The sequence below is a fragment of the Rhodococcus sp. WWJCD1 genome (assembly GCF_002258735.1).
Lineage (GTDB): Bacteria > Actinomycetota > Actinomycetes > Mycobacteriales > Mycobacteriaceae > Rhodococcoides.
In genome coordinates this window covers 115,344-173,014 of sequence record NZ_NOXY01000003.1, presented here as the reverse complement: position 1 = coordinate 173,014, position 57,671 = coordinate 115,344, and the positions used below count along the sequence as shown (strand labels likewise).

Sequence of the window (57,671 nt, the reverse complement as noted above, 5' to 3'; positions counted from 1 at the left end):
TTCAGTTCTCGGTCGACGGTGCGACTCATCGTGCGCTGGAAGCGTTGGGGCGTCGTCACAATGCCTCCTTGTTCATGGTGTTGCACGCGGCATACGCGGTGTTGTTGGCGCGCACGGCCGGAGTCGACGACGTGGTCGTGGCTACGCCGATTGCCGGCCGCGGCGACGAGTCGCTTCGCGACATGATCGGGCAGTTCGCCAACACATTGGTATTGCGTTCCACAGTGGATCTGGCCGCGTCGTTCGATGCGTTCCTCGAATCGGTTCGATCGGCCGACCTCGACGCGTTCGGTCATGCGGACGTGCCGTTCGAGCGCGTAGTGGAGGCGGTTGCACCTGTTCGTTCCACGGCGCATCAGCCGCTGGCTCAGGTCGGCTTCTCGTTTCAGAACTTCGAGCAGGGGTCGTTGACTTTGGATGACCTGGTCATCAGTCCCATGGCGTTTGACTTCGATACGACGCAATACGACATTCACCTGATACTCGGGGACAGTTATGACGAGCACGGTGTCGGTGTAGGACTGGCCGGTACGGTCACGTACTCGACCGCTCTGTTCGACGAGTCGACGGTGTCCGCGCTCGCCGCGCGTTTCGCGCTTCTGCTGTCCGCGGTCGGTGCCGACTCCTCGATTGCTGTCGGCGATCTCGATTACATGACGACGCTCGAAACGCAGTCTGTCCTAGGTGCAAGTCATGGTGAATCGAAAGATGTCGGCCGGGACGCCACACTCGTGTCGCTGTTCGACGAACAGGTGGCTACGAACCCGACTCGATCAGCAGTCGTCTTCGAGGGCGAGACAGCGACTTATGCGGAGTTCGACGCGCGAGCGAATTCGTTGGCGCGCCTATTGATCGAACTCGGTGTCGGCCCCGAAATTCTCGTGGGTCTGTCGATGAGGCGTTCGGTCGAATTGATGGTGGCGATGTACGCCGTTGTCAAAGCAGGCGGCGCTTACCTGCCGTTGGACCCGGATCAACCTGCAAGTAGGACGCAGTACATCCTCGATACGTCCGATCCCACCGTGGTGTTGACGACCTCACGTGACGAGACAGCGGATTGGCTCGTTGGCGATCCCAGGGTGATCGAAACAGATAGTGTCGATTTGTCCGATTATTCTTCGGCACCTGTGACCGACGCGGAACGTGTCGGCCCGCTTTCGCCGGAATCATTGGCCTATGTGATCTTCACCTCGGGTTCGACAGGACGGCCGAAGGGTGTCGCGGTCAGCCACCGAGCGATAGCCAACCAATTGCTCTGGAAGCGCGACTACTTCGATCTCGGAGTGGACGACAGTTCCTTGCTCAAGACCGCCGCCACCTTCGATCTTTCGGTTTGGGAATTCTGGTCATCTCTGACTTCGGGCGGTTCTGTCGTCGTCGCGTCCGTCGATGGGCATCGTGATCCGATGTACCTGACAGAGTTGATCGAATCGAACTCGGTGACCACACTGCATGTCGTTCCGTCCATGCTGGGGACCTTGGTGGCAGCTGGTGGCGGATTGCCAGACAGTGTGCGTAGGGTGCTGGCAATCGGGGAAGCCTTGCCGGCCGAGACCGCGGCGATGGTGCGTCGATCCAGCTCGGCCGAGGTGTTCAATCTCTACGGTCCGACCGAGGCCGCAGTGTCCGTCACGAATCACCGAATCGTCGACGAGGACAGCTCGATCGTGCCGATCGGAATGCCGGAGTGGAATTCGTCGGCGATGGTTCTCGATGGCCGACTACGAATGGTTCCTGTCGGTATACCAGGAGATCTGTATTTAGCGGGTGTTCAGTTGGCCCGCGGCTATGTGGGGCGCCCGGATCTGTCTTCTGAACGGTTCGTTGCAAATCCGTTCGGCAGCGCTGGGGCAAGGATGTACCGCACCGGTGACGTTGTGATTCGGCGGATAGACGGCGAACTGTTGTTCGTCGGGCGGTCGGATTCGCAAGTCAAGATTCGTGGATTCCGGATCGAACCAGGTGAAATCGAGACTGCGCTGCGGGAACTCGAGGGGGTGGAGCAATCTGCAGTCGTGACTCGCACCGATGCTCACGCTGGTGAACAGCTCGTGGGGTACGTGGTGCCGTCGGTCGGTGTGTCAGTGGATGTCGATGTGCTCGAGTTGGAGTTGGGTTCGTTGGTGCCCTCGTATATGGTGCCTTCGGTTTTTGTGGTGTTGGATGCGTTGCCGCTGAACGTGAATGGGAAGTTGGATCGTCGGGCGTTGCCGGATCCGGTGTTCGAGGTGCGTGATTTTCGATCGCCGACCAGCGCGGTGGAGGAGTCGGTGGCGTCGGTGTTCGCGGATGTTCTCGGTGTGGAGCGGGTCGGGTTGGATGACGATTTCTTCTCTCTGGGTGGTAATTCGTTGATTGCGACTCGGGTGGTGTCGCGGTTGGGTGCGGTGTTGGGTTCTGTTGTGCCGTTGCGGGTGTTGTTCGAGGCGTCGACGGTGGAGGGGTTGGCTGCTCGGGTGGTGTCGGGGGCAGGTGGGCTTCGTGTTCCGTTGACGGTGCAGGAGCGTCCTGAGCGGGTTCCGTTGTCGTTGGCTCAGCAGCGGATGTGGTTTTTGAATCAGTTGGATCCGTCGTCGGGTGTCAACAATGTGCCGGTGGCGCTTCGCGTGGTCGGTGTCCTGGATGTCGAGGCGGTTCGGGCTGCGGTGCTCGATGTGGTGGGTCGGCACGAGGTGTTGCGGACGGTGTATCCGCAGGTTGATGGGGTTGGTTTTCAGCGGGTGTTGGGTGTGGGTGAGGTGGGGTCGTTGGTGTCGGTGGAGCAGGTTGCTTCTGCGGATGTGGTCGATGGTGTGGTCGGGTTCTGTTCGGCGGGTTTCGATGTCACGGTGGAGGTTCCGTTCCGAGTTCGGCTGTTCGAGGTCTTGGATGCGGCGGGTTCGGTGGCGGAGCACGTGTTGGCATTCGTGGCGCATCATATTTCGGCCGATGGTGTTTCGATGGGGCCGTTGTCTCGCGATGTGATGACTGCGTATGTCGCTCGTGCTGCGGGTGAGGTGCCGCAGTGGGAGCCGCTCGAGGTGCAGTACGCCGATTACACGCTGTGGCAGTTGAAGGTGTTGGGTTCGGCCGATGATCCGAATTCGTTGTTGTCGCGACAGGAGCGGTATTGGAGGCAAACACTCGACGGTTTTGCGGGTGTGCTGGATCTGCCGGTCGATAGGCCACGGCCTGCTGCGATGTCGGGTCGTGGTGCCTCTCATGCTTTTACGATCGGTGAAGAGTTGTACCAGCGGATCGTTGCGGTCGCCGGTGAACACAGGGCCACGGTCTTCATGGTTCTGCATACTGCTGTGTCGGCCGTGCTTGCGCGGTTGACAGGTTCGGCGGATGTTGCTGTCGGAACGCCGATTGCGGGGCGGGGTGATGCAGCGCTCGATGACGTGGTTGGAATGTTCGTCAATACGCTGGTGTTGCGGACCCGTGTCGATTCAGGAGCGCGGTTCGATGAGTTGTTGGCCGCAGTGCGGCAGTCCGACATCGACGCTTTCGAGAATGCGGAGATTCCGTTCGAGCGGATCGTCGAGGTACTGAATCCGCCACGCCATCCAGGGGTGCCGCCGTTGGTTCAGGTCATGTTCGCGTTCGAGAACATGACTCCGTTGGCGGTGTCACTTCCCGGGTTGTCGATTTCTGGTCTGAATCTCGATTCGGTGATGGCGAAGATGGATATCCAGATCACGTTCAGCGAGTTGGTTTCCGAGAGCGGGCATCGGAACGGGTTGGGTGTGTATTTGGTCTATGCGGCCGATCTGTTCGATGAGATCACCATGGTGTCCGTGGGTGAACAATTGGTCAGAATGCTCGAGGCGGTGACGTCGGATCGACGGGTGATCGTCGGGGACGTCGAGCTCGTGGGTGTCGACGATGTTCGTGGATCTGCCGATGGTGACCGTGTTCGGGTGGAGGACAATCTGGTTCTGGGTCCGTTCTCGGCTCTGTCTGTGGCGACTCCCGGGGCGGTGGCTGTCAAGTTCGGTGACACCGTGTTGTCGTACGGTGAGCTTGCTGCTCGGGTGAATCGGTTGGCTCGGTTCCTGATCTCGGAGGGTGTCGGTCCCGAGGTGCGAGTGGGGATCGGCATGAAGCGCTCGGCCGATTCCGTTGTGGCGGTGTTGGCGGTCTTGATGTCGGGTGGGGCGTACGTTCCGGTCGATCCGGAACAGCCCGCTGACAGAGTGGGGTACACGCTCGAAAGATCCGGGGCTGTGATGGTCCTCGCCAACCGGGGTGACGGTTGTACCGATGCGCGTTTCGGTATCCCCATCGTCTGTGTCGATGAGCTCGACCTGGGCGGTTTTTCTCCGGAGCCGATTCGACCGGAGCAACGGTGCGGTGCGCTCGATCTGGACAATGCGGCGTACGTGTTGTTCACTTCTGGCTCGACCGGCCGCCCGAAAGGTGTTGTCGTGTCGTATCGCTCGATCGTGAACCAGCTTGCTTGGCTGGAGTCGGAATTCGAGTTGACGAGCGCGGACAGGGTCTTGTTGAAGACGCCGTCGACGTTCGATGCTTCGGTGTGGGAATTGTTGTCGATAGTGCGTACCGGTGGGTTGCTGGTCGTCGCCGAGCCTGATGGCCATCGGGATCCTGCCTACCTGGCATCGGTGGTGCAGTCGGAATCGATCACGGTCGTTCAGTTCGTGCCATCGGTCCTCGAGGCGATGCTGGACTGGATCGGGCCGGGTACGACCGATTCGTTGCGCTTGACCGTCGTGGGCGGTGAGGCGTTGCCGGCGTCGGTTGCGGCGCGGTTCGCGCACGCCAGTGGTTCATCGGTTCGCAATGTCTACGGTCCGACCGAGACGGCGGTGCAGGTGCTCTCGCGTCGAGTTTCGGCGGGTGATCGGGGGACGGTGCCACTCGGCGATCCTGTGTGGAACACGAGATTTCATGTGTTGGATTCTCGTCTGCACCCGGTATCTACAGGTGTGGTGGGCGAGTTGTACCTCTCGGGTGTCCAGTTGGCCCGTGGCTATGTGGGGCGTCCGGATCTGTCGTCGGAACGGTTCGTGGCCGATCCGTTCGCTGGTGATGGGTCGCGTCTGTATCGCACCGGTGACCTGGTCCGTCGTACCCGGGACGGGGAGCTGTTGTTCGTCGGGCGTTCCGACCTGCAGGTGAAGTTTCGTGGTCAGCGAATCGAGTTGGGGGAGATAGAGACTGCGTTGACGGCGCTGAGTTCCGTTTCTCGAGCGGTCGTCGTGGTGTCGGCGTCCCCGGTGGGTGAGTCGTTGGCTGCATATGTGGTGCCGGCCCCAGAGGAGTCGATCGATACCGAGGTGGTGCGGTCAGCGCTCGGTGGTGTGCTTCCGTCGTACATGGTGCCGTCAGCGTTCGTGGTGCTCGATGCACTGCCGCTCAACGTGAATGGCAAGTTGGATCGTAGGGCGTTGCCGGATCCGGTGTTCGAGGCGCGTGATTTTCGACCGCCGACCAACGCGGTGGAGGAGTCGGTGGCGTCGGTGTTCGCGGATGTTCTCGGTGTGGAGCGGGTCGGGTTGGATGACGATTTCTTTGCTCTGGGTGGCAATTCTTTGATTGCGGCTCGGGTGGTGTCGAGGTTGGGTGCGGCCCTGGATTCGGTTGTGCCGCTGCGGATGTTGTTCGAGGCCTCCACGGTGGAGGAGTTGGCTGCTCGGGTGGTGTCGGGGTCGGGTGAAATTCGTGTGCCGTTGACGGTGCAGGAGCGTCCTGAGCGGGTTCCGTTGTCGTTGGCTCAGCAGCGGATGTGGTTCTTGAATCGGTTGGATCCGTCGTCCGGTGTCGACAATGTGCCGGTGGCGCTTCGGGTGGTTGGTGTGCTGGACGTCGAGGCCCTGGGTGCCGCGGTGGCCGATGTCGTAGACAGACATGAGGTGTTGCGTACGGTCTACCCGCAGGTCGGTGGTGTCGGGTTCCAACGGATCCTCGGGTCGGTCGACGTGGCCTCGATATTCACGGTCAGCACTGTGTCGTCGTCGGGGGTTTTTGCGGAATTGGCCGAGTTCTGTTCTGCTGGTTTCGATGTCAGCGTTCAGGTTCCGTTCAAGGTTCGGTTGTTCGAAGTCACGGATTCGCCAACGGAGGAACCGCACGCGGTTCTGGCAGCAGTAGCGCACCATATCGCCGCCGATGGTGTGTCGATGGGGCCGTTGTCTCGCGATGTGATGACTGCGTATGTTGCGCGCGCTGCGGGGCGTGCGCCGCAGTGGGAGCCGCTCGAGGTGCAGTACGCCGATTACACGCTGTGGCAGTTGAAGGCGTTGGGTTCGGCGGATGACACCGATTCGGCGATGCGCCGCCATCTCGACTACTGGGTTTCGACGTTGTCCGGTGCTGGGGCGCAATTGACGTTGCCGTCCGACCGGCCGCGCCCGGCCGAGGCTTCCCATCGCGGCGGTTCGTTGACAGTGGAGGTCCCGGCCGATGTGGTCGGGGGAGTAGCGGAAGTGGCCCGGAAGCACGGTGCCACCACCTTCATGGCCGCTCACGCAGCATTGGTGGTGGTGCTGGCTCGGTTGTCGGGTACGGACGACATCACTGTGGGGACGCCGATTTCCGGTCGTGGTGATGCCGCGTTGGACGATCTGGTGGGGATGTTCGTCAATACGTTGGTGTTGAGATCCGATTACGTTCCGGGTCGGCCCTTTTCGACGCACCTCGAGTTGACCAAGGCCGTGGATCTGGACGCGTTCGAGCATGCGGATGTTCCTTTCGAGTCGATCGTCGATGCTGTGTCGCCTCCTCGGTCGGCTGCACATCATCCGCTGTTCCAAGTGTTGTTGGCGTTTCAGAATCACGAGCGCGCGTCGATTGCGTTGCCCGGTCTGCACATCGAATCCGTCGAGGCACAAACCGGGATCGCGAAGTTCGATCTGCAGTTCACCGTGGCAGACAATGCCACGGACGACGGTCGCTGGCTCGTGGGCGTGGATTACGCGGCCGATCTGTTCGACGAGTCGACGGTGCGCTCGTTCGCGGACATGTTCGTGCGGGTACTCGAGTCGGTGTCTCGCGATGACTCGGTGGCGGTCGGCGATATCGCGATCATGGACCCTGCGGACAGCGCTCGCCTGACCGATCGAGTACGGCCGGCTGTCCCCGATATGCAGTTCACCGACATCGTCGCGCGCTTCGAGGAGCAGGTGTCGTACGATGCTGCCGCTGTGGCGGTGACGTTCGACGGTGTCTCGATGTCGTACGGCCAGTTGTCCGCTCGCGCCAATGGGTTGGCCCGCGAGCTCATCGCTGCCGGTGCCGGTCCGGAGACGTTGGTTGCGGTCGCCCTACCGCGATCGGCGGATCTGGTGGTGGCTCTGGTCGCGGTGCTGACGTCCGGTGCAGGTTACCTACCGATCGACTCCACGTATCCGATGGAGCGCTTGGAGTTCATGTTTGCCGATGCACGGCCGGTGGCAGTGTTGACGACCGCCGAGGTGCAGGATCGGGTCCCGGCATCGAGTGTGCCGGTGTTGTTCGTCGACGATTGCTCGGACTCCGAACGTGATTCGTCGCCGATCGTCGATGCCGAGAGGTCAGCGTCGTTGCGCGCGGACAACACCGCCTACGTCATCTACACCTCCGGATCCACCGGTATGCCCAAAGGTGTTCGTGTCTCCCACCGCAACGTGGCGGAATTGCTGCACAACACCGATGGGCTGTATCGGTTCGACCGCGACGACGTGTGGACGATGTTCCATTCGTTCGCATTCGATTTCTCGGTGTGGGAGTTGTGGACGCCGTTGTTGTCCGGTGGGCGTGTTGTCGTGGTCGATTTCTTGACCTCCCGTTCGCCCGAAGCGACACTCGAATTGGTTGCGCGGGAGAAGGTGACGGTCCTGAACCAGACCCCGTCGGCGTTCTATCAGCTGATCGAAGCGGACCGCATCGATGACGGTGCCGCAGGTGAACTGTCTTTGCGTTACATCATCTTCGGGGGCGAGGCCCTCGATCCGGGGCGTCTGCAGCCCTGGTACGACAGGCGCGGACGGCAGGTCGAGTTGGTGAACATGTACGGCATCACCGAGACCACGGTGCATGTCACTCATCTGCCGCTCGACGAGAATTCGGTGCGTAGGTCCGTATCGAGCAGACTCGGCGACCCGATCCCCGGATTGGGTGTCTACGTGTTGGATGCGAGGTTGAGGCCCGCTCCGGCGGGAGTGCCGGGAGAGATCTACGTGTCGGGGCGACAGCTGGCTCGGGGTTACTCGAACCGACCGGACCTCGATGCCGTTCGCTTCGTGGCCGATCCGTTCGCCGCTTCGGGAGAGCGGCTCTATCGCACCGGTGACGTCGCGCGCATCACTGCCGCGGGCGATCTGGAATACGTCGGCCGTTCCGATGGGCAGGTGCAGTTGCGGGGTTTCCGGATCGAGCTCGGCGAGATCGAGGCGGCACTCGAGCGTCACGAGTCGGTGGCGCGAGCGGTTGCCCACATCCATACGGACGGCCGACTCGGCGAGCGCTTGATCGCATACGTCGTTCCCCGTGTGGGTTTCATCCCCGATACGACAGTGCTTCTCCGGTTCGTCGGCGGATTTCTCACCGGGTACATGATTCCCGATGCAGTGTCCGTGTTGGAGACACTGCCGTTGACCGCGAACGGCAAACTGGACAGGCGGGCGTTGCCGGATCCGGTGTTCGAGGTACGTGATTTCCGTGCTCCGACCACTGCGGTGGAGGAGTCGGTGGCGGCAGTGTTCGCAGACGTTCTCGGTGTCGAGCGCGTCGGGTTGGATGATGATTTCTTCTCGCTGGGAGGCAATTCCCTGCTCGCTGTACAACTTGTGTCCAGATTGAACGCGGCGGTCGACGGTGCACGAGCGGAGGTCTCCTGGATGTTCGCCGATTCTTCCGTAGGTGCGATCGCATCGCGAATTGCGGCGACATCGAGTTCGTCGACGACCGGCGGAGGAACCGGCCTCGAAACTTTGATCTGCCTGCGCGCAGGCGGGGATGCCCCGCCGTTGTTCTGCGTCCACCCTGTTGCCGGATTGGCCTGGCCTTTCGGCGGCCTCGTTCCTCATATCGACACCGAGCGGCCGATCTATGGTCTCCAGTCACCTGCTTTCTCGGCGGAAACCGACATTCCGAACTCGATACGGGCCTGGGCCTCGTTCTACGTGGGAAAGATCCGAGAAATACAACCGTGCGGGCCGTATCACCTGATCGGTTGGTCGTTGGGTGGGCTCATCGCGCACGCGATGGCAGTCGAGCTGCAGAACGAGGGCGAGGAGGTTGCCACACTGGCAATGATGGATTCCTTCGTGTTGAACAAGACCGAGCACGTGACCGAGAACCCCGTTACGTTGGGCGAAATCTTGGGAGGGCTCGGCATCGATTCACACTCGGATTCCGAGGATTTCGAGTTCTCGGTGGAGTCGGTGGTGGATCTGCTCCGTACGATGCCGGCTCCGTTCGACACGATGTCGAGATCTCGCGTCGAACGAATAGTGGAGGTGATCGGTCGATCTGTCGAGTTGGCGAGCGTGTACGAGCCCCCTTTGTTCGAGGGGCGATTGGCATACTTCGCATCGGTGGTCGACGATCCCTCCGGGAGCATCGGAGTGTCGACCTGGTCCGGTGCTGTGGCCGGAGAAGTCACCGTGACCGGGGTGCATTCGACCCACTGGCACATGGCGTCTGGGTCTGCTTTCGCCGAAATCGGCCCCGTTCTGAACGACTACCTGCGGGGAAAGATCGGATGAGGGGGAACGGCCGTACGAAGCTGCTCGGTCGAGTGCTGTAGCGTGCACTCACTCTGAACAGAACGTCGGAAACCGACTCGGACAGCAATCCGGGTCCTGCCCGCCTCCGGCCGGGCAGATCGCTGCGGTGCCGGCCGGTAGTGTGCGCGTATGGCAACGAGGTTCACCCGAAGACGGTTTTTCGGCGGTGCTGCCGCGGGAGGTATCGGACTCGCGATCGGTGGTAACACTCGCGCTTCTGCGCGCGCGTTGCCCGCTCCCGACGCGATCGACACCACCGACCTTGCGATGCTCGGTGCTGTGCAGGCTGCGAGTCTTCTGCAATCGGGCAAGCTCGATCCTCGCGAGCTACTCGATGCATGTCTTGCACGTAGCCGGGCGATGGACGGCTCGGTGAATGCGTGGATTCGAATCTATCCCGAGGTGGCATACGCCGCCGCCGATGCCGCGGCTTCGCGTCTGTCTGCGGCAGGTCGCGCACGTGAAGGCGGCAGCGTCCCCCTGGTGTGCGGTTTGCCGATCGGTCTCAAAGACTTGTACGCGGTCAGTGGATTGCCCGTAACCGCGTCGAGTCGCGTGCTGCAAGGGAACATCGCCGCCGGCGATTCCGGTGTGTGGAAGAGGCTCCGAGACGCCGGAATGGTTCTGATGGGTCACACGCACACTCACGAGTTCGCCTTCGGCGTCAGCACCCCTCAGGTCGGCAACCCGTGGGATCTGTCCAAATCCGCGGGCGGCTCATCGGGTGGCAGCGCAGCCGCCCTGGCCGCGTCCTTCACGCCACTCGCAACCGGGACCGATACCGGTGGTTCACTCCGAATACCGGCCTCGGCCTGCGGGATCACGTCGATCAAACCGACTTTCGGACGTTGCAGCGCAGCGGGGGTGATTCCCCTGGCCTGGACACGAGACCACACGGGTCCGATGGCCAGAAGCGTGTCGGATGCAGCCTTCTTGCTCAGCTACATGGCGGGAGTCGATGTCGAGGATCCCACCACCTCGGCAGGGCCCGCCGTGCCTCGAGACGGTTACTCGATCTCAGCAGTAGGGGGTAGCGCACCGCTGTCCGGGCGTCGTCTCGGACTGCCGGTCAACGCTGTAGGTGAGCTGCCCTCAGCGTTGGCTGCCCTTTTCGAGGAGGCGCTGAACCAGGCACGGCGGTTGGGAGCCGAGATAGTAGAGGTCGCACTGCCCCCGGTGCCGCAGAGTCTACTTCTCGGAGACAAGGTCGAAGTCGGTTCGTATCATCAGCAATTCGCCGACCGAATCGGCTTGTACGAAGCCGGCACTGCGCTCCTCGTCGGTGCAGATATCCTTGCGCTCGCGAGTCCCGTCTCGGATTACCTCGGTATCGAGCGAGACCGACTTCGCTTCCAGCGGGCCTACAACCGAATGTTCTCCGACTCTGCACTCGATGCCATCGTTCTGCCGGGGGCGGTCGTCGATGGCGTGGTGCGCGACGAGATGGCAGAATTCAGCGTCTTCGACGCCCCGGTAGCGAATGTCGTCTGGGCGAACTACGCGGGCGTGCCCGTTGTGAGCATGCCCGTCGGAAGATCACGAGAGACGGGCTTGCCCTTCGGCATTCAGATCGGTGGACTCGCGTGGCAGGAGAGCGCGGTCATCGACATCGCACTCGAATTGGAGGAATCGGCCCCACACTGGCGAGAAGCCCCGCAGCTGCTTTCAGCGCCGCGCGCTGTCCCGGAGGTTGCCATCTCGCTACCCGGTGCAGGACCCGAAGCAACGAACACCAGGTCCGATCCACCTTCGTTCTATGCTTTGCCCACGACGTCCACGCGGGAATGACAGCGGTATCGACATCCTCGAACCGAACCACGCAGGGCGATCCGACCATGAATACGATGCAGCTTTGCCCGTAACGATACGGGCTGCGCCCCCGATATCATCATGGATACATACTTGTAGTCCGAGATGCATGCCCCGCGATCGCGCCCGCAACAAGCGTCGCATCGGCGGGCCGAGGTAGACGCACTCCTGCCGTTCAGTCCTGCACGTCGATCGTGCGGGTGCGTTGACCGTTCGATGTGAGGAGTTACGACCGATCATGAGTGCCGAGACGTCGGAGACTTCGACAACACCGGAAGGCGAGAACTCGAGCGGGCGTGGCCGCGCACGTAGGGAACGACCGGTACGACGTGACCGCCCTGCTCGTCGACGCCCGCGTACCCCACTTCTGCCTCAGCTGCTGGCCTCGGCAGTCGAACTCGGACCCGACTCGGATGCCCTCGTGTTCGACAGCCGAATCTGGACCTACGCCGAGCTCGATGCTCGATCGGCTGCTCTGGCCCGCGTGCTGATCGCGCGTGGCGTCGGTCCCGAGGACTTCGTCGCACTGTCGATTCCGCGCTCCGACCTGTCCGTCATGGCGCTGTGGGCGGTGGCCAAGACCGGCGCGGCATTCGTGCCGATCGATCCGACTTACCCGGCCGACCGGGTGCGGCACATGGTGTCCGACTCCGGCGTGCTGCTGGGGTTGTCCGTCGGCGCGGTGCGCGACGATCTGCCGGCGGAGGTCGAATGGCTGGTCATCGACGACAGTGACATGACTCGGCGTCTCGATGAACTGTCCAGCGAGCCCGTCACGGCGGAGGATCGGGTGCGAGCCCTGGAGCCGACGCATCCGGCATACATGATCTACACCTCCGGATCGACCGGTCTGCCGAAGGGCGTCGTCGTCACCCACGCCGGACTGAGCAACTTCTGCGAGGAGCAGATCGATCGCTACTCGCTCACCGAGCAGTCGCGAGTGCTGCACTTCGCATCACCGAGCTTCGACGCGTCCGTACTCGAACTCCTGATGAGCATCGGCCGGGGTTCGACCATGGTCGTCGCCTCTCCGAAGATTCTCGGTGGCGACGATCTGGCTGCGCTCATCCGCGCGCAGAACGTGACTCACGCCTTCATCACCCCAGCAGCATTGGCGTCGGTGAATCCGGCCGACACGGACACCCTGCACACCGTCGTCGTCGGCGGCGAGGCCTGCCCGCCCGAGCTGGCGAACCGATGGGCACCGGGCCGCCGTTTCTTCAACGGGTACGGGCCGACCGAGACGACGATCATGACCAACATCGGCGGGCCGATCGCCGAGAACGAGCGCGTGACGATCGGCGGGCCCATCCGCGGCGTCAGCGCGTATGTGCTCGACGCATCCCTGAACCCGGTTCCCGACGGGGTGGCAGGAGAGCTGTACCTGGCCGGGCCGGGACTTGCCCGCGGCTATCACCAGCGACGTGGACTGACCTCGGATCGCTTCCTCGCCTGTCCGTTCGGCGAGGACGGTGCGCGGATGTACCGCACCGGAGACGTCGTGCGCTGGCGGGTGGTCGAGGGCGAGCGAGTGGTCGAATACATCGGCCGCAACGACTTTCAGGTCAAAATTCGCGGCTTCCGCGTCGAACTCGGTGAGATCGATGCCGTTCTGTCAGCCGACGAGAGCGTCGAATTCGCCGTGACGGTCGGCCGCGAGACACCGTCGAAGTCCACCGCCCTCGTCTCGTACGTACTGCCCGAGGCGACGTCGGAGTTCGACGAGCGAGCACTTCTTTCGGTTGCGGCACAACATCTTCCGCGACACATGGTTCCGTCGATGATCATCGCACTCGACTCGATCCCGTTGACGCCGGTCGGAAAGCTGGATCGGGCCGCGTTGCCCGCTCCGGTCTTCGCCGCGGCAGAGTTCCGTTCCCCGTCGACGCCCTCCGAAATCACCGTCGCGCAGATCTTCGGCGAGCTGCTCGGCATGGACCGAGTCGGTGCCGACGACGACTTCTTCGAACTCGGCGGAAACTCCCTGATCGCAACGCAACTGGCCGCACGTCTCGGAGCTGCGACCGGAACCCGAGTGCCGGCACGCACCGTCTTCGAGTTCTCGACGGTGCAATCCCTCGCCGCCCGCGTGGAGAATGCCTCGTCCGATGGCGACAACGCCGCGAGCCGACCGCAGCCGGTGCTGGCGACGAGGGAGCGGCCCGAGCGGATCCCACTGTCGCTGGCTCAGCGGCGGATGTGGTTCCTCAACCGCTTCGATACCGCGTCGGGAGCGAACAACATCCCGGCCGCCATCGAACTCCGAGGAATTCTCGACGTCCCGGCGCTGTCCTCCGCGATCGACGATGTCGTCGATCGTCACGAATCTCTGCGCACGTACTACCCCGAGGTCGACGGGATCGGGTACCAGATGGTGCGGGACGCGGTCGAGAGTGGAGTCACGCTCGAGATCGAAACGATCGGGGCCGATGCGGTCGCGCGTCGGGTTCAGGAGCTGGCTTTCGCGGGCTTCGATGTGACCCAGCAGGTCCCGGTGCGGTTGCGCCTGTTGCATCTGGGCACCGATCACTACGTCTTCGTGCTGGTGGCCCACCACATCACCGCCGATGGCTCGTCCGTCGCACCGATGGTGCGAGACATCATGACCGCCTACGCCGCTCGCAGCGCGGGGACTGCACCCGGCTGGGAACCACTGGCAGTGCAGTATGCCGATTACACGCTGTGGCAGCACGAGGTGCTCGGATCCGACGACGATCCCGACTCCGTTGCACACCAGCAGATTTCGTTCTGGAAGGACAACCTCGAGGGGTTGCCGGATCAGCTCGACCTGCCGACCGACCGTAGCCGTCCACTCGATCCGTCCGGAGTCGGTCGGGTACTCGGATTCGACATCGACGCGGCGTCGACGGCGGCGATCGGGCGTCTGGCTCGCGAGCACGGGGCCACCCCGTTCATGGTGGTACACGCCGCTTTCGCGGTGCTCCTCGCCCGCTTGTCCGATTCCCCAGACGTCGTCGTCGGATCGCCGATCGCCGGTCGAGGTGAGCAGGCGCTCGACGACGTGATCGGAATGTTCGTCAACACCCTCGTTCTGCGCACCGCGGTCGACGCGTCCCGCACATTCTCGGACCTGCTTTCCCAGGTTCGCGAAGCCGATCTACAGGCATTCGCGCACGCCGACCTTCCGTTCGAGCGTTTGGTCGAGGTGCTCGACCCCGTTCGCTCCGGCGACCGCCACCCGCTGTTCCAGGTGGCTCTGTTCTTCCAGAACCAGCCCACAGGCACACTCGAGCTGCCGGAGCTGACGGTCTCCCCGCTGGACTTCGGTGAGGTGGTCGCGAAGTTCGACCTGCAACTGGTCCTGGAGGATCGCGCCGCAGGTACCGAGGAGCACGCGCTCGCGGGCACGTTCACCTATGCGGCGGATCTGTTCGACGAGGCGACGGTACGTGGAATCGCACACCGCTTCGTCCTGCTGCTCGCTCGACTCGTCGATGCGCCGACACTTCCGGTCGGCGATGTGGATCTGCTCGACGCCGCCGAGCGGGCACTGTCCACCGAACATGCTGCCGTCGATGCAGTCGCGGTGCCGGACCGATCGATCCTGGACGCCTACGTGCGACAGGTATCCGTAACACCCGATTCGCCGGCGGTGACGTTCGAGGACGTCACCCTGACCTACGCGGAGTTCGACCACCGAGTCAATGCGCTTGCGCGGCATCTGATCTCGCGCGGTGTCGGCCCCGAGGTGCTCGTCGCCGTGTCCATCAGGCGCTCGATCGACCTGCTGGTGGCGATCTACGCCGTAGTTCGAGCGGGCGGCGCCTACGTGCCGATCGATCCTGATCTCCCGAGCGAACGCCGAGCCCACATCCTCGGCACGGCGGCACCGTTGTGTCTGCTCACCAGCGCCGCCGACATCGAACCCGACGAGACCAGCGGGCACGAGACGGTGCCGGAGTCCATCGCGATCGACACCCTCGACCCGGCGCGCGACGGTTCTCCTCTGCGCGCTAACGAGTTGCGCCCCCTGCACACAGCCAGTCCCGCCTATGTCATCTTCACCTCCGGCTCGACCGGAAACCCCAAGGGCGTCGCGGTGTCCCACCGCGCGGTCGAGAACCAGCTGGCGTGGATGACGGCACAGTACGAAGTGGCGGACACCGACGTCTATTTCCAGAAGACCGCAACCACCTTCGACGTGTCGGTGTGGGGCTTCTTCTTGCCGCTGCGTACCGGGGGCCGCATCGTTCTCGCGACGCCGGACGGGCATCGCGATCCCGAGTACATCTCGGCCTCGATCGCCCGGCACGGGGTGACACTCACGGACTTCGTGCCGTCCATGCTCACCGTGTTCGCTGCGCACGCACGCACCGCCGAATGCGCCACACTGCGCGACATCTTCGTCATCGGTGAGGCGTTGCCGCCGGAGACCGTGACCGATTTCGGTCGCGTCAGCACTGCTCGCGTCCACAATCTCTACGGGCCTACCGAGGCCGCGGTGTCGGTGACTCAGCATCGCGCGGAGCCGGATTCGCGTGGTTCGATACCCATCGGTGTCGCCGAATGGAACGTCGGCGCACTGGTACTCGACCGACGCCTTCACCCTGTGCCGGCAGGTGTGCAGGGCGAGCTGTATCTGGTCGGCGACCAACTCGCTCGGGGCTACGTCGCCCGTCCGGATCTGACATCGGACCGGTTCGTCGCCGACGTGAGCGGTTCCGGCACTCGGATGTATCGAACCGGCGACCTGGTTCGCCGTCGACCCGACGGCGTGCTCGACTACATCGGGCGCAGCGATTTCCAGGTCAAGTTCCGCGGCCAGCGCATCGAACTCGGTGACATCGAATCTGTGTTGCTCACCTCTTCCGATGTCAGCCAGGCCGTCGTGCTGGTGGTGCCGACGGCCACCGGTGATCAGCTCGTGGCCTACGTGGTGCCGACGGTCGGTGCCGCACCCGATCGTGCATCTGTGACCGAGTTCGCCAAGAACTTGTTGCCCGCGTACATGATTCCGAGTGCCGTCGTTGTCCTCGGCGCACTGCCGTTGAACTCGAGCGGCAAGTTGGACCGTCGCGCACTACCGTCCCCGTCGATCGATACCCGGCAGTACCGGGCACCGTCGACACCGGTGGAGGAGATCGTCGCGGCTTCGTTCGGCGATGTTCTGGGTGTCGAGCGCGTCGGACTCGACGACGATTTCTTCGATCTGGGCGGGAACTCTCTCATCGCAACCCGCCTCGTCGCACGAGTGGGGGTTGCCGCCGGATGGCGCGTTCCGGTTCGAGCGCTGTTCGAGGCATCCACTGTCGCCGCCTTCGCTGCGGCGGTCTCGGCGTTGTCGTCCGAGCGATCCGTTCCGAAGCTCGAGCCGGTCGAGCGTCCGGCGGAGATCCCGCTGTCGTACGCACAGCAGCGGATGTGGTTCCTCAACCAGTTCGACACCACCTCGGCCGCCGACAATCTGCCGTTGGCGATTTCGCTGACCGGTGATCTGGATGTGGCTGCGCTACAGGGTGCGGTATCCGACATCGTGCATCGACACGAGTCGCTGCGGACGCTGTATCCCGAAACCGACGGTCGGGCACGGCAATCGGTGGTGACCGACGGCATCGAGGTGCCCGACCTCACGCCCATTGCAGTCCGGCCGGACGAACTCGTCGCGGTTCTGACCGACGCCATGAGCATGCCGTTCGATGTGACGATCCAGGTACCGCTGAGAGCGTGGCTCTACCGGCTGGGTGAGCGCGAGCACGTACTGGCCGTGGTGGTGCACCACATCAGCGGTGACGCATTCTCGATGGGGCCGCTCGCGCGGGATCTTGCGGTGGCGTATTCGGCTCGCACGGCGGGATCCGCCCCGGGCTGGTCGGATCTGGCTGTGCAGTATGCGGACTACACCCTGTGGCAGCGTCGCGTACTGGGCGAGGAGACCGACCCGGAGTCGGTGCTCTCGAAGCAGTTGGACTTCTGGACTCGGACGCTGGCCGGAATTCCCGATCGAGTGGATCTACCCGCGGACCGACCTCGTCCACCGGTGATCAGCAACAGGGGAGCGGCGGCTCGTTTCGAGATCGACGCCTCGCTGCACGCCTCCCTCGGCCGGGTCGCACGCGAGAGTGGTTCGACGCTGTTCATGGTGGTCCACGCAGCGCTCGCCGTGCTGTTGGCACGATTGGCGGCCACCGACGACGTCGTGATCGGTACGCCGATCGCAGGCCGTGGGGACGCCGCCCTCGACGACCTCGTCGGGATGTTCGTCAACACGCTCGTGCTGCGGACCGACGTGCAGCCGAGCAGCCGGTTCGCGACCGTTCTGAACACCGTGCGGCACGCGGACCTCGAGGCCTTCGCGCATGCCGATGTGCCGTTCGAGCGTCTGGTGGAACAGCTGAACCCCGAACGTTCGCAGTCTCGGCACCCCCTGTTCCAGATTGCGCTCTCGTTCCAGAACCCGGCTACGAGTTCTCTGACGCTGCCCGATCTGACGATCGCCGGTGTCGACATCGAGGACACGAGCGCAAAGTTCGACATGCAGTTCACGCTGTCCGAACAAGCCCGGCCCGACGGCACCGCCGACGGCATGGCAGGCGTGATCACCTACGCCACAGACTTGTTCGATGCCGACACCGTCGACGAGATCTCGGCGCGGCTCGTACGGGTGCTGGCCGCCGTTGCGGCCGATCCCGAGACGGTGGTGGGCGATATCAAGTTGTCGGCACCCAGCGAGGTGCAGGATCTGCTGCGCGGGCCGGTGGGAACCGTCGCCCCGCGAACCCTCGCGGATCTGATGGCAGATGCCGTCGCGGCGAACCCGGACGGAACTGCACTGGCGCAGGGCAGCAACCAGGTGACCTATCGCGAGCTCGACGAGACGTCCGCCGCCATCGCGGAGATTCTGCGGGGTCGCGGTGTCGGACGGGGCACCACAGTGGCTGTCGCCACCCGCCGCAGCATCTCGTCGGTGACCGCGGTGTGGGCCGTGACTGCATCCGGCGCGGCCTTCGTGCCCGTCGATCCCGACTACCCGGACGATCGAGTTCGCTTCATGCTCAGCGACTCCGGCGTACGGATCGGGCTCACGACATCGGATGTCGTCGACTCACTGCCGACCGAGGTGGACTGGATCGTCGTCGATGGACTCGCGAAGTCGAATACCCCAGTGGTGCAGCCAGATTCGATCGACCGTGCGCAGGCCGACGACGCCGCGTACGTCATCTACACCTCCGGCTCCACCGGAAAGCCCAAGGGCGTGGTGGTCACACATCGCGGCCTGGCCAACTTCGCGGCCGAGCAGAGAGAGCGATACAGGCTGACCGAGCAATCCCGCGCACTGCACTTCGCGTCGCCCAGTTTCGACGCGTCGGTTCTCGAACTGCTTCTCGCGGTGGCCTCCGCGTCCACCCTGGTGATCGCGCCACCGCGCACATACGGCGGCGGCGAGCTGGAGGCGCTGATCACGCGGGAGTCGGTAACGCACACGTTCCTGACTCCGACGGTTCTGGCCTCGATCGATCCCGACGCGGTGACCGGTCTCGAGGTCGTGATCGCCGGCGGCGAGCAGTGCTCGCCGGAGCTGGTGCAGCGCTGGTCCACTCACGTTCGGTTCTTCAACGGCTACGGCCCGACCGAGACCACCATCATGACCAACATCAGCGACGCTCTGAGCCCCGGCGACCTGTTGTCCATCGGCGGGCCCATCCGGGGAATGGCGTCGTACGTCCTGGATTCACGCCTGCGCCCGGTACCGCTCGGCGTCACCGGCGAGCTCTACCTCGCCGGTGTGCAGCTCTCCCGGGGATATCTCCGGCGGCACGGGCTGACGGCCGAGCGTTTCGTCGCGAATCCTTTCGGCGACGCCGGAGACCGGATGTACCGAACAGGTGACGTCGTACGCTGGCGAAAGAGCAACGGCAGCAGCGTGATCGAGTACGTGGGCCGCTCGGACTTCCAGGTCAAGATCCGCGGATTCCGCATCGAGCTCGGTGAGATCGACTCCGTCGTCTCCTCCTACCCGGGCGTCGACTTCGTGGCCACCCTCGGACGGACGCTTGCCTCCGGCGGCACCGCCCTCGTGTCCTACGTGCGTTTACAGCCGGGAGCTCACATCGACGCCGCGGACGTTCGTGAGCACGTCGGTGAATCTCTTCCTGCACACATGGTGCCCTCGGCCGTCGTCGTGGTGGACGAAGTGCCGCTGACCCCGGTGGGCAAACTCGACCGAAACGCGTTGCCGGAACCGGTGTTCGAGACCACTGCAGGTCGCGAACCGACCACCGACACCGAGCGCGCCCTGAGCGAGGTGTTCGCGGAGGTACTCGGTGTCGACACCGTGGGCGTGGACGACTCGTTCTTCGCCCTCGGCGGTGACAGCATCGTGTCCATCCAGCTGGTCTCGCGCGCTCGGGCCCGGGGCCTGAACTTCGGACCGCGGGACGTGTTCGAGCTCAGAACCGTTGCCGCACTGGCCGAAATCGTGGAATCCGGTGCCGCCGAGGTACTCGAGGAACTTCCCGGCGGCGGAGTGGGGACGATTCCGCTGACCCCGGCCGTCGGCTTCATGGTCGAGCGAGCCGGTGGCTTCGATCGGTTCACCCAGAACCTCGCTCTCGAGCTTCCTGCCGGCATCACCGAGAGCCAGATAGTCGCCACCCTCACCGCCGTGATCGATCGCCACGACATGTTGCGCGCGGTGCTGCAACGCGACGTCGACGGTGCGTGGGTGTTGCGCACGCGCGAGCAGGGCAGTGTCGACGTCGCAGCGGCCGTCACTCGCACGGCCGTCGATGCGGCCCTCGATGACGAGGATCGTCTGAACCTCGCGGCGACAGCACTCGAGGGTGCGCTGAGTCGGCTGGACCCGGCGGCCGGACGAGTCGTCGAGTTCGCCTGGCTCGATCCGACATCACCGTCTGGACAAGGAACCGACGACACGGGCAGGCTCATCGTCGCTGCCCACCACCTCGTCGTCGACGGCGTGTCCTGGCGCATCATCGTTCCCGATCTGATTTCGGCCTGGCTGCAGGTGTCTGCCGGGTCGGTGCCGACGCTCGATGCGGTCGGCACGTCGTTCCGGCGGTGGGCGCACGCACTGGTCGACAACGCGGGTTCCGATGTTCGCCGAGCCGAATTGCCCTACTGGACTTCGGTTCTGGACCGGATCGAGGTGCCCGTCGGTACGCGCCCCTTCGATCCCGCGGTGGACTTGGCATCGACTGTGCGCAAGGTGCACATCGAGGTGGACGAGGCCACGACCGAGGCCGTGACGACGGCTGTCCCCACTGCCTTCAACGCCGGTGTCGACGACGTTCTCCTCGCCGCACTCTCGCTCGCCGTGGCCCGCTGGCGTGACGAGCGGGGCACGGGGTCCTCGTCGGTTCTGATCAGACTCGAGGGTCACGGTCGCGAGGAGTCGCTGGCCCCAGGGGCCGATCTGTCCCGTACGGTCGGCTGGTTCACCGGCATCTACCCCGTCCGACTCGAACTCGAGAACATCGACGTGCGCGACGCCTTCTCCGGTGGCATCGCTGCCGGTGCCGTCGTGAAGTCGGTCAAGGAGCAGTTGCGATCGATTCCGGACAAGGGGCTGGGCTACGGATTGCTGCGGTACATGGGCGACCCGGCGTTCGCACCACCCTCGGCAGCGCACGCGCAGATCAGCTTCAACTACCTGGGCCGAGTGTCGGCGGCCGACATACCCGAGGGCATGGAGAAGGTCGGGTGGATTCCGGCCGGCGACCTCGGTGACCTCACCGGGACGCCCGACGCGGACGCCCCCGCCATGGCTCCGATCGACATCAACGCCGTTGTGGTCGGTGGACGCCTCACCGCAGACTTCGGCTTCCCGACGACCCTGTTGTCGGAGTCCGACGTTCACGCCTTGGCCGAGCACTGGCGAGATGCGCTGACGTCCATCGTCGAGCATGGCCGACACGACGGTGCCGGAGGTCTGACCCCGTCGGATCTCCCGCTCGTGCAGCTGACTCAGCGTGACATCGAACGAGTAGAGGCACAGCTGCCGTCGGTGCGCGACATCTGGTCGCTGTCGCCGCTGCAGAACGGACTGCTGTTCCACGCGTCGATCTCCGAGGCCACGACCGACGTGTACACCACGCAGATCCAGCTGCACCTCGGCGGCGACGTCGACGCGGAGCGGCTGCACCTAGCGGCGGATCGGATTCTCGAACGGTATTCCAACCTGCGCACCGCATACCTGCGCGACGAGACCGGCAATGCCGTACAGGTCGTCGTCGAGTCGGTTCGCGTGCCGTGGCGAACAATCGATCTCACTGTTGCCGAACATGATTCGACGTCTGCGGACGAGTTGCTGAGTGCTGAACAAGCGCTCGGATTCGATATGACCGCGCCGCCGCTGATCAGGTTCCTGTTGATCCGCACGGCCGCCGATCGGTGGACGCTCGGCGTGACCAGCCACCACATTCTGCTCGACGGCTGGTCGATGCCCATCTTGATGAAGGATCTGCTGGTCCTGTACGCGACCCGCGGCGAGACATCCGTTCTGCCGAGGGTCCGTCCTTACCGCAATTTCCTCGCGTGGCTGTCCACGCGTGACCTCGGCGACTCGCTGGACGCGTGGCGACGGGCGTTCGCAGGACTGGACGACCCGACGCTGATCTCGGAGCACGGCTCCGCGGATTCCGGCTCTCCTGCTGTAGCCGAGAAGAGATTCGTCCTCAGCGGTGCGGACGCCGCTCGGTTGTCGGACCGCGCGTCGGAACTGGGCGTCACGATGAACAGTCTGGTTCAGGTGGTGTGGGGAGTTCTGCTCTCGCGCTTGCTGACTCGCGACGATGTCGTGTTCGGAACCACGGTGTCCGGTCGTCCGGCGGAGCTCGACGGCATCGAATCGATGGTCGGTCTGTTCATCAACACCGTTCCGGTCCGATTCACCCAGGACGCGAACTCGAGCATCGAGGATCTGGTGCACCGCACGCAGAGGGAGCAGGCGGAACTTCTCGATCACCACTACGTGGGTCTGACCGATATCCAGCAGGCGGTCGGCTCGGGAGCAGTGTTCGACACCCTGGTGGTGTTCGAGTCGTACCCGATCGACAAGTCCGGTTTGTCCGCGGCGAGCTCGATCGACGGGATGAGCGTCCTCGGTGTCGACACCAAGGACGCAACTCACTACCCGTTGACCCTGGTGGTCGTAGCCGACGCCGAGATCACCTTCACTCTGAAGTATCGAGCCGATCTGGTCGACGCCGACGCCGCGGAATCGATGACGACGAGATTTGCTCGGGTACTGGACTCCGTCGCCGACGGATCGAACGGAGCCGACAAGGCCGGTTCCATCGACATTCTCGACGGTGCTGAGCGGACGGAGGTGCTGCAGACCTGGAACGGTGTGACGGAAACCGTTGCAGCCGAGCTCGATTCCGAGGCGGGGGACGAGTCGCTGATCTCCCTGTTCGAGAAGCAGGTACTGGCCGCACCCGACGCTGTCGCCGTGGTCTTCGGTGACGAACGCGTGACCTACCGCGAGCTCGACGTACGAGCCGAGAAGCTGGTCGGCATGCTCGTCGACGCCGGTGCGGGACGGGAAACCTTGGTTGCCATAGCGCTTCCCCGCGGTATCGAGCTGATCGTCGGCTTGCTGGCCGTACTGAAGTCCGGTGCCGGCTACCTCCCCGTCGACACGTCGCTGCCGCTCGACCGGGCGCGCTTCATGATCGAGGATGCACGTCCGACGTGTGTACTGACGGACCGCGACGGCGGGGCGTCGTACGCCGAATTCGGTGTGCCGGTCATCGCGTGGGAGGGTGCGGGTGCGACCGAGCAGGCTTCGGTGACCCGACCCGATACGGCGCGCAGTGGCGCCGATCTCGCGTACGTCATCTACACCTCCGGGTCCACCGGCACGCCGAAAGGCGTTGCGATACCCAACGAGAACGTCGTACGGCTGTTCCGCAACACCGATCGGACATTCGACTTCGGACCGAGTGACGTGTGGACGATGTTCCACTCGTTCGCGTTCGACTTCTCCGTGTGGGAGATCTGGGGACCGTTGTTGCACGGCGGCACTTTGGTGGTGGTGGATCATGCCACGTCCCGGTCGCCTCGGGAGTTCGTCGAGCTCGTGGCGCGCGAGGGCGTGACGATGCTCAGCCAGACGCCATCGGCGTTCTATCAGTTCGTCGATGCCGAGCGGGCCGCGTCGTCGTCTCCGACGTCGTTGCGGCACATCGTGTTCGGCGGCGAGGCCCTTGACCCGAGCAAGCTCACCGGATGGTTCGACGCGCACGGAGTCGATGCGCCGCTGCTGAGCAACATGTATGGGATCACCGAGACCACGGTGCACGTGACACATCACGAGGTCCGTGGTGTCGACGAGAGTGTCCGACACCCGATCGGGACCGCGATCGACGGCCTCGGAACCTACGTCCTCGATCAGGGTCTGCGTCCAGTGCCGGTCGGAGTGGTGGGCGAGGTCTATGTCTTCGGAGTGCAGCTCGCGCGCGGGTACCTCGGACGTGCAGGACTGACGGTAGGACGCTTCGTCGCGAATCCGTTCCAGGGCGTCGGCGCGCGTATGTACCGCACCGGCGATCTGGCGCAGTGGACGCCGCAGGGCACCCTCGACTATGTCGGTCGGGCGGACTCGCAGGTGCAGTTGCGAGGCTTCAGGATCGAGCTCGGCGAGGTCGAAGCAGCGCTTCGGTCCGCACCCGGTGTGGCGCAGGCTGTCGCCATCGTCCGCGACGACGAGCACCTCGGATCCCGACTCGTCGGATACGTGGTGCCCGACGACGGGTCCGTGGATCTCGATCATGTGCGCGGGCACGCCGCGCAGAGCCTGGCGTCGTACATGGTTCCCGACGCCCTGATGGTCCTCGAGTCGTTGCCGTTGACGGTCAACGGCAAGCTCGATCGTCGCGCACTACCTGACCCGCAGGTGCGCCGGATCGAGTTTCGTGCGCCGACCACAGATCTCGAAGCTGATGTGGCGGCCTCGGTGGCCGACGTGCTCGGGCTCGACGACGTCGGGCTCGACGACAGATTCTTCGAGCTGGGCGGTAATTCGTTGCTCGCTGCGAAGCTCGCGGCTCGGATCCGATCGCGGTGCGGGTCGGCGGTGCAGGTGCAGTGGGTCTTGACCGAGCCCACCGTCGAGCTGCTCGCGCGTCGGATTCACGAGGCGGCGGGTTCGGCAGCGGGCGGTGCTGCCGCAGATCCGCTCGCGGCGATACTTCCCATCCGAGCCGGTGGCGACCGTCCGGCGTTGTTCTGTATTCATCCGATGATCGGGCTGGCGTGGAACTATGCCGCGTTGGCCGAGACCACTGCACCGGGACGCCCCATCTACGGCGTGCAGCTTCCGCAGTTGCGCGACGCATCGGACTCGATGCGCACCATGGTGGAGCAGGCCGAGTTGTACGCACGGGAGATCGTTCGCGTGCAGCCGACCGGACCCATCCATCTCCTGGGGTGGTCCTTCGGTGGCGTCCTTGCTCACGCGGTAGCTGTTGCACTGCGAACTGCCGGCCACGAAGTCGGCGTCGTAGCGATGCTCGACAGTCTCCCCACCGTCGACGAGGCGGTGTTCGCCGAAGAGTTCGCGGACAATCTGCGCGCGCTCGGGATCGGTGGGGCGGGGGAGCTCACCGACTTGTGCAGCGAGGCAACTCGCCGGCAGGTCGTCGATCTCGTGCTGGCCGAACTGGACACGTTCGACGAGCTACAGGTGTCGACGCTGTACGAGGACGCTCTCGCGAGCGCGACGAAGATCAACGGCTACTCGCCGGTGGCACTCGAGGGAGATCTGCTGTTCTTCTCTGCAGTCCGAGATCACCCGTCCGCAGGCGACGCGGCGCTGCTCTGGTCGCCGTACGTGGGCGGCACCATCGAGAATGTCGATGTCGAGACCACGCACGCGAACATGACTTCAGCAGAGTCGCTGGTGGTGGTCGGGCGGACACTCGACACAGCGATGGATGCCGCCGAGGGGTGAATGTCGGTCGAGCCGGCGGCCGTGATGGGCGGCCCCGGAGTCGACTGGCGCCGTAGGACCGTGGGGTCCGAGAGACCGGACCGTCAGGTCAGCAGGGTGCGGTGTGAGTCGAGGCGTATTCGGGATCGAGTGCGGATAGCACCATGTAATTCGGTGCCGGATCCGTGACGAGCCCGACGTGAGTAGTGGTTGCGGCAGGGCAGACGTCCTGGACCCATACGTTGTGCACCGACTCCGTGTCACCGGTACGAAGAAAGGTCTGCTCCGGGGGCGTCGAGATCGTGTCGTCCCGAGTGGCGATCACCGTGTAGTCGACGCCGGGAAGGGCGTCACCGCCGGCATTGAGATTGACCAGTACCGGCGAACCCACCAATTGCTGGGCTCCGGCCATGTTCCAGGTCAACGGTGTGATCGCGTCACCGGGAAGTCCCAATGAGGCGACCAGCTTCGCCAATTCCTGCAGTCCGCCGAATGTCGTGCCGTGGTTGGTGGCACCCAGGGTGACGAGGCTGTGGACCTTGTTTCGTGAGGGGTCGGCGGGATCGGTACCACCGTCGAACTTCATGTACTGCCGAGCTACGATTCCGCCCTGCGAGTGGCCGACGATGTCGACCTGTGAGGCACCGGTCCCGGTGAGAACTCGATCGATGAAACCGCCGATCTCACGCGCCGATTCGGGAATGTCGCCCGAGCCCCACACGACCTTGCCGGGCTCGAACAGCAGGCCGACTGCACCGTAATTGGGTGCGAACACGCAGTAGCCCTGTTCGATGAGCTGCGGAGCCAGAACGGTCCACGTCGTGGCATCCATCTTGGTGCCGTGGATCAACACGACAGGTCGTGGATGTTCGGGGCTGGGAACGCAGCCGAAGTCGTTGGTCCCCTCCACGGTAGGAAACTGCGTGGGGGCAGGATCGGCGGAGGCGATGGCTTGTCCGGAGAGGGTCACGGCGAAGATTGCCGCGAGCGCACAGAGAATTCGTGCGGCTCGTGTTGTAATCGCCATGGCCTCTTTCGGGTTCAGCTCACCGCGTCGGACGACGTCGGCGATAGCATGTGGGTGACACAACCGTAACATTCATAGTGCGAGTAACCTTTTGGGCAATTGCAGAACTACTGGTCCGCGAGTTGTGCTCGATCCCCATTGTGACGATGCTCACAAATAAGGCCGATTTGCTACCAGCTGAACGCTCGGTATTCGACGCCAGCGCGCAGTTCCCCGACGCGGATGTACAGGGCACGCAACCAGTGCCCTCGCGACAGTTTCGTCAGCGACGTGGGGAACAGTGGATTGCGCAGGATCAACACGCCCCATCTGAGCAGTACGGTCCGAATGCTCAGTGGAGGGCAACCGAGTGGGCGGTACACACCGATGAGCTTCGTGGTGCCGTAGCCGGCCCGGTACGACTGGCGCAGAAGCGGTCGGAGTCGGTCGCGAAGACGGTACGAGACCTTCGGCTGTGGATCGAAGCAAAAACTGTGACCCGCCAGCTGTGCGCGCCAACTGAACTCCACGTCCTGGCTGGCTGCGAACTGGTTGTCCATGCCGCCGAGAGCGCGATAGACCTCCGCGCGGCACGCCATGCTGGCACCGATCGCGAACGGGCGAAACGAAGTTCGACCTTGTTGCTCCGGAGCAGGGCCGGTCGTCCACGACAGCGCCCGTTCGTCGTTGAGCGTCGACGTCTCGACTGCGGTACCGACCACATCGTAATTCGTCGCCAGCCGGGCGAGGCTGTTCAACCAGTCGGGATGCACCACGTCATCGGCGTCGCAAAAGGCGAGCAGCTCACCGGTCGCCGCTTCGGCTCCACGATTGCGAGCATGCGCGGCCCCCTTCGCCTGGGATGCGTCGACGTACAGGATCGACACGCCCTCACGGACTTCGCATGTTTCGAGGTACTTCCGAAGCTCGGCGCAGTCGGAATTGTCTGCAATGACGACCTGGAACTCATTGGAAAAATCCTGCGTTGCGAGAGCCCTCAGCTGTGCCTCGAGATGTCGATCGAACGAGCCGACAGGAATGATCACCGATACGGTGGGCACGCTCGAAGAGGTCACGGCGGTTCACGGTACGCAAGGACGTGGCCCGAGCGGAAGAGGCCGGTCCGAATGCGGTCGTGCGTCCGTTCGTCAGCCGTCCGAAGATGCCTTCTTGTAACCGCGGATTGCCGGTATCAGAAACACGACTGCCATTCCGAGCGACCACGCCAGAGTTTGCAACACCGGGGTCAGGACGGGACCACCCATAGCCAGATTCCGCATTGCGTTGACTGCAACGGACATAGGTTGCGCCGCAACCACCGGTTGGAGCCAGAGCGGATAGGCGAGAACGGGGACGAATCCCGCATTGAAGAACATCAACAGGGTGCAGAAGATCGATACCAGTTCGACCAGTGGTGCGTCTCCGGCGACCGTGGCCAGGAATGTCACCATCACCGCGAACCCGATACCGAACACCACCGGAATCAGGATCAACAAGATGCCGGCCTGAATTCCCTGGGTGAACCTGAACCCCATCGCGACACCGGCACAGACGATGACGCAGGTGGTGACGAGCACTCGAACTGCTTCGGCGATCATTCTGCCCAGCAGGCCGGCGGCGCGGTGAGTGGGTGTCGTCCAGAACCTGGACAACAAGCCTGATTTCCGCTCGCCCTTGAGACCGACAGCGCTGACGATGGACCCGAACATGGCTCCGACAAGAGCGATCATCGGCACCTGACCGTAGATCGCCGGCGCTCCGGTGGCCGCGGAAATCGAGTTGCCTAGTACGACACGGAACATGACCAACATCAACGCGGGGTACAGCAACGCTTGAATCATCGTCGACGGATCGCGCATCCATCGCATCAACAGTCGCTTGGCCTGGATCAGACTGTGGGTCCAGAGTGCACGAACAGACCTTTCGCCCAGGACCATATTGGGTTCGGGGAAGGTCAGGCTGGACACGCGGGTTGTGTTCACCGACGCTTCGGACATTGTCATCTCGGCCTCGTCACTCTGGCCTGGAGCTCGCCCAGATGGCGAGCGGTACGAAGAACACGATCAAGCCGGCCACCCATGCGAGCGACGGCCACAACACCTGGAAGCTGACTCCGCCTTCGGCCATGTCGCGCATTGCGAAGGAGAACTGCGAGATCGGCTGGTTGCGTACGAACGGTCGGATGAGTTCTGGGAAGCCACTTTCCGGAACGAACCCGCACGAGGCCATACCGAGAATGAGCTGGGGGAGGGTCAATACCTGGCTGGTGGCTTCCGGACTCTTCGACAGCGTCCCGATCGCATCGGCACCGATCGACAACGTGGTGCTGATCAACATGGCGAGTGCACAGAACAACAGGGCCTGACCGAATCCTGCAGTGAAGCGAAAACCGATGACGTAACCGAAACCGAGGGCCGATACCAACGACACCAACGAACGGACCACACCGCTCGAGATCCGTGCCACCAGTGGGACACCACGTACGACGGGCATCGTCTTCAAACGAGAATTGAGTCCGCTCATCGCCTCCGTCGAGGCTCTCTGGGCGGCGGAAATTGCGGTGAAGGCCATAGCCTGCAGCACGATGATCGGCATCAGGAACTGCGCGTAGTTGATGCCCTGTAGGCCCATCACGAACTTCAACGGCAGGTAGAAGCCGATGGTGAAGATCAGCGGAGCGATGACCGCGATCAGCAGCTCGCCCTTGGTGAGCATCGTCCACAGAGCACGTCCGGTCAGCGCCTGCCACTGGACGAATCCGGACGGCCGCGTTCGTGACCGCCGCTTCGGCTGCTGTGTGGTGGAGCCGGCACCGGTCCGCTCGACAAACCTCGAGTGTGTTTTGGGTAAGCCCCGCGTCGTGGCCGTCATGAGCTCGAGCTCGTCTGCGAGTGCCCGGTGAGCGTGAGGAACACGTCGTCCAGCGAGGGTCGTCGCAGTGCGATGTCGGCCAACACGATTCCCTCCGCGTCGACGCGGCGCAGGATCTCGGACAGCGTCGCTGCGCCGTCGGGTGCAGGCACCGAGAGCCGGTCGGATGTAGCGGTGATCTCGGCGTGTACCGCAGCAGGGACCATGTCGCCCAATGCCTGCGCGGCCGCTCGGAGCTGACCGGGATCGAGCGGCACCACTTCGCAGTAGCTGCCACCGGTCATGGCCTTGAGCTGATCGGACGTGCCCTCGGCGATCACGGTGCCCTTGTCGATGACGATGATGTTGTCGCTGAGGACGTCCGCTTCTTCGAGGTACTGCGTCGTCAACAGCACGGTGATGCCCTGTGCTTTGAGTGCTTCGACCAGTGACCACACGCCCTGGCGGCTGCGCGGGTCGAGTCCGGTGGTCGGCTCGTCCAGGAACACGACCTCCGGCCGCACGACCAATCCGCACGCGATGTCGATGCGGCGACGCATGCCGCCGGAGTACCCACGGACGGGCCGCTTGCCGGTATCCGAGAGGTCGAATTCGTCGAGCAGAGCCTTGGCGCGCGCCTTGGCGGCCTTCTTGTCCAGACCCATCAGGCGGCCGAACAACTCGATGTTCTCGCGGCCCGACAGGGTGTCGTCGAGAGCCGCATACTGTCCGGTCATCATGATCGAGCGTCGTACTGCAGGGGCGTCCGCGGCAACGTCGTGTCCCGCGACGAAAGCTCTGCCTCTGTCCGGTGCGATCAGGGTCGACAGCACCTTGACGGTGGTCGTCTTTCCGGCACCGTTGGGACCGAGAATGCCCAGGACGGTCCCGCGCTCGGCGGAGAAGCTGATGCCGCGCAGCGCATGCACATCACCGAAGGACTTGTGTACGTCCTCCACGTGTACGGCTGCGTGTTGAGCTGACGACATCGAATCTCCGAGCTGTCGGGGTGAATGGTGGGGCAGGACCCCGTGGAGTCGAGGGCCACTACTTGATACCGGAATTCCCCGAGAATGTTACCTGCGGGTCGACGCCGGGTGACCTCCGCAGTCAGCCCCAATCGATATCGATACTGTCCTCGACGTCGAGCTTCCGGCACAGAGACCGAAGCCCGCTGTAGTCCTGAACCAGAGCGCGGCGACTCTTGTCCTGCTCGACGTCCGCCAGCATCTCGTCGGCACCGCGGATGCCCTCGAGCTCGAGAATGCGTCGCCAGGTGGAGAAATCGCTGCTCGAGAACGCATCCATGCCGTCGACGAGACCGTCGAGGAACTTCTGTCGGTCGTTGGCTCCGAGTCGATCGAAGACGATCGCGGCCATGTCGTCGGCGATCGACGCATGGCAGTACTCGTCGCGATTGTGCAGTTTCACGGTCGCCCGATTGATGGGCTGGATGACGTCGTCGTCCTCGATCAAGTCCAAGTAGGACGTGATGGAGATCTCCGCAACCGTCATGAATGCCAGTGAGCTGATCGCAGCGGACCACGAGTCGTCGCTGGTTGCCTGCGCAGTACGTTGCCGACGCACCGTCGAGCTGAAGGGCAGGGAACGCTCCGACAGCGCCCACCCACGCCCTCGCCGCGTCGCTGCGCTCGCGTTCAGGTGCATCAGCGTGTGGTACTGCTCGTCCACCATCGCCTGGGTCACCGCGACCGCGAGGGTGTCGCCCATTCCGGTCTCGAACACGTCCTGCGCCAGAAGCGCGAAACCTGGGTGGACGACGTGCTGCTCGACATCCATCACGTTCTTGTTGAACGCGATCCAACCCCAGGCTCGGAGGCGATCCTTCTGCTCGGGGGTGGCACCGGTGAAGGTGTCGTGCTCGCCGAAGGGTATGAGGGCGTCGGGAAAATCCTGTTTGGACGTGTCGAACAGGTCGTCGAGCTCGGGTTCGGGCTTCTTCACTGTCGCGCGCTGCGCCCAGTTCTTGGCCAACCGCGAGACGACCGCACTCTCCACGACATCGTCGGAGTCGAACTCCGGCAACGACGGCTGTTCCAGCATTGCGTGCCTCGCCTCCGCGCTGTTACCAGCGGTCATCGGTTCCTACTACTGCCTCGAACGATACCGAACATCTCCGCACACACTGCTCGATAGTGATCGCCGCTTCCGCCCAGCGCGGACTCTGCCTCGGTCAACAGTCGCGCGAACTGGGTCTCGGAACCGGAATCGACCGCCTCGTTCAGTGTTTGCGTGGCGCGGCGCAGTGCCGCTCTGGCCTCGGCGGCATGCGGATTGCCTGCTTGTACGTCCCAATAGACCTCGGGTTCGCCGCCCGTGATGCGAGCGAGCACCGCCAGCATCGTTGCGTGTGGGGGAGGTGCAACGGCAGCGATGTCCCCGAACGGCAGGTCGAGTTCGGCCAGGGCCAACCCGAACGCCAGCACACTGGCGTGCGTCAGAGCCTGCGTCGCGGCGGCGAGGCGATCGTGGCGTGCGGCGTCGAGAAGAACGACTCGGCCACCCCACCGTGCGACCCTGTCGAGAAAGGCGTCCGCGGATGGGCCTTCGCGGTGCACGACGGCGGCCACCGGGCGGCCGGCCATTCCCAGCGACGGGGCGAACATCGGATTGATTCCGACGGTGGGACCGAGGCGGTCGGTGGCATCCACGTGGCGCGCGAATCCGGATTTCACCGACAAGGTCTCCACCACCAGTGCTTCGGGCTGCACGGCCGAGAGGTCTGCTGCCAACGCCACTGATTCGGGCACCGCCAGAATCACCGTCGCAGCACGTGTCAGTACCGAAGTGAGCCGGTCGTCGGGCGCGATGATGTTTCCGACCGTGACCGGCGAGGCTGCGTCGGAGCTCTCGTGCACGTCGACGACCGTCACGGGTACGCCATCGCCGCGCATCAGGTCGACGATCAGGCGGCCGACGGCCCCTGACCCGCCGACCACGACCACCGAGTCATCGGACTCGAACTGCCGAACCGTGTTCATCGTTCGAGTATGTCAACGGGCCGCAGCGGACACCCAGATCGTGATGTCTGCGTGCACCACCTCGACGCCGGCGGTGTCTCTGATCGAGACCGGCACGACGACTTCGAGTCCGTCGGTCACGGCGGAGAAGTCGGGAATCGGATCGAGTTGTGCGACGGCACGGAGTGAGGTGGTTGCTTTCGTCAGGTATCGGACGTTCATCGATTTGGGGATCCAGCGGTGCGAGGTCGGCACCGTCGCCTCGGCGAGCATGCCCATCGCAACCTCGGCGAGGTTGCATGCGGCGATGGCGTGGAAGGTGCCCAGGTGGTTCCGAATTCCGAACCATTTCGGAGCCGTCACCTCGCAGCGGCCCGGTTCGAGGGCCACCACCCGCGGCAGCACGGAAGCGAAGTAGGGGACCCGGAGACACATGCCGACGGAGAACACGGCGGACCCGATAGTGTTGTTGGGAAGCTTCGACCAGGCGCGATAGGTTGCGCCCGTGGTGCTCTGGACTGAGGTCATGGCGCTACCTTACTGCTCGGTAAGGTAGCGCGACGACGATCGACGGACCCCGAGTTGATCTGTCGCCCGGACTGCGGCATACTGGTCGGGTTGCCTGGACACGGGACGCGCTTGCGTGCGGCCTGAACCAGGTGAGTCGGCTGTAGAGCCGGCTGAGCAAGACATGAGACCAGCGCTCCACGTGAGCGCGTCCGGAACACCAGCTCGATCGGTGCGGGTTTCGTTCGGTACGGATGGTTGAAGCGAAAGTTTCAGCGCAGACGAATGAGCGGAATCGCGACACGCCCGACCGCGTGGACCGGAGAACCATGACAGATGAAGAGCGGCAACGGATGCAGGCCACGCCTGGGTCGTCAACGTTTTTCACTGTCGTGTGTGCACGAAGGCAGTTCGGGTCGGTGGGTTCCACCGGCTCGGGGACTGTGCAGACGAGGTGGAGCAGGCCGAACGGCCCGTTCTACGACCAAGCGGCAAGAAAAGGACACTAAGCGTGGCGGGACAAAAGATCCGCATCAGGCTCAAGGCCTACGACCATGAGGCGATCGACGCGTCAGCGCGCAAGATCGTCGAAACGGTCACCCGTACGGGTGCCCGCGTCGTCGGACCGGTGCCGTTGCCGACAGAAAAGAACGTGTACTGCGTCATCCGTTCGCCGCACAAGTACAAGGACTCGCGCGAACACTTCGAGATGCGTACTCACAAGCGGCTCATTGACATCCTCGACCCGACACCGAAGACGGTGGACGCGCTCATGCGCATCGACCTCCCGGCCAGTGTCGACGTCAACATCCAGTGAGCGCGGAGACAACGATGACTGATAACAAGAACCGGCCTGCGACAGGAATTCTGGGCACCAAGCTCGGAATGACCCAGGTCTTCGACGAGAACAACCGCGTCGTTCCGGTGACCGTGATCAAGGCAGGCCCCAATGTGGTCACCCAGATCCGCACCCAGGAACGTGACGGCTACAGCGCCGTCCAGGTCGCATTCGGTGCGATCGATCCGCGCAAGGTGAACAAGCCCACCACCGGCCAGTTCGAGAAGGCAGGTGTCACGCCGCGTCGCCACATCGTGGAGATCCGCGTTGCCGACGCCTCGCAGTTCGAGGTCGGCCAGGAGCTCACCGCTGCAGTGTTCGAGGACGGCGCATACGTCGACGTCACCGGCACCAGCAAGGGCAAGGGCTTCGCCGGAACCATGAAGCGTCACGGCTTCAAGGGTCAGGGCGCGAGCCACGGTGCACAGGCTGTGCACCGTCGCCCCGGATCCATCGGTGGCTGCGCTACTCCGGGCCGCGTGTTCAAGGGAATGCGCATGTCCGGACGTATGGGTGGCGATCGCGTAACCACGCAGAACCTCTCGGTCCACAAGGTGGACAGCGAAAACGGTCTGCTGCTGATCAAGGGAGCTATCCCGGGCCGTCGCGGCAACGTCGTGATCGTCAAGTCTGCATTGAAGGGTGGTGCACGGGCATGACCAGCCTCGACAAGAAGACCGAAACCAACTTGACGCTGGACGTCAAAGAGGTCGGTGGCAAGACCAACGGAACCGTCGATCTGCCGTCGGCGATCTTCGACGCACCCGCGAACATCGCGCTCCTCCACCAGGTCGTCATTGCGCAGCTCGCAGCGGCACGCCAGGGAACGCACTCCACGAAGACTCGTGGCGAGGTTCGCGGCGGTGGCAAGAAGCCGTACCGCCAGAAGGGAACCGGCCGCGCCCGTCAGGGTTCGACCCGCGCTCCTCAGTTCGTCGGCGGTGGCACGGTCCACGGACCGCAGCCGCGCGACTACAGCCAGCGGACTCCCAAGAAGATGAAGGCAGCCGCATTGCGCGGTGCCCTCTCCGATCGGGCTCGCAGCGAGCGGATCCACCTGATCACCGAACTGGTTGCCGGACAGATTCCATCCACCAAGGGTGCGAAGACGTTCCTCGCCGAGCTCTCGGACCGCAAGAAGGTCCTGCTCGTCGTCGGACGCGAAGACACCGCAGCGTGGAAGAGCGTCCAGAACCTGGACGGCGTGCACCCCATCGCACCCGACCAGCTCAACACGTACGACGTGCTCAACGCCGATGACGTCATTTTCAGCGTGGAAGCGCTGAACACCTTCATCGCTGGGCCTGCAAAGAACGAGGAGGCAAGCAAGTGACCACGATCGCCGATCCCCGCGACATCTTGCTGGCACCGGTCATCTCCGAGAAGTCCTACGGACTGATCGAAGACGGCACGTACACGTTCCTGGTGCACCCGGACTCGAACAAGACGCAGATCAAGATTGCCGTCGAGAAGATCTTCGACGTCACCGTGACCAGCGTCAACACGATGAACCGTCAGGGCAAGCGTAAGCGGACCCGGTTCGGTTACGGCAAGCGCAAGGACACCAAGCGCGCGCTCGTAACGCTCTCCGCCGACAGCAAGCCCATCGAGATCTTCGGAGGTCCGGTCGCGTAAGCGACTGGGACTCTTCGGATATAGAGGACGAGAAGACTCATGGCAATCCGTAAATACAAGCCGACAACCCCGGGCCGTCGTGGCTCCAGCGTTTCCGATTTCGCTGAGATCACGCGTTCGACCCCCGAGAAGTCGCTGATCCGCCCGCTGCACGGTCGCGGTGGACGTAACGCACACGGTCGCATCACCACCCGGCACAAGGGTGGCGGTCACAAGCGTGCGTACCGTCTCATCGATTTCCGTCGCAACGACAAGGACGGCGTGCCGGCCAAGGTCGCTCACATCGAGTACGACCCCAACCGCACCGCGAACATCGCACTGCTGCACTTCGCAGACGGCGAGAAGCGCTACATCGTCGCACCCAAGGGCATCGCCCAGGGATCGCCGATCGAGCAGGGTGCCAATGCCGACATCAAGCCCGGCAACAACCTGCCCCTGCGCAACATCCCGACGGGTACGACCATCCACGCGGTCGAACTCCGTCCGGGTGGTGGCGCAAAGATGGCCCGCTCCGCTGGAGCGAGCATTCAGCTGCTCGGCAAGGAAGGCCCCTACGCCACGCTGCGTATGCCGTCCGGTGAGATCCGTCGCGTCGACGTGCGCTGCCGCGCAACCGTCGGCGAGGTCGGCAACGCCGAGCAGTCGAACATCAACTGGGGCAAGGCCGGCCGCATGCGCTGGAAGGGCAAGCGCCCGACCGTTCGTGGTGTCGTGATGAACCCGGTCGACCACCCGCACGGTGGCGGCGAGGGCAAGACCTCCGGTGGACGCCACCCGGTCAGCCCGTGGGGACAGCCGGAAGGCCGTACCCGCAAGAACAAGGCGAGCGACAAGCTGATTGTCCGTCGTCGTCGTACCGGCAAGAACAAGCGCTAGGAGGGAGTTCAGAATGCCACGCAGCCTGAAGAAAGGCCCGTTCGTAGACGATCACCTCCTCGCGAAGGTTGACGTCCAGAACGACAAGGGAACCAAGCAGGTCATCAAGACCTGGTCCCGTCGATCGACAATCCTGCCCGACTTCATCGGTCACACTTTCGCCGTCCACGACGGTCGCAAGCACGTACCGGTGTTCGTGTCCGACTCCATGGTCGGCCACAAGCTCGGGGAGTTCGCACCGACCCGCACGTTCAAGGGTCACATCAAGGACGACCGGAAGGCGAAGAGGCGATGACCAACTTCACCCCCACCGCCAATCCGACTGCCAAGGCCGTAGCGAAGCACGTTCGCGTCACGCCGATGAAGGCACGTCGCGTCGTGGATCTGGTTCGTGGGCGCTCCGTCGAGGACGCGCTCAACATCCTCAAGTTCGCGCCGCAGGCAGCGAGCGAGCCGGTCGCCAAGGTGATCGCGTCCGCAGCCGCCAACGCCGAGAACAACCTGGATCTCGATCCCAGCACGCTGATCGTCGCCACTGCATTCGTCGACGAGGGCACCACCCTCAAGCGATTCCAGCCGCGCGCTCAGGGCCGGGCATTCCGGATCCGCAAGCGCACCAGCCACATCACGGTGATCGTCGAAAGCCTGCCCAAGACCGGCGGAACGTCTCGCAACCGTCGTAAGGGCCAGGCGTCCAAGGAAGGGGCTCAGTAGTGGGTCAGAAAATCAACCCGCACGGCTTCCGCTTGGGTATCACCACTGACTGGAAGTCGCGCTGGTACGCAGACAAGCAGTACTCGGAGTACGTCAAGGAAGACGTCGAGATCCGCAAGCTTCTTGCCACCGGCATGGAGCGCGCGGGTATCGCCAAGGTCGAGATCGAGCGCACCCGTGACCGTGTTCGCGTGGACATCCACACGGCACGTCCCGGCATCGTCATCGGTCGTCGTGGTGCCGAGGCCGACCGCATCCGCGGAGCTCTCGAGAAGCTGACCGGCAAGCAGGTCCAGCTCAACATCCTCGAGGTCAAGAACGCCGAGTCCGAGGCTCAGCTCGTGGCCCAGGGTGTTGCCGAGCAGCTCAGCAACCGCGTCGCATTCCGTCGCGCAATGCGTAAGGCCATCCAGTCGGCCATGCGTCAGCCGAACGTCAAGGGCATTCGTGTTCAGTGCTCCGGCCGTCTCGGTGGCGCAGAAATGTCTCGCTCGGAGTTCTACCGCGAGGGACGCGTTCCCCTGCACACGCTCCGTGCCGACATCGACTACGGGCTGTACGAGGCCAAGACCACCTTCGGCCGCATCGGCGTGAAGGTCTGGATCTACAAGGGCGACATCGTCGGCGGACGGCGTGAACTCGCTGCCGCTGCGGCTCCGGCCGCCGGTGCAGACCGTCCCCGTCGTGAGCGTCCCACTCGTCCGCGTCGCAGCGGTGCCTCGGGCACCACGGCGACCAGCACCGAGGCCGGCCGCGCGGCATCCGCAACCGAGGCTCCGGCCTCGACCGAGCCCACTCAGGAGGGCTGACGCATGTTGATCCCCCGCCGGGTCAAGCACCGCAAGCAGCACCACCCGAAGCGTTCGGGTGCCGCCAAGGGCGGAACTCAGGTGACATTCGGTGACTACGGCATCCAGGCTCTCGAGCCCGCCTACATCACCAACCGTCAGATCGAGTCCGCTCGTATCGCGATCACTCGCCACATCAAGCGTGGCGGCAAGGTCTGGATCAACATCTTCCCGGACCGTCCGCTCACCAAGAAGCCTGCCGAGACCCGCATGGGTTCCGGTAAGGGTTCGCCCGAGTGGTGGATCGCGAACGTCAAGCCGGGCCGGGTGCTCTTCGAGCTGTCGTACCCCGACGAGACCATCGCGCGTGAGGCACTGACTCGCGCCATCCACAAGCTGCCCATCAAGGCACGCATCATCACCAGGGAGGAGCAGTTCTGATGGCTACCGGAACCCCAGCCGCAGAGCTCCGCGAGCTCACCGGTGAAGAGCTGGTCACCAAGCTGCGTGAGTCGAAGGAAGAGCTGTTCAACCTTCGTTTCCAGATGGCTACCGGCCAGTTGGACAACAACCGTCGACTGCGCGTGGTGCGCCACGAGATCGCGCGTATCTACACGGTGCTCCGCGAACGTGAGCTCGGCTTGGCCTCTGGTCCTTCCGAGGACACAGCAGGTGACGCAGCATGAGCGAGGAAAACACTGTGACTGAAGAGCGCAACAACCGTAAGGTCCGGATCGGCTACGTCGTATCCGACAAGATGGAAAAGACGATCGTGGTCGAGCTCGAGGACAGGGTCAAGCACCCCCTCTACAGCAAGATCATCCGTCGTACCACCAAGGTCAAGGCACATGACGAGAAGGGCGACGCCGGCGTAGGCGATCGCGTTCAGCTCATGGAGACCCGTCCGTTGTCCGCCACGAAGCATTGGCGACTGGTCGAGGTTCTCGAAAAGGCCAAGTAAGCACCGAGTGCTGGAAGAGCCCATTCCCGGGTCAACCGGGGATGGGCTCTTCTGTGTTCTCACCCGAGGTAGGAAGTGCATTCGATGGACGAGAACCGACGCAAGGGCGTGACTGTCATCATCCCCGTCCGCAATGCGGTCGCGACCCTGAGAGCCCAACTGGACGCCTTGGCGGTACAGGATCACGGCATCGACTTCGAGGTGATCATCAGCGACAACGGGTCGACCGATGGGCTGCGGGAGTTTCTCGACATGCGCCCTGACGACTACGGAATATGCGTTCGGTACGTCGATGCTTCCGGTTCTGCAGGCACATCGCACGCACGTAACGTGGGGGCATCGGCAGCTCGAACCGAGTTGCTGGCGTTCTGCGACGGCGATGACGTCGTCCGGCCCCAGTGGTTGAGCGAACTGGTGGCTGCCGCATCGACGGCGGATCTGGTGAGTGGCTCGGTGGACACGTCGAGGGTGAATTCTCCTACGGTGTACCGTCGCCGCCCGATGACCCCCTCGAGCGCGGGATTCGACACCGACTTTCTCCCGTACGTCCCAGGCTGCAACTTCGCGGTATGGGCCGATGTCTTTCATACAGTGCACGGTTTCGACGAGACCTTGACCGAGGCAGGCGAGGACCTCGACTTCTCCTGGCGTGTACAACTGGCCGGGTTCCGCATGGCTCATGCAGGAGCCGCGACCGTCGACTACCGCCTCAGACCGACGATGCGCGAGTTCTGGTCACAGGTGCGGCGATACGCGGTCGGCGACGTTCAGCTGTATGTGGCGTATCGCGACTACGGGTTCGCCGGTCTGTCGGTCAGGGTCTTCTCGCAGCATGTGCTGCGCCTGCTGGTGACCAATCCACTGGTGCCGCAGAGCTTGTCGCGGGTGCCCCGAGAACGCTGGATCGCAGCTGCGGCTGTGCTCGTCGGTCACGTCCAGGGATCGATCCGGTACCGCACGCTGTTCCTGTGATCGAGGGTCACCTGCCCAGCAGGCCACCGAGCGCCCCACCGACGCCGGCTTGTTCCCCGCTGCCGGCACCACCGATCAATCCGCCCGGCGGCTGTTCCGACGGCTGTACGACGACGAATCCCTGACCCGCGAACTCGAGGGTGAATCGCTCACCGGTCGAACGGCCGATCAGGGTCCCGAGTCCGAACGAATCGTTCTTCTTCACCCGTGTCTGCAAGGACGACGACCACGCGACCGCAGCTTGCGGATCTGCGAACGTCGGCTGATCGACGTTCAGCACCACCGGCACGCCGTCGGTCGTGATGGCGATCCGCCCGCGTCCGGTGAACACACAATTGAAGAAGCCCGCGTTTCCACCTGCCGCCGCGCCCTGGACTCGCTTGACGTCGTAACTCAGTGAGGACTCGAAGGCCAGCACGTTGGCACCGTTGATGGTCAGTCCATCCGTGCCGTCCAGGTCGATCAGATGGACATCCTGCGCAGCGTTGGCGAGGAAGAGGTCACCCTGACCCGATACCTTCATCAGCGGCACACCCTCCCCGGAGAGCGCCTGCTTCAGTGCCCGACCCAAACCGCCCGAGCCCTGCGCCTCGAATTTCAGGTTGCCCTGATAGGCGACCATCGAGCCCGCCCGGGCCATCAGCTCGCCGCTCAGACCCACCCGGCACATCTTGCTGCCCTGCTTCTGAATGCCGGATCCGGGAACCTCGGCGTGTACGGGCGCGAACAGTTCGCTTCTCATGGCCAGAACTCCTTGTTGGACAGGTGAATTCACGGGTGATTCGGTGTTCTGCGACGGGGTTGTCGTCGATGCCTCGGGCGGCGGCTGCTCGTCGTCTTCGATACTGATCCCGAAAGCGGTGGCCAGCCCGGCCAACCCGTCCGCGTACCCCTGGCCGACAGCGCGGATCTTCCACTGCTCACCGCGCCGGTAGAGCTCGAGACACACCAGCGCGCTTTCGTCCCCGAGAGCATCGGCAGCGAACCCGACCTGGGCCGTACCCGACGCATCGGAGACCGTCACCGACGTAGGGCCCGCGGCGGCAAATGTTGCTGGACCACTTCCGTCCAGCGAGGCCGCGATCGCAATGGTCTCGATGCCGGGTGGAATCGCAGACGGATCCATCCGGACCAGATGACCGGAGGACGTCCGGTGGTACTCCACACCCGCGCCCGCCGGCTGGTTGTAGAACACCAGATCTGCGTCCGAACGCACACGTCCGTCCCGCCCCAACAGCAATGCGGATACATCGACGGAGGTCGAGCTGGCCAACGTCACTGTCAGGGGGCCGGACGGAGCGGGGCAGTTCTCCCCGCGAGCGAGGCTTTTCACCGGATCCAGTGTGCCAGTGTCGGACGCCTGCTGTCAGGAACGTGCGAGTTCGATGACCTCTTCCTCGGTCGGTGGACTCTTGGGGTGATACGACAGGCACAGGGGAGTGGCCGTGCGTCGGAACTCCGCACCTTCCACGGCGGCATAGAACTGACCGGCGGGCAGACGCCCGACGTCGGGAACCGAACCGCCCTTGACTCGCGCCATCTCCTTGGCCGCATCGACCTGCGACGGGCTGTTCAACAGACCGTAGAACTGAGTCGACGCATTGCCGGCAATACGGTTGTGCAGACCCTTCGGAGCTTGGGTGGCGAACACCAGACCGAGCCCGTACTTACGTGCCTGCGACGCCAGAGCCAGGGTGCTGTGTGTCGCCGCGGTCGTCCTGTCCGACGGCGCGAAGTTCTGTGCCTCGTCCATGACGAACAGTCCGCCCAGCGGCCGGTCGCCCGCAGGATTTTTCTTTATCCATGCGAACAACCCCATCTGCAGCTGGTTGACGAAACTCTGCTTCTGCTCGTCGGTGGTCAGACCGGCCAGGTTGATCACCGACACCCTGGCCTTCTTGCCCTCGACCGGCGTCAGCAGAACAGCCGGATCGACCGGCGTACCTGCTCCGGCGAACATCGGATCGTTCGCGGCGGCGGCTTTGAGATTCTCGGCCAGACCGGCAGCGATGCGGACGGCGTCGCGCATCTCGCTGGCGTCCTCGGGGAATTCCTCGAGCAAGTCGATGAAGTCTGTGAGATTGCCACCGTGCGGCCGTCGACCGAACAGATCGAGTGCCGACTTCAGCACGGCCCGACCGTGTTTGGCCTTCTGCGACGTGCCGAGAACGCCGGCAGCCGGTTCGAGCGAGGCCAGTGCGGACTCGACGGAGGCCTCGAACTCGTCGGCGTCACCGAGGACGCTGACAAAATCGGGAAGGGGCTGAAAGCTCAGCGGCCGACCTGCGGACTTGCGCGGCGTCCAGACCACGACGTCGGTGTCGCGCAGGTATGCCGTTGCTTTGGCTTCGTCACCCGGCGGCCAGGTTCGCTCGTCCTCCGGCCAGGCAGTGCCGAGACGGGCGAGATCGTTGTTGACGTCGAGTACGATTGCCGAAACACCTTGCAGCGCGCACTCTTCCACGAGGCGGCGGATCAGCACCGTCTTGCCCGAGCCGGAGCCGGCGAAGATCGCAGTGTGCTTGCGCAATGCTTCGAGGGGAACAGCGACATCGGCACCGGTACTCAATTCGGCACCCATCACGATGGACGGCCGACGCGATGCGGCCGGTGCCGACGCAGTGATCGGGGTCTCCGGTTCGATCAGGGCCGTGTCGTCGTCGACGACGCTCACTGCAGGCAACACAGCGCCGAACAGTTCGACGTCGTGTGCCGGCTTGCGCGCGAGCAGCCAGGAGGTGAGCGCGGGGGAGTTCTCGCTCAGCAGGATCGACAGTGCTGCCAATGCCCGACGGTCCTCGTCGCTCAACGGGACCACGACGCCTCCGGCGCGACGCAGGGCTGCAATGGTCTGCTCGGTCTTCGCTCCGTTGGGCCACGGGTCGTTCCTGATCAGAATCAGCCGCCGTTTGGGCATGTCGACGCGGAGGCCCGCTGTGGTCACTGCGCGCTCCACTCGGGCCAGCGCGGCCCGTGCGTTGCCGGACGTCACCGCACGGAAGCACCAGTGCTCCTCGTCGTCGGTATCGGTGTCGACGGTGTGGCGTAGCCGGGCGTGCAGGGCAGGCTTGCCGCTCGGGGGCGGGTCCTGGGCGAGGCTGTCATCGGACGACTGGTGTTCGTGGATCCACGCGGTCAGACCCGCAGACAGCAGCGCGGGAACGATCGAATCCTCGCTGTCGGGTCGCAGCGGAACGGAGACGTCCACCTGTTCGCGAAGTTGCCGGTAGCGATCGTCGAGTGTGTCGAGTTCGTTGACCCGCGCGGTGGGAAGTTCCGGCGCATCTGCCGGGCCGGACCGGTCGGTGAAGCTCGTCAGCTCCGACGCGATGCCGGTGTCGAGGCAGTGCCGGATGTGGCGATCGACGGCAATGAGCAGCTGGCGCGGAGTGAAGTCCGGGGCTTGCTCGAACGCGTCGGGGGCCACCGGCCACGTCGGGTGCGGCGGAGTGAAGCCGGCTTCGAGGAAGCACGCTGCCAGGCGGCGTCCGAGCAGCAGCCGACCGATGTCCGACGACGGAATCGGCTTGAGCGACTGAGTGACTCGGAAGCGGTCTCGCATAGGAGCGACTCCGCGGGCAGCGATCAGTTCCCACGCACTCGACAGAGCTGACAGCACCGAGGCGGTGCGGGGGAGTGTCTCGCGTAGAGACATCAGCCCGTGCGCCAGCTGTTCGACGACCTTGTCCTCCTGCGCGTCGGCGAACTCCTGATCGGATCCGGTGCGCGACTGGGCGACGAGGGTGTCGATCTGGTCGATCGCGAGAATCGTCGGGCCGGTGATCGCGAGGAGTCGCGAAATGTTCTCGGCGATGCCCTGATGGCCGAGCTCGGCGCGGCGAATTCCCCACCCCGAGAACTCCTCGGGATCGACGTCGTCGATGGACTGCAGGTATGCGTCGCCCAGGTCCTGAACCGCAGAGTCCGGGGCAATGGACAGCACCAGTGCGCGCAGTGTGTGCTGCGACGTCCGGCGATGGCGGGGATGCACCTTGTACACCGCGGTGACGAAGGCATCGAGCGTCTCGGCGTCGATCATGTTCTCGCCCATGATCTTTGCGCGCTGATCCTCGGACGCGTCGCCGATCTCGCACAGGCGTCGAAGCAGCAAACCGAGCTGACTGTCGGATCCGCGACCGGACGGGCGCATCAGATCGTCGAGCATTCCCATCAGCGTCGAGCGCCAGAATCCGGCGGCGTCGAGGAGCCGGATCAGGAAGAAGTAACCCCCCTTGAGCTGTACTTCCTCGCGCACCTGGCCCAGTAGGTGCGTCTTGCCCGAGCCGGCAGGCCCACGCACGACGACGCCGAGAGGGCTGGCGTCATCGGACACATCGGCATCGTCGTACGCATTCATCACTTCGAGGAACACCCGCTCGTGCATCCCCGGCACATGCACGTTCGACTGCGAACGCCACACGTCGTCGGGTGTCGGTGCCCAGCTCAGCCGCACCGATTCGAGGGCTCGGATCTGCTCGTTGTCCGTCATCGTCGACTCAACGCCCATCATGCTTCGATCGAGAGAAGGTGGTTCTGCTGATTACCGACTACGACGGCGGCAGCACGTTCCTCGTCCGTCAGTGTCTTCTGATTCTCTTCGGGGATCAACGAAACGTCCGAAGCTCGTCGCAGGCGTGCGAGAGCGTCGTCGAGGTCGCTTCTCGGTATGTCGTGCAACTCGTTTCGCAGTCGCGAGAGTCGAACCGTGCTGCCGGGTTCACGTGCGAGCCGCGCGTAAGCCGTGCGAATCGAGGCTTCGATGTCGACCGTCTCGTCGGACTTCTCGGACCTGTCGGCGGGTGCGGGTTCGTCCTCGCGGGGCGAGAACACATCCGCCGGACGGCTGTCGGTGCGATCGAGCCATCGACGCAACCCGGCCAACACGGTGAACATCGCCTTACCGGCTCCGGTCGATCGAGCCGGGGGTTCACCGCCGATGAGTTCACCGCAGGTACGCCACCCCTTGTCGGTCAGTTCGAGAGTCATCGGGCGTACCGAGGAGTTCACCTCGATCAGACCTGCGTTCTTCAGCTTGTCGCGAGAAGGCTTGGCCAATTCGGGGCCCATCGTTCTGAGTTCGGAATTCTTGACCGGACTCGCTTCGGCCATCAGGACCAGTAGCACTGCTGCCTCGGTCCCGTTCAGGTCTTCGGTACTCATCGAGGATCCCCCTTCGATCGTCTTCTCGATACTGCCTCGCGGATGGTAGCGACAGCGCGGTGCGGGTCGTCCATCACCTGAGCGTTGGTGAACCGCAACACCATGTAACCGTGTGTCTGCAGTTGGTTGTCGCGCACGCGGTCCTCGGCGAAACGCTCGGGTGCACGGTGTTCGTTCCCGTCGATTTCCACGACGACTCTCTCGGTGCGCCACAGTACGTCGACTGTGAACGGTCGGCTGAGCTCGCCGAGCCGGATCGAGCGATTGTGTTCCCGTCCGGTGGCCCACTCGTGCACGTCCAGCGCTCGATACAAGCGCTTTTCCGGATCACTGGCCGGGTGCGGATGTCCGGCGATCGGTGGATAGCTCAGTGGGCGAAACCGATCGAGGACGGTGCTGACGCCGGTGGGCACTGCGGGTGCACGAACCGACACCGACGGGAACCGATCCATGCCCGACGCCCCGTCCCCGATGACCCACACCGCCATCCCGGCGTGCGTGCACAGCCATTCCGCCGCAGTTGCGGCGACACCGGCATCGATGCCCGTGGGTACGACCAACACGAGCGCGGCGGAACGGCGACGTTGAGCAACTGCGAGTATCCGCGCCGAACCCGCAGCCCGGGTTTCCACGGTGAACGCCGCTCGACGCGGTGATCGCCCGGCGACGGCCGCGTCGGCGAGAGCTCCGACGTAGGGGCCGAAGTGCACGGTATCGGCGGCCAGCCGCACAGCTGTCGTGCGTGCCGCGCGCCGATCCAACGTGGACGTGCCTGCCTGGTGGTCGAATTCCGGAAGCCAGAGCTCAGCCGAGTTCGCCGCCGCATTCTCCAGCTCGTCGACCACGGCATCCACGAGGTCGACAGTCCGTTTCGCAGACCTAGGCTCGAGTGCGAAGAAGACGATTGCAGGCGCAGCGGTGGGCAGCGGGTTCACCGAATCGGCGAGCTCGCGTTCGGTGGCACCGTGCACTCGAACGACTCGATCCATGGGTAGGCCCGACCACCAGCCCGCGGTAATGTCGTTCGACGTCATCGCCCTGCCACGACGATCCGAAGATGTTCCATCCCCGAAACCGTACCGAGAGTCCTGGGTCCGTTGGCAACGGCTCGAGAGCGGGCGATCACGATTTGGATCCACGGGGGCCGTTCCCCTACACTTGACCGGTTGCCTGTGGCAGCGGTGTGCCTTCGTGCGCCCGTACCCGGCAGCCGACCGCGCGTGTCGGGACGGAAATCCGGCACGTACGTACATCCAGGTCAAGGAGAAGTGAGTGATTCAGCAGGAGTCGCGAGTACGCGTCGCTGATAACACGGGCGCAAAGGAAATCCTTTGCATCCGCGTTCTCGGTGGCTCGTCACGTCGCTACGCCGGAATCGGCGACATCATCGTAGCTACGGTGAAAGACGCCATCCCCGGTGGAAACATCAAGAAGGGTGAGGTCGTCAAGGCCGTCATCGTCCGCACCGTCAAGGAGCGCCGTCGTCCGGATGGCTCGTACATCCGCTTCGACGAGAACGCTGCTGTGCTGATCAAGCCGGACAACGATCCCCGTGGAACCCGTATCTTCGGCCCGGTCGGCCGCGAGCTGCGTGAGAAGAAGTTCATGAAGATCGTCTCGCTCGCCCCGGAGGTGCTGTAAATGAAGGTGCACAAGGGCGACACCGTTCTCGTGATCGCAGGCAAGGACAAGGGCGCCAAGGGCAAGGTCATTCAGGCCTACCCCGCTGACTCCAAGGTTCTGGTCGAGGGCGTGAACCGCATCAAGAAGCACACCGCGGTCTCCGCCAACCAGCGCGGCGCATCCTCGGGTGGCATCGTCACTCAGGAAGCCCCGATCCACGTATCGAACGTTGCTGTGGTCGACTCGGACGGAAACCCCACTCGCGTGGGCTACCGGACCGATGAGGAATCCGGCAAGCGCGTTCGAGTTTCCCGGAAGAACGGGAAGGACATCTGAGATGACTACCACCGAAAACATCGCGGGCGAACAGCCCCGCCTCAAGGCGCGCTACCGCGCCGAGATCAAAGACGCCCTGAACACCGAATTTGCATACGAGAACGTCATGCAGATCCCCGGCATCGTCAAGGTCGTCGTCAACATGGGTGTCGGCGACGCCGCCCGTGACGCCAAGCTGATCAACGGTGCAGTCGCCGACCTCGCTGCCATCACCGGCCAGAAGCCGGAGATCCGCAAGGCTCGCAAGTCCATCGCACAGTTCAAGCTGCGCGAAGGAATGCCCATCGGCGCACGCGTCACCCTCCGTGGCGACCGCATGTGGGAGTTCCTCGACCGTCTGGTCTCCATTGCCCTTCCCCGAATCAGGGACTTCCGCGGCCTCTCGGGCACGCAGTTCGACGGCAACGGAAACTACACGTTCGGCCTCAACGAGCAGTCGATGTTCCACGAGATCGACGTGGACAAGATCGACCGTCCGCGCGGCATGGACATCACCGTAGTAACCACCGCAACCAACAACGAAGAAGGCCGCGCGCTGCTCAAGCACCTCGGCTTCCCGTTCAAGGAGAACTGAGTCCATGGCGAAGAAGGCATTGGTCAACAAGGCCAACAAGAAGCCGAAGTTCGCGGTGCGTGCATACACTCGCTGCAACCGCTGCGGCCGTCCCCATTCCGTGTTCCGCAAGTTCGGCCTCTGCCGCATCTGCGTGCGCGAGATGGCACACGCCGGAGAGCTTCCCGGAGTTCGCAAGAGCTCCTGGTGATCTGAAGCCTCCGGGCTTCACCACACCACGCTGATGGGCGTGGGTTCCGAAAGGAACCCACGCCCATTTTGTGTTGCTCGAATCCTAATTTTCACACAGTCCACACGTCGTGTCGTAGCTCCAGTGAGCGGACCAGACCGACCGCCGCATGATGATCATGGCTGTCGATGATCAGCAGCAGGCCACGCTCGGACATCGCCGACGCGAAGGCGTCGATGGAGACGGTTCTACACCCGGGCGGCATATCCGGGTCTCCGAGTTCCCGATAGGTGTCGGCGATCGCTACTGCGTCCTCATCCGGGTCGAATCCCCAGACGGTCACGAAATGTCCTACATTCCAATCGAATTCGGTCAGTTCCGCGGTGTGAACATTCGCCACCAGGCCGAATCGGAAGTGCGCGTCGGCAAGGCGGACAAGTAGCAGGCGTAGCCGCTCGGCACCGGGCCCCATGATCGGAACGACGGCAACGCGGTGGTCGGTTGCCGTCTCGATGCCCTCTGCGAGACCTGCCGCTGTGGTCCCGGCTGCGTCGATCGATGCGGCCCTCGGCAGTGCGTCCCACCCGTCGGTGATTCGAGGGGTTCCGGGAGGACCGGTCGACTCGACCTCGACCGGCCAGATCGCGGACCCTGATGCGACCGCAAGTGCCGTCACGCCCGGTGCATCGTCGCCCATGACGGCCGTCAGCGCAACCGATGCCGAGAACGGTCCGCAGAGTTGATCCGGTTGCGGCAGAACGCGATCGAGCTCCGAGGCAATAGTGCTTGCCCTGGGGAACCGGCGCAGCATCTCAGTAGATCCAGCGCAACGATTCGAGCAGTTCGTCCTCGGTATGGCTCTCCGCCCACGCGGCGTCGGCGTCCCGGCAGGCAACGAATGCGCCCAGAAGTTCCTCGCCCAACACGTCTCGGACCAGTGCTGACGACAGTAGGTCTTCGCGCTGCTGCGCGTGGGTGGTCGCGAGTGCGGAGATCCCCGCGGTCTCGCGGCGCGCGTCGTCCCAACCTCCCACGTCCTCCTGGATCGGTGATGGCAACTGCGCCGAATCCGCCACTCCCGACAGGCCGGCCGCGATCGTGACGGCCAGTGCCATATACGGATTGGCGGACGCGTCGCATGCCTTCAACTCGACGTTGGTGTGTTCCGGGCCGAGAAGGGGCGTGGCCGGTACGAGTCGCACTGCAGCCTCACGGTTTTCGACGCCCCAGAACCCGAAGGCACCTGCCCAGTAGCCCGGTCGACGACGCAGCAGCGACCCCGAACTCGGTGCCGTGATGGCAGTGAGTCCCGAAAGTTCTCGAACGAGGCCCGCGATGTACGCCCGCCCGGTGTCGGACAGTCCGTACTCTCCGTCCCCGGTCAATGCGTTGTGACCGTCACGAACCAGTGACGTGTGCAGGTGCCACCCGTTACCTGCACTGCTCGATGAGGGCAGGGGAGCGAAGCTTGCCCGCAGGCCGTGAGCTTTCGCCGCTGAGTGGATGGTCTGCCGCGCGAGAACTTGCGCATCGGCTGCAGCAAGTGGATCGAGTGGACTCAATGCGATCTCCAGCTGGGAGCCGCCGTACTCGGCATGAATCTGACCGATGTCGAGGCCATTCGCAGTCAGCGCCTCGAGCAGCAGGACTACGAATTCGTCGACGTCGCGGAGTGCGTTCGCCGAGTAGGCAGGTCCGCGTTGAGCGGACAGCCCGTCCGATTCGCGAGTCAGGGCGAACTCGATCTCGAATCCGGCCCGCACCTCGAAACCCGCATCGGACGCCCTCTGAACCTGCCGCTCGAGAACAGCACGCTGATCGTAGGGCCACGGTGTGCCGTCCGCCGAGACCTGTCGTCCGTGTGCCCACGCCAGCCCCGGCTGTCCGGACAGGGCGACCACGCTCGACGCGCTCTCGATCACCGGAATCAACCGCACATCGCCGGACGGCGTCGACAGTCCCTCGTGGGCGAATGTGATCCCGTCGTGGGAATCGAATACCGCGAACACCGCGGTGACTCCCACTCCACGCCGTGCGACTGCAGTCAATTCTGAGGTGGGCACGGTGCGCGATCGGACGATGCCGTTGTTGTCGACCCAGCCGATCGTCACCCCGGCGATGTTGCGGTCACGCAGAGTGTGGGTGAGGTGGTCGATGTCGACTGCCTTCGAGTCCGTCATGGTCCGACGTTAGCGAAGAAGTGGGAGTCCGGGTGTCCGACTGGACCCGAGCCGCTGCGCAATGGTAGGGCGATTTGGTCTTCGGGTGCGTGATGCCTACACTAGAGCGGTTGCCCGGGCTTCGTCGTGCCTGCACGCGAGTCCTTGCAATACAGAACGCAACCTCGAGTTCTCCGCACGTCAGCATCGAATGCGGAAGCTCGTAACACCTGGCAGTGCAGCGATGCATTGCTTGGAGCGCAACCCCTGACCGGCAACAGTCGGTCAGGACATGTTCACTTCGCTGTAGGCCCACGATGTGACGAGCCAGGCCCGTCGGTTTTCCGAAACCCACAGGCACCAGCCCGCGCGTGCTGCATGGGAACCGCTGCGAGAAAGGTGCACAGGTCACACCATGACGATGACCGATCCAATTGCAGACTTCTTGACTCGTCTGCGCAACGCCAATTCGGCGTACCACGACGAGGTGAAGCTTCCCCACTCGAAGCTCAAGGCGAACATCGCCGAGATCCTCAAGCGCGAGGGCTACATCTCCGATTACCGCACGGAAGACGCCGAGGTGGGCAAGACCCTCATCGTCGATCTGAAGTACGGCCCGAGCCGTGAGCGCAGCCTCGCCGGCGTGCGACGCGTCTCCAAGCCCGGTCTCCGGGTGTACGCAAAATCCACCAATCTGCCCAAGGTTCTCGGCGGCCTGGGCGTGGCGATCATCTCCACGTCCACCGGTCTGCTCACGGAGCGTCAGGCTGCCAAGCAGGGTGTGGGCGGAGAAGTCCTCGCCTACGTCTGGTAGGGGAGGCCACCACCATGTCACGTATTGGAAAATTGCCGGTCCCAGTCCCCGCTGGCGTCGATATCACCATCGACGGCCAGGACGTAGCGGTCAAGGGCCCCAAGGGTGCCCTGAGCCTGACAGTCGCCGAGCCCATCAAGATCGCCCGCGCCGACGACGGCACCATCGCCGTCACCCGGCCGGACGACGAGCGTAAGAGCCGCTCGCTGCATGGCCTCTCGCGCACACTCGTTGCGAACCTCATCACCGGTGTCACCAACGGTTACACCACCAAGATGGAGATTCACGGCGTCGGTTACCGCGTCGTACTCAAGGGCAAGGACCTCGAGTTCGCACTCGGTTACAGCCATCCCGTGCTGATCGAAGCACCCGAGGGCATCACGTTCACGGTCGAGTCGCCCACGCGATTCACCGTTGTCGGCATCGACAAGCAGAAGGTCGGTCAGATCTCTGCCAACATTCGTCGTCTGCGGCGTCCGGACCCGTACAAGGGCAAGGGCATCCGCTACGAGGGTGAAGTGATCCGCCGCAAGGTCGGAAAGACGGGTAAGTGATATGAGCCAGCAAACAGCAGACAAGGCGAACGTCGTCAAGCGCACACCGCGCGGCACCGACGTCTCGACGAAGCGTCGCCTGTCGAAGGCACGTCGTCACTTCCGCCTTCGCAAGAAGATCTCCGGAACGCCCGAGCGTCCGCGCTTGGTCGTCAACCGGTCCTCGCGTCACATCCACGTGCAGTTGATCGACGATCTCGCGGGCCACACGCTGGCCAGCGCGTCGAGCATCGAAGCCGATGTGCGCGCGCTCGAGGGCGACAAGAAGGCCGTCAGCGCGAAGGTCGGCGAGCTCATCGCCAGCCGTGCGAAGGCAGCCGGCGTCGAGGCAGTCGTGTTCGACCGCGGCGGCAACAACTACAGCGGCCGCATCGCGGCACTCGCAGACGCTGCCCGCGAAGGCGGGTTGACGTTCTGATGATGACAATGACTGACAACGGAAGGACAGCCTGATGCCGGGACGTCAACGGCGTGACGGCGGAAGCGGCCCCGCCGGACAGAACAGTGGCCCCAACGCAGGTGGCGACAACAACCAGCGCGGCGACAACCGCGGTGGTGGCGGTCGTGACCGTCGTGACAACGGCCGTGGCGGAAACGCTGCGGACAAGTCGAACTTCATCGAGAAGGTCGTCACGATCAACCGCGTCTCCAAGGTGGTCAAGGGTGGTCGACGCTTCAGCTTCACCGCCCTCGTCATCGTCGGTGACGGCAACGGACTGGTCGGCGTCGGCTACGGCAAGGCCAAGGAAGTTCCCGCGGCCATCCAGAAGGGTGTCGAGGAGGCTCGCAAGAGCTTCTTCCGCGTCCCGATGATCGCCGGCACCATCACGCACCCCATTCAGGGCGAAGCCGCTGCCGGCGTCGTCATGTTGCGTCCGGCCAGCGCCGGTACCGGCGTCATCGCCGGTGGCGCTGTGCGCGCAGTGCTGGAGTGCGCCGGTGTCCACGATGTGCTGTCGAAGTCGCTCGGTAGCGACAACGCCATCAACGTCGTGCACGCGACCGTCGCGGCCCTCAAGGGTCTGCAGCGTCCCGAGGAAGTTGCGGCTCGCCGCGGCCTGACCCTCGAAGAGGTTGCACCCGCCGGAATGCTGCGCGCTCGCGCACAGGCAGGAGCGGTGAAGTAATGGCTCAGCTGAAGGTCACTCAGATCAAGAGCACCATCGGCCAGAAGGCGAACCAGCGTGACAGCCTGCGTACTCTCGGGCTCAAGGGCATCCGCCAGACGGTCGTCCGCGAGGACAACCCGCAGAACCGCGGACTGGTCAACACGGTGCGCCACCTCGTAACTGTTGAGGAGGTCTAACCATGACCATCAAACTGCACCACCTGCGCCCCGCAGCCGGATCCAAGTCGACGAAGATTCGCGTCGGCCGTGGTGAAGGTGGCAAGCGCGGCAAGACCGCAGGTCGCGGTACCAAGGGAACCGGCGCACGCAAGAACGTGCCGGCACGCTTCGAGGGTGGCCAGATGCCCCTCCACATGCGGCTCCCGAAGCTCAAGGGCTTCACCAACCGCAACCGTGTCGTGTTCCAGGTCGTGAACCTGCGCGACATCGAGCGCCTGTTCCCCGAGGGTGGTCAGATCGGTATCCCCGAGCTGATCGCCAAGGGAGCCGTTCGCAAGAACGAGCTCGTCAAGGTTCTCGGAGACGGAAACCTCACCGTGAAGGTCGATATCTCGGCCAACAAGTTCACGGGCTCCGCCAAGGAAAAGATCGCCGCTGCCGGCGGTTCTGCAACCGAGGTATGAGCATTGCTTCGAAGTGCTGATTAGCAGCGCTTCGAGCAGCAGTTCGTGACGATGGCCGCAGCCACAGCTCTCGCAGCTGAGCTGCGGCCATCGTTGCCTACACGCAATGTCGTGTGTGTCGACCGATCGGCCAGGGTCCAACACTGACCGTCGGGACGTTCGATGCGCACTGTTAGAGTTCTAGAGTTCAGAGAAGTTCGTATCGATGCGGTCGACGTATGTCGTCCGCAGTCCATGCTCGTGAGGCTCACGGGAGCATCAGTCGCTCCCGATGAAGCACTCGCGGCGTCAACGCAGTCGTGCCAGGAGGATCTTTGCTTTCCGCCTTCGTGTCGGCCCTCAGGACTCCTGACCTGAGACGGAAGATCCTCTTCACGCTCGGTCTGGTGGCCCTGTATCGCTTCGGTGCAACGCTGCCGTCGCCGGGTGTCGACTACGCCAATGTCCGAGCGTGCATCGACCAGGTCTCCGGTGGAGATTCGGCGGGCATCTACTCGTTGATCAACCTGTTCTCGGGTGGAGCGTTGCTCCAGCTGTCGGTGTTCGCGATCGGCATCATGCCGTACATCACCGCCAGCATCATCGTGCAGCTGCTCACCGTCGTCATCCCCAAGTTCGAGGAACTCCGCAAGGAGGGACAGTCGGGCCAGGCCAAGATGACGCAGTACACGCGTTACCTGTCGATCGCACTGGCCATCCTGCAGGCGACCGGCCTGGTGGCCCTCGCTTCGCGCGGCCAGCTGCTCCAGGGATGTCAGCAGGACATCATCGCCGACCAGTCCATCTTCGGGCTCGTCATCATCGTGCTCGTCATGACTGCAGGCGCAGCCGTCGTGATGTGGTTCGGCGAGGTCATCACCGAGCGCGGTGTCGGTAACGGAATGTCGCTGCTGATCTTCGCCGGTATTGCCTCGCGCATCCCGTCCGAGGGCAACTCGATCCTCGAGAGCCGCGGCGGACTGGTGTTCGGGTTCGTCTGCTTCGCAGCGTTCCTCATCATCACCGGTGTGGTGTTCGTCGAGCAGGGTCAGCGTCGTATTCCGGTTCAGTACGCCAAGCGCATGGTCGGTCGAAAGATGTACGGCGGCTCGTCGACCTATCTTCCGCTCAAGGTCAACCAGGCCGGCGTCATCCCGGTGATCTTCGCGTCCTCGTTGCTCTACCTGCCCAATCTGATCGCGCAGCTCACGTCTGCGAGCACGGCAACAGATCCCAGCTGGTGGCAGCGCATCATCAACGAGTACCTGGTGAACCCAGCCAACCCCGTCTACATCGCGATCTTCTTCGGTCTCATCGTCTTCTTCACGTACTTCTACGTGGCGATCACGTTCAATCCCGAAGAGCGCGCCGACGAAATGAAGAAGTTCGGCGGGTTCATTCCCGGTATCCGCCCCGGCAAGCCGACTGCGGACTACCTGAACTACGTTCTCAGCCGCATCACGCTGCCCGGCTCGATCTACTTGGGCACGATCGCTGTGCTCCCGAACCTGTTCCTCGACATCGGCAGTTCCGGTGGAGGCGGGAACCTCCCGTTCGGTGGAACAGCCGTGCTGATCATGGTCAGCGTCGGCCTGGACACCGTGAAGCAGATCGAAAGCCAGCTCATGCAGCGCAACTACGAAGGGTTCCTCAAGTGAGACTTGTTCTGCTCGGTCCCCCCGGTGCCGGCAAGGGCACTCAAGCCGTTCTCCTCTCCGAGAAACTGGGCGTGCCGCACATCTCCACCGGAGATCTGTTCCGCGCGAACATCGGCGAGAAGACGCCGCTCGGCCTCGAAGCGAAGAAGTACCTCGACGCCGGCGATCTGGTTCCCAGTGAGCTGACCGTCGACATGGTCCGCAGCCGTCTCGCCGAGCCCGACGCCGTCAACGGTTTCCTGCTCGACGGCTTCCCCCGTTCGGTCGGTCAGGCCGAGGCTCTCGTGGGCATTCTGTCCGATCTGAACGCGAAGCTCGACGCCGTACTGTCGTTCGTCGTCGACGAGGACGTCGTAGTCGAACGGATGCTTGCGCGTGGTCGCGAGGACGACAAAGAGGACGTCATCCGCAACCGCCTCAAGGTGTACCGAGACGAAACGGCACCGCTGCTGGACTACTACGCCGACGAGCTCGTCACGGTCGACGCCATCGGTGAAGTGGACGAGGTCAACGCTCGCGCGCTGAAGTCCATCGAGGATCACGGCAAGTAATGGCGTTCGGCCGTAAACGCAAAGTCGTACCGTTTCGCAGCGCAGGTGAGCTCGACGCCATGGCGGCTGCCGGTGCGGTCGTGGGTGCTGCGCTGGTTGCCGTCAGAAACGCGGCGGGTCCCGGGGTCTCGACACTCGAGCTCGATCGAGTAGCCGAAGCGGTGATTCGGGACGCCGGGGCCGTTCCGTCGTTCCTCGGGTATCACGGCTTCACCGGCAGCATCTGCTCCTCGGTGAACGATCGTGTGGTGCACGGCATTCCGTCCGCAGACGAGATTTTGGCTGCAGGCGACCTGGTCTCGATCGATTGTGGTGCGGTCCTCGACGGGTGGCACGGAGACTCCGCGTGGACGTTCGGCGTCGGGGACATCATCGAGGCCGATGCAATGCTGAGCGAGGCGACGAGACTGTCGATGGAAGCCGGTATCGCGGCAATGCTTCCTGGTAACCGACTCACCGACGTTTCGCATGCCATCGAGTCCGGAACGCATGCGGCGGAAAAAGCGCACGGCCGAAAGTACGGAATCGTCGACGGCTACGGCGGCCACGGAATCGGCCGCGAGATGCACATGGATCCATTCCTGGCGAACGAGGGTGCACCGGGCAAGGGCCCGGAGTTGGTGGTCGGATCGACGCTCGCGATCGAACCGATGCTGACTCTCGGGACCTATGACACCGACATCCTCGAGGACGGGTGGACCGTCGTCACGACCGACGGATCGCGCTCGGCGCACTGGGAACACACGGTCGCCGTGACCGAGGACGGGCCACGCATCCTGACGGTTCGGCCCAGCTAGAACTACCAGGCCAACGATCCGTAACGACGTCCCCCTCGGATGAGTCCGAGGTGGGCAGCCGTCAAACGTAGCCAGAGGCGCGTCGGCATCCGGGTCAGTGCGGTCGGCAGCAGTGGGTTTCGCAGTGCAAGCGCGAGTAGCGCGACGATCGTTGTACGGATTCGGAACGGCGGGCATCCGCTAGCCCGGTACATCCCGCGGACGTGGGCCGAGCCGTATCCGAGTGCCCCCGCTTGTGCCCAATTGTCTCGGTAGCCCGTACGCAGACGATATTCGACCAGCGGCTCGGCTATGAAGTGCAGGCGAGCGCCCGATTGCTGTGCGCGCCAAGAGAATTCCATGTCCTCGCTGGCATGAACGAATTCGAGCATCCCTCCGAGATCTCGGTAGGTCGACGCGTGGCACGCCATACTCGCTCCGATGACGAACGGTCGAAATGCTGACTTGCCCTGATTCGAAGGTGGGGCGAACGGAACGGCGGCTCGCGTGGATTCCGAGTTCAGTGCCTCGGTGCTCAGGCCGGTTCCCACGAGGTCGTAGCGCTCGAGCTCGGCAGTGATGCGCCGCAGCCACGTCGGGTGCACGACGTCGTCGGCATCGCAGAAAGCCAGGAGTGGGCCGTCTGCTGCCTCCGCCCCCCGATTGCGCGCGAAGGACGCGCCTGCGGTGCCGGACGAATCGACGTACTTCAGATTCAGTCGGGTCCGTAGCTCGTGGCTCTTCACGAACTCACACACGCCGTCGGTCGAGCCGTTGTCGCTGACGATGACCTCGAACGAGCCGTCGTAATCCTGATGCGCGAGCGCGCTCAATTGTTGGCCGAGTAAATCCTTGGCGTTGTGTACGGGAATGATCACGGAGACGGCTGGGCTGTCTCCGGACGGGTTGGAACTCAAGAGTGCACCTTGCGGGCTCGGACTCTGCACGATTATGGGCGGACGAAACGTTAGCTTCTTTGAACGAGCGTGGCCAGCCGAGGTGTTTCGTGCCCGCTTCGCGCGCATTTGGCCAGATGTGTGTTTGCCGGTAACATAGATCGACGGTGCGCCCTGCGTACCGGATGTTCGCGTGCCCGCATGGGCTGCGAGCGTTTCCGGCGACACGCAGGCTCGAGCGATCGGGTCGGTCAGTGCGCATCACGGTAACGGAAACAGATGCAATCAACCAGGTGTGAGAGCCAGGATCGCGGAGGATATGGCCAAGAAAGACGGTGCTATCGAGGTAGAGGGCCGAGTAGTCGAACCACTGCCCAATGCGATGTTTCGCATTGAGCTCGAAAACGGCCACAAGGTACTCGCTCACATCAGCGGAAAGATGCGTCAGCACTACATTCGCATCCTTCCCGAGGATCGCGTCGTCGTAGAGCTCTCGCCCTACGACCTCACGCGTGGACGCATCGTTTACCGCTACAAGTAAGAGCTTCCCCGGCCACGTCCGGTCGGGGGGAACCATGCTCGGAGCCGCTGCCCGCAGTGGGGCCGAGCTACACACAGGAGATCAACGACGTGAAGGTTCAGCCGAGCGTCAAGAAGATCTGCGAAAAGTGCAAGGTGATTCGTCGTAACGGGCGAGTCATGGTGATCTGCGACAACCTGCGTCACAAGCAGCGTCAGGGATAACCACCGAGCTTTTCGCACGTCGGCTTGGCAACAGCTAGAAGATGACCTCCCAGCACCAACCGTGACACACGCGTTGCGGCATACCCCCGGCACGGAGGCCGGGGCCCCACTGAGTTGGTTGAAAGACGCTTCACACCCCAGCGGTGAGAAGGACACAGGGGACGGACTGGGAGCAGACCTCCGGACAAGAAAAGGAAATGCCACATGGCACGTCTCGCAGGTGTGGATCTGCCGCGCGAAAAGCGCATGGAGATCGCACTGACTTACATCTACGGCGTCGGCCGTACCCGCTCCAAGGAGATCCTCACAGCGACGGGCGTCAGCCCCGACCTGCGAAGCAAGGATCTCGGCGACGACGATCTGC

At 63.8% G+C, this 57,671-nt stretch carries 46 protein-coding genes (2 of these 46 cut by a window edge); 31 read left to right on the top strand and 15 right to left on the bottom strand.

Going from position 1 to position 57,671, the window contains the following annotated elements:
* The 3 genes from CH286_RS01095 to CH286_RS01085 form a co-directional block, all read left to right on the top strand.
* Window positions 1-9,692 carry the 3' portion of a non-ribosomal peptide synthetase gene (locus CH286_RS01095; protein WP_176458092.1) on the top strand. The gene continues 5,638 nt to the left of window position 1, outside the view, so only the last 9,692 of its 15,330 coding nucleotides appear in the window; its start codon lies beyond the left edge, outside the window; the stop codon is at window positions 9,690-9,692.
* Window positions 9,693-9,842: 150 nt separating this feature from the next.
* A complete protein-coding gene (locus CH286_RS01090) occupies window positions 9,843-11,501 on the top strand; it encodes an amidase (RefSeq protein WP_037147803.1) in 1,659 nt (552 codons plus the stop codon).
* A 259-nt stretch (window positions 11,502-11,760) separates the two neighbouring features.
* Window positions 11,761-25,455: a non-ribosomal peptide synthetase gene (locus CH286_RS01085; RefSeq protein WP_094608082.1), complete on the top strand. Its 13,695-nt coding sequence runs from the start codon at window positions 11,761-11,763 to the stop codon at window positions 25,453-25,455.
* 88 nt (window positions 25,456-25,543) lie between these two features.
* Here CH286_RS01085 and CH286_RS01080 read toward each other — a convergent pair whose 3' ends face one another.
* The 8 genes from CH286_RS01080 to CH286_RS01045 all read right to left on the bottom strand — a co-directional run bounded on the left by CH286_RS01080 (window position 25,544) and on the right by CH286_RS01045 (window position 32,799).
* Window positions 25,544-26,461: an esterase/lipase family protein gene (locus CH286_RS01080; protein WP_032376625.1), complete on the bottom strand. Its 918-nt coding sequence runs from the start codon at window positions 26,459-26,461 to the stop codon at window positions 25,544-25,546.
* Between the two features lie 170 nt (window positions 26,462-26,631).
* Entirely contained in the window at window positions 26,632-27,516 is an 885-nt protein-coding gene (locus CH286_RS01075; RefSeq protein WP_094608081.1) for a glycosyltransferase, read from the bottom strand.
* 72 nt (window positions 27,517-27,588) lie between these two features.
* Complete coding sequence (locus tag CH286_RS01070; RefSeq protein ID WP_052057948.1) at window positions 27,589-28,443, bottom strand: ABC transporter permease; 855 nt, start codon at window positions 28,441-28,443, stop codon at window positions 27,589-27,591.
* Window positions 28,444-28,453: 10 nt separating this feature from the next.
* Window positions 28,454-29,311 (bottom strand): ABC transporter permease, encoded by an 858-nt coding sequence (locus CH286_RS01065; protein ID WP_032376627.1) that lies wholly within the window; start codon window positions 29,309-29,311, stop codon window positions 28,454-28,456.
* Window positions 29,308-30,279, bottom strand: a complete 972-nt coding sequence (locus tag CH286_RS01060; RefSeq protein ID WP_032376628.1) for a daunorubicin resistance protein DrrA family ABC transporter ATP-binding protein — start codon at window positions 30,277-30,279, stop codon at window positions 29,308-29,310. Before CH286_RS01060 ends, CH286_RS01065 begins: the two co-directional genes overlap by 4 nt.
* Window positions 30,280-30,400: 121 nt before the next feature.
* Window positions 30,401-31,354, bottom strand: a complete 954-nt coding sequence (locus CH286_RS01055) for an AurF N-oxygenase family protein (protein WP_032404659.1) — start codon at window positions 31,352-31,354, stop codon at window positions 30,401-30,403.
* A 32-nt stretch (window positions 31,355-31,386) separates the two neighbouring features.
* Window positions 31,387-32,292, bottom strand: coding sequence for a prephenate dehydrogenase dimerization domain-containing protein (locus CH286_RS01050; RefSeq protein WP_037147807.1), 906 nt, complete (start codon window positions 32,290-32,292; stop codon window positions 31,387-31,389).
* 12 nt (window positions 32,293-32,304) lie between these two features.
* Window positions 32,305-32,799 carry a hotdog fold domain-containing protein gene (locus tag CH286_RS01045; protein WP_032404661.1) on the bottom strand — a complete coding sequence of 165 codons (495 nt, stop codon included), beginning with the start codon at window positions 32,797-32,799 and terminating at the stop codon, window positions 32,305-32,307.
* 490 nt (window positions 32,800-33,289) lie between these two features.
* On the opposite strand from CH286_RS01045, the gene rpsJ reads away from it, so the two are divergent.
* From rpsJ to CH286_RS00985, 12 genes are all read left to right on the top strand, one after another.
* Window positions 33,290-33,595 carry a 30S ribosomal protein S10 gene (gene rpsJ, locus CH286_RS01040; RefSeq protein WP_003938093.1) on the top strand — a complete coding sequence of 102 codons (306 nt, stop codon included), beginning with the start codon at window positions 33,290-33,292 and terminating at the stop codon, window positions 33,593-33,595.
* Window positions 33,596-33,609: 14 nt separating this feature from the next.
* Window positions 33,610-34,275 (top strand): 50S ribosomal protein L3, encoded by a 666-nt coding sequence (gene rplC, locus CH286_RS01035; RefSeq protein ID WP_027496309.1) that lies wholly within the window; start codon window positions 33,610-33,612, stop codon window positions 34,273-34,275.
* Window positions 34,272-34,949, top strand: coding sequence for a 50S ribosomal protein L4 (gene rplD / locus CH286_RS01030; RefSeq protein WP_094608080.1), 678 nt, complete (start codon window positions 34,272-34,274; stop codon window positions 34,947-34,949). The genes rplC and rplD overlap by 4 nt, the downstream gene beginning before the upstream one ends.
* Entirely contained in the window at window positions 34,946-35,251 is a 306-nt protein-coding gene (gene rplW / locus CH286_RS01025; protein WP_008718314.1) for a 50S ribosomal protein L23, read from the top strand. Before rplD ends, rplW begins: the two co-directional genes overlap by 4 nt.
* 39 nt (window positions 35,252-35,290) lie before the next feature.
* Complete coding sequence (gene rplB / locus CH286_RS01020; protein ID WP_008718311.1) at window positions 35,291-36,127, top strand: 50S ribosomal protein L2; 837 nt, start codon at window positions 35,291-35,293, stop codon at window positions 36,125-36,127.
* Window positions 36,128-36,140: 13 nt separating this feature from the next.
* Window positions 36,141-36,422, top strand: a complete 282-nt coding sequence (gene rpsS, locus CH286_RS01015) for a 30S ribosomal protein S19 (RefSeq protein WP_008718309.1) — start codon at window positions 36,141-36,143, stop codon at window positions 36,420-36,422.
* Window positions 36,419-36,841, top strand: a complete 423-nt coding sequence (rplV, locus tag CH286_RS01010; RefSeq protein ID WP_027496311.1) for a 50S ribosomal protein L22 — start codon at window positions 36,419-36,421, stop codon at window positions 36,839-36,841. The genes rpsS and rplV overlap by 4 nt, the downstream gene beginning before the upstream one ends.
* Entirely contained in the window at window positions 36,841-37,650 is an 810-nt protein-coding gene (rpsC, locus tag CH286_RS01005) for a 30S ribosomal protein S3 (RefSeq protein WP_027496312.1), read from the top strand. Before rplV ends, rpsC begins: the two co-directional genes overlap by 1 nt.
* A gap of 3 nt (window positions 37,651-37,653) precedes the next feature.
* Window positions 37,654-38,070, top strand: coding sequence for a 50S ribosomal protein L16 (rplP, locus tag CH286_RS01000; protein ID WP_027496313.1), 417 nt, complete (start codon window positions 37,654-37,656; stop codon window positions 38,068-38,070).
* Window positions 38,070-38,315, top strand: a complete 246-nt coding sequence (gene rpmC / locus CH286_RS00995) for a 50S ribosomal protein L29 (protein ID WP_032376634.1) — start codon at window positions 38,070-38,072, stop codon at window positions 38,313-38,315. Before rplP ends, rpmC begins: the two co-directional genes overlap by 1 nt.
* Window positions 38,312-38,590, top strand: a complete 279-nt coding sequence (gene rpsQ, locus CH286_RS00990; RefSeq protein WP_032376635.1) for a 30S ribosomal protein S17 — start codon at window positions 38,312-38,314, stop codon at window positions 38,588-38,590. Before rpmC ends, rpsQ begins: the two co-directional genes overlap by 4 nt.
* Before the next feature lie 84 nt (window positions 38,591-38,674).
* Window positions 38,675-39,562 (top strand): glycosyltransferase, encoded by an 888-nt coding sequence (locus CH286_RS00985; protein ID WP_094608079.1) that lies wholly within the window; start codon window positions 38,675-38,677, stop codon window positions 39,560-39,562.
* A gap of 7 nt (window positions 39,563-39,569) precedes the next feature.
* Here CH286_RS00985 and CH286_RS00980 read toward each other — a convergent pair whose 3' ends face one another.
* Genes CH286_RS00980 through CH286_RS00965 form a run of 4 tightly spaced genes read right to left on the bottom strand, consistent with a single transcriptional unit; the run spans window position 39,570 to window position 45,756 of the window.
* The gene (locus CH286_RS00980; RefSeq protein ID WP_441347099.1) at window positions 39,570-40,895 is read right to left on the bottom strand and encodes an AIM24 family protein; all 1,326 of its coding nucleotides are present in this window, start codon (window positions 40,893-40,895) and stop codon (window positions 39,570-39,572) included.
* Between the two features lie 33 nt (window positions 40,896-40,928).
* On the bottom strand, window positions 40,929-44,051 hold the full coding sequence (locus CH286_RS00975; protein ID WP_094608116.1) for an ATP-binding protein: 3,123 nt from the start codon (window positions 44,049-44,051) through the stop codon (window positions 40,929-40,931).
* 17 nt (window positions 44,052-44,068) lie between these two features.
* Window positions 44,069-44,722, bottom strand: coding sequence for a hypothetical protein (locus CH286_RS00970; RefSeq protein WP_037176569.1), 654 nt, complete (start codon window positions 44,720-44,722; stop codon window positions 44,069-44,071).
* On the bottom strand, window positions 44,719-45,756 hold the full coding sequence (locus CH286_RS00965; RefSeq protein ID WP_094608077.1) for an endonuclease domain-containing protein: 1,038 nt from the start codon (window positions 45,754-45,756) through the stop codon (window positions 44,719-44,721). Before CH286_RS00965 ends, CH286_RS00970 begins: the two co-directional genes overlap by 4 nt.
* Before the next feature lie 238 nt (window positions 45,757-45,994).
* On the opposite strand from CH286_RS00965, the gene rplN reads away from it, so the two are divergent.
* The 4 genes from rplN to CH286_RS00945 are packed head-to-tail and all read left to right on the top strand — an operon-like array spanning window position 45,995 to window position 47,445.
* Entirely contained in the window at window positions 45,995-46,363 is a 369-nt protein-coding gene (gene rplN, locus CH286_RS00960; RefSeq protein ID WP_008718280.1) for a 50S ribosomal protein L14, read from the top strand.
* A complete protein-coding gene (gene rplX, locus CH286_RS00955) occupies window positions 46,364-46,681 on the top strand; it encodes a 50S ribosomal protein L24 (protein WP_008718278.1) in 318 nt (105 codons plus the stop codon).
* 1 nt (window position 46,682) lies between these two features.
* Window positions 46,683-47,255: a 50S ribosomal protein L5 gene (gene rplE / locus CH286_RS00950; RefSeq protein ID WP_008718275.1), complete on the top strand. Its 573-nt coding sequence runs from the start codon at window positions 46,683-46,685 to the stop codon at window positions 47,253-47,255.
* A 4-nt stretch (window positions 47,256-47,259) separates the two neighbouring features.
* The gene (locus CH286_RS00945) at window positions 47,260-47,445 is read left to right on the top strand and encodes a type Z 30S ribosomal protein S14 (RefSeq protein WP_008718273.1); all 186 of its coding nucleotides are present in this window, start codon (window positions 47,260-47,262) and stop codon (window positions 47,443-47,445) included.
* A 91-nt stretch (window positions 47,446-47,536) separates the two neighbouring features.
* Here the strand turns inward: CH286_RS00945 and CH286_RS00940 are convergent, their stop codons facing one another.
* Complete coding sequence (locus tag CH286_RS00940; RefSeq protein ID WP_094608076.1) at window positions 47,537-48,235, bottom strand: DUF6885 family protein; 699 nt, start codon at window positions 48,233-48,235, stop codon at window positions 47,537-47,539.
* Between the two features lies 1 nt (window position 48,236).
* Entirely contained in the window at window positions 48,237-49,604 is a 1,368-nt protein-coding gene (locus CH286_RS00935) for a glutamine synthetase family protein (protein WP_094608075.1), read from the bottom strand.
* Between the two features lie 394 nt (window positions 49,605-49,998).
* Here CH286_RS00935 and rpsH point away from each other — a divergent pair, with 394 nt between their 5' ends.
* From rpsH to map, 9 genes are all read left to right on the top strand, one after another.
* On the top strand, window positions 49,999-50,397 hold the full coding sequence (rpsH, locus tag CH286_RS00930) for a 30S ribosomal protein S8 (RefSeq protein ID WP_008718266.1): 399 nt from the start codon (window positions 49,999-50,001) through the stop codon (window positions 50,395-50,397).
* Between the two features lie 14 nt (window positions 50,398-50,411).
* Window positions 50,412-50,951, top strand: a complete 540-nt coding sequence (rplF, locus tag CH286_RS00925; RefSeq protein ID WP_032376650.1) for a 50S ribosomal protein L6 — start codon at window positions 50,412-50,414, stop codon at window positions 50,949-50,951.
* Window position 50,952: 1 nt separating this feature from the next.
* A complete protein-coding gene (gene rplR, locus CH286_RS00920; protein WP_032365631.1) occupies window positions 50,953-51,369 on the top strand; it encodes a 50S ribosomal protein L18 in 417 nt (138 codons plus the stop codon).
* A gap of 34 nt (window positions 51,370-51,403) precedes the next feature.
* Window positions 51,404-52,078: a 30S ribosomal protein S5 gene (rpsE, locus tag CH286_RS00915; protein WP_032365630.1), complete on the top strand. Its 675-nt coding sequence runs from the start codon at window positions 51,404-51,406 to the stop codon at window positions 52,076-52,078.
* Complete coding sequence (gene rpmD / locus CH286_RS00910) at window positions 52,078-52,257, top strand: 50S ribosomal protein L30 (protein WP_008718256.1); 180 nt, start codon at window positions 52,078-52,080, stop codon at window positions 52,255-52,257. Before rpsE ends, rpmD begins: the two co-directional genes overlap by 1 nt.
* A 2-nt stretch (window positions 52,258-52,259) precedes the next feature.
* Complete coding sequence (gene rplO, locus CH286_RS00905; RefSeq protein ID WP_027496326.1) at window positions 52,260-52,703, top strand: 50S ribosomal protein L15; 444 nt, start codon at window positions 52,260-52,262, stop codon at window positions 52,701-52,703.
* A gap of 314 nt (window positions 52,704-53,017) precedes the next feature.
* On the top strand, window positions 53,018-54,340 hold the full coding sequence (secY, locus tag CH286_RS00900) for a preprotein translocase subunit SecY (RefSeq protein WP_032376651.1): 1,323 nt from the start codon (window positions 53,018-53,020) through the stop codon (window positions 54,338-54,340).
* Window positions 54,337-54,891: an adenylate kinase gene (locus CH286_RS00895; protein WP_032376652.1), complete on the top strand. Its 555-nt coding sequence runs from the start codon at window positions 54,337-54,339 to the stop codon at window positions 54,889-54,891. The genes secY and CH286_RS00895 overlap by 4 nt, the downstream gene beginning before the upstream one ends.
* Window positions 54,891-55,688 (top strand): type I methionyl aminopeptidase, encoded by a 798-nt coding sequence (gene map / locus CH286_RS00890; protein WP_032404668.1) that lies wholly within the window; start codon window positions 54,891-54,893, stop codon window positions 55,686-55,688. Before CH286_RS00895 ends, map begins: the two co-directional genes overlap by 1 nt.
* 2 nt (window positions 55,689-55,690) lie before the next feature.
* On the opposite strand, the gene CH286_RS00885 is transcribed toward map, so the two are convergent.
* Complete coding sequence (locus CH286_RS00885) at window positions 55,691-56,584, bottom strand: glycosyltransferase (protein ID WP_176458091.1); 894 nt, start codon at window positions 56,582-56,584, stop codon at window positions 55,691-55,693.
* Between the two features lie 298 nt (window positions 56,585-56,882).
* Here CH286_RS00885 and infA point away from each other — a divergent pair, with 298 nt between their 5' ends.
* The 3 genes from infA to rpsM form a co-directional block, all read left to right on the top strand.
* Window positions 56,883-57,104 (top strand): translation initiation factor IF-1, encoded by a 222-nt coding sequence (gene infA / locus CH286_RS00880; protein ID WP_005140011.1) that lies wholly within the window; start codon window positions 56,883-56,885, stop codon window positions 57,102-57,104.
* Window positions 57,105-57,193: 89 nt separating this feature from the next.
* On the top strand, window positions 57,194-57,307 hold the full coding sequence (rpmJ, locus tag CH286_RS00875; protein ID WP_025347279.1) for a 50S ribosomal protein L36: 114 nt from the start codon (window positions 57,194-57,196) through the stop codon (window positions 57,305-57,307).
* A 204-nt stretch (window positions 57,308-57,511) separates the two neighbouring features.
* On the top strand, window positions 57,512-57,671 hold the start of the coding sequence (gene rpsM, locus CH286_RS00870) for a 30S ribosomal protein S13 (protein ID WP_008718227.1). Its footprint extends 215 nt past the window's final position; 160 of the gene's 375 nt are visible here — the first part of the coding sequence; its start codon is at window positions 57,512-57,514; the stop codon falls past the right edge of the window.

Coding starts and splice junctions, on each gene's coding strand:
- CH286_RS01090 (WP_037147803.1), top strand. CDS start 9,843: ATGGCAACGAGGTTCACCCGAAGACGGTTTTTCGGCGGTGCTGCCGCG.
- CH286_RS01085 (WP_094608082.1), top strand. CDS start 11,761: ATGAGTGCCGAGACGTCGGAGACTTCGACAACACCGGAAGGCGAGAAC.
- CH286_RS01080 (WP_032376625.1), bottom strand. CDS start 26,461: ATGGCGATTACAACACGAGCCGCACGAATTCTCTGTGCGCTCGCGGCA.
- CH286_RS01070 (WP_052057948.1), bottom strand. CDS start 28,443: ATGACAATGTCCGAAGCGTCGGTGAACACAACCCGCGTGTCCAGCCTG.
- CH286_RS01065 (WP_032376627.1), bottom strand. CDS start 29,311: ATGACGGCCACGACGCGGGGCTTACCCAAAACACACTCGAGGTTTGTC.
- CH286_RS01060 (WP_032376628.1), bottom strand. CDS start 30,279: ATGTCGTCAGCTCAACACGCAGCCGTACACGTGGAGGACGTACACAAG.
- CH286_RS01055 (WP_032404659.1), bottom strand. CDS start 31,354: ATGCTGGAACAGCCGTCGTTGCCGGAGTTCGACTCCGACGATGTCGTG.
- CH286_RS01050 (WP_037147807.1), bottom strand. CDS start 32,292: ATGAACACGGTTCGGCAGTTCGAGTCCGATGACTCGGTGGTCGTGGTC.
- CH286_RS01045 (WP_032404661.1), bottom strand. CDS start 32,799: ATGACCTCAGTCCAGAGCACCACGGGCGCAACCTATCGCGCCTGGTCG.
- rplC (WP_027496309.1), top strand. CDS start 33,610: ATGACTGATAACAAGAACCGGCCTGCGACAGGAATTCTGGGCACCAAG.
- rplD (WP_094608080.1), top strand. CDS start 34,272: ATGACCAGCCTCGACAAGAAGACCGAAACCAACTTGACGCTGGACGTC.
- rplB (WP_008718311.1), top strand. CDS start 35,291: ATGGCAATCCGTAAATACAAGCCGACAACCCCGGGCCGTCGTGGCTCC.
- rpsS (WP_008718309.1), top strand. CDS start 36,141: ATGCCACGCAGCCTGAAGAAAGGCCCGTTCGTAGACGATCACCTCCTC.
- rplV (WP_027496311.1), top strand. CDS start 36,419: ATGACCAACTTCACCCCCACCGCCAATCCGACTGCCAAGGCCGTAGCG.
- rplP (WP_027496313.1), top strand. CDS start 37,654: ATGTTGATCCCCCGCCGGGTCAAGCACCGCAAGCAGCACCACCCGAAG.
- rpmC (WP_032376634.1), top strand. CDS start 38,070: ATGGCTACCGGAACCCCAGCCGCAGAGCTCCGCGAGCTCACCGGTGAA.
- rpsQ (WP_032376635.1), top strand. CDS start 38,312: ATGAGCGAGGAAAACACTGTGACTGAAGAGCGCAACAACCGTAAGGTC.
- CH286_RS00985 (WP_094608079.1), top strand. CDS start 38,675: ATGGACGAGAACCGACGCAAGGGCGTGACTGTCATCATCCCCGTCCGC.
- CH286_RS00975 (WP_094608116.1), bottom strand. CDS start 44,051: ATGACGGACAACGAGCAGATCCGAGCCCTCGAATCGGTGCGGCTGAGC.
- CH286_RS00970 (WP_037176569.1), bottom strand. CDS start 44,722: ATGAGTACCGAAGACCTGAACGGGACCGAGGCAGCAGTGCTACTGGTC.
- CH286_RS00965 (WP_094608077.1), bottom strand. CDS start 45,756: ATGACGTCGAACGACATTACCGCGGGCTGGTGGTCGGGCCTACCCATG.
- rplX (WP_008718278.1), top strand. CDS start 46,364: ATGAAGGTGCACAAGGGCGACACCGTTCTCGTGATCGCAGGCAAGGAC.
- rplE (WP_008718275.1), top strand. CDS start 46,683: ATGACTACCACCGAAAACATCGCGGGCGAACAGCCCCGCCTCAAGGCG.
- CH286_RS00945 (WP_008718273.1), top strand. CDS start 47,260: ATGGCGAAGAAGGCATTGGTCAACAAGGCCAACAAGAAGCCGAAGTTC.
- CH286_RS00940 (WP_094608076.1), bottom strand. CDS start 48,235: ATGCTGCGCCGGTTCCCCAGGGCAAGCACTATTGCCTCGGAGCTCGAT.
- CH286_RS00935 (WP_094608075.1), bottom strand. CDS start 49,604: ATGACGGACTCGAAGGCAGTCGACATCGACCACCTCACCCACACTCTG.
- rpsH (WP_008718266.1), top strand. CDS start 49,999: ATGACGATGACCGATCCAATTGCAGACTTCTTGACTCGTCTGCGCAAC.
- rplF (WP_032376650.1), top strand. CDS start 50,412: ATGTCACGTATTGGAAAATTGCCGGTCCCAGTCCCCGCTGGCGTCGAT.
- rplR (WP_032365631.1), top strand. CDS start 50,953: ATGAGCCAGCAAACAGCAGACAAGGCGAACGTCGTCAAGCGCACACCG.
- rpsE (WP_032365630.1), top strand. CDS start 51,404: ATGCCGGGACGTCAACGGCGTGACGGCGGAAGCGGCCCCGCCGGACAG.
- rpmD (WP_008718256.1), top strand. CDS start 52,078: ATGGCTCAGCTGAAGGTCACTCAGATCAAGAGCACCATCGGCCAGAAG.
- rplO (WP_027496326.1), top strand. CDS start 52,260: ATGACCATCAAACTGCACCACCTGCGCCCCGCAGCCGGATCCAAGTCG.
- map (WP_032404668.1), top strand. CDS start 54,891: ATGGCGTTCGGCCGTAAACGCAAAGTCGTACCGTTTCGCAGCGCAGGT.
- infA (WP_005140011.1), top strand. CDS start 56,883: ATGGCCAAGAAAGACGGTGCTATCGAGGTAGAGGGCCGAGTAGTCGAA.